This is a genomic window from Streptomyces sp. NPDC005931, assembly GCF_042871235.1.
GTDB lineage: Bacteria > Actinomycetota > Actinomycetes > Streptomycetales > Streptomycetaceae > Streptomyces.
The window spans coordinates 92,736-148,379 of record NZ_JBIAIG010000010.1 but is presented as its reverse complement, the minus strand read 5'-3'; the positions used below and the strand labels follow the sequence as shown (position 1 = coordinate 148,379).

General features: G+C 73.6%; 52 protein-coding genes (2 of these 52 running past the window's edge). 22 read left to right on the top strand and 30 right to left on the bottom strand.

Annotation, left to right across the window (positions count from 1 at the left end; translation table 11 throughout):
* On the top strand, positions 1–866 hold the 3' portion of the coding sequence (locus ACFYOV_RS23045; protein ID WP_389090216.1) for an acyl-CoA dehydrogenase family protein. 361 nt of this gene lie to the left of the window's left edge; 866 of the gene's 1,227 nt are visible here — the last part of the coding sequence; its start codon lies off the left edge, out of view; the stop codon is at positions 864–866.
* 107 nt (positions 867–973) lie between these two features.
* Positions 974–1,636: a transcriptional regulator gene (locus tag ACFYOV_RS23040; RefSeq protein WP_389090215.1), complete on the top strand. Its 663-nt coding sequence runs from the start codon at positions 974–976 to the stop codon at positions 1,634–1,636.
* A gap of 108 nt (positions 1,637–1,744) precedes the next feature.
* On the opposite strand, the gene ACFYOV_RS23035 is transcribed toward ACFYOV_RS23040, so the two are convergent.
* The 5 genes from ACFYOV_RS23035 to ACFYOV_RS23015 all read right to left on the bottom strand — a co-directional run bounded on the left by ACFYOV_RS23035 (position 1,745) and on the right by ACFYOV_RS23015 (position 6,436).
* On the bottom strand, positions 1,745–1,981 hold the full coding sequence (locus ACFYOV_RS23035) for a DUF6213 family protein (protein WP_389090214.1): 237 nt from the start codon (positions 1,979–1,981) through the stop codon (positions 1,745–1,747).
* Positions 1,982–2,006: 25 nt separating this feature from the next.
* The gene (locus ACFYOV_RS23030; protein WP_389090212.1) at positions 2,007–3,392 is read right to left on the bottom strand and encodes an NADP-dependent succinic semialdehyde dehydrogenase; all 1,386 of its coding nucleotides are present in this window, start codon (positions 3,390–3,392) and stop codon (positions 2,007–2,009) included.
* Positions 3,393–3,468: 76 nt separating this feature from the next.
* Positions 3,469–3,933 (bottom strand): NUDIX domain-containing protein, encoded by a 465-nt coding sequence (locus tag ACFYOV_RS23025; RefSeq protein WP_389090211.1) that lies wholly within the window; start codon positions 3,931–3,933, stop codon positions 3,469–3,471.
* A complete protein-coding gene (locus tag ACFYOV_RS23020; RefSeq protein WP_389090209.1) occupies positions 3,930–5,468 on the bottom strand; it encodes an ATP-dependent DNA ligase in 1,539 nt (512 codons plus the stop codon). The genes ACFYOV_RS23025 and ACFYOV_RS23020 overlap by 4 nt, the downstream gene beginning before the upstream one ends.
* A 29-nt stretch (positions 5,469–5,497) precedes the next feature.
* Entirely contained in the window at positions 5,498–6,436 is a 939-nt protein-coding gene (locus tag ACFYOV_RS23015) for an NAD(P)/FAD-dependent oxidoreductase (protein ID WP_389090208.1), read from the bottom strand.
* Between the two features lie 78 nt (positions 6,437–6,514).
* On the opposite strand from ACFYOV_RS23015, the gene ACFYOV_RS23010 reads away from it, so the two are divergent.
* From ACFYOV_RS23010 to ACFYOV_RS22985, 6 genes are all read left to right on the top strand, one after another.
* Complete coding sequence (locus tag ACFYOV_RS23010; protein WP_389090206.1) at positions 6,515–7,087, top strand: helix-turn-helix domain-containing protein; 573 nt, start codon at positions 6,515–6,517, stop codon at positions 7,085–7,087.
* A 90-nt stretch (positions 7,088–7,177) separates the two neighbouring features.
* Entirely contained in the window at positions 7,178–8,155 is a 978-nt protein-coding gene (locus ACFYOV_RS23005; RefSeq protein WP_389090205.1) for an NADPH:quinone oxidoreductase family protein, read from the top strand.
* A complete protein-coding gene (locus tag ACFYOV_RS23000) occupies positions 8,152–9,333 on the top strand; it encodes an acyl-CoA dehydrogenase family protein (RefSeq protein WP_389090203.1) in 1,182 nt (393 codons plus the stop codon). The genes ACFYOV_RS23005 and ACFYOV_RS23000 overlap by 4 nt, the downstream gene beginning before the upstream one ends.
* Positions 9,330–10,406, top strand: a complete 1,077-nt coding sequence (locus ACFYOV_RS22995; RefSeq protein WP_389090202.1) for an acyl-CoA dehydrogenase family protein — start codon at positions 9,330–9,332, stop codon at positions 10,404–10,406. The genes ACFYOV_RS23000 and ACFYOV_RS22995 overlap by 4 nt, the downstream gene beginning before the upstream one ends.
* Positions 10,407–10,594: 188 nt before the next feature.
* Complete coding sequence (locus ACFYOV_RS22990) at positions 10,595–11,458, top strand: phosphatidylinositol-specific phospholipase C/glycerophosphodiester phosphodiesterase family protein (protein ID WP_389090200.1); 864 nt, start codon at positions 10,595–10,597, stop codon at positions 11,456–11,458.
* Positions 11,459–11,572: 114 nt separating this feature from the next.
* Positions 11,573–11,767, top strand: a complete 195-nt coding sequence (locus ACFYOV_RS22985) for a hypothetical protein (protein WP_389090199.1) — start codon at positions 11,573–11,575, stop codon at positions 11,765–11,767.
* 36 nt (positions 11,768–11,803) lie between these two features.
* On the opposite strand, the gene ACFYOV_RS22980 is transcribed toward ACFYOV_RS22985, so the two are convergent.
* The 4 genes from ACFYOV_RS22980 to xylB form a co-directional block, all read right to left on the bottom strand.
* Positions 11,804–13,042, bottom strand: a complete 1,239-nt coding sequence (locus ACFYOV_RS22980) for a phosphodiester glycosidase family protein (RefSeq protein WP_389090403.1) — start codon at positions 13,040–13,042, stop codon at positions 11,804–11,806.
* Between the two features lie 157 nt (positions 13,043–13,199).
* Positions 13,200–13,595 (bottom strand): luciferase family protein, encoded by a 396-nt coding sequence (locus tag ACFYOV_RS22975; protein ID WP_389090197.1) that lies wholly within the window; start codon positions 13,593–13,595, stop codon positions 13,200–13,202.
* Positions 13,596–13,807: 212 nt separating this feature from the next.
* Complete coding sequence (locus ACFYOV_RS22970) at positions 13,808–15,016, bottom strand: ROK family protein (protein WP_389090196.1); 1,209 nt, start codon at positions 15,014–15,016, stop codon at positions 13,808–13,810.
* Between the two features lie 65 nt (positions 15,017–15,081).
* Positions 15,082–16,527 carry a xylulokinase gene (gene xylB, locus ACFYOV_RS22965; protein ID WP_389090194.1) on the bottom strand — a complete coding sequence of 482 codons (1,446 nt, stop codon included), beginning with the start codon at positions 16,525–16,527 and terminating at the stop codon, positions 15,082–15,084.
* A 113-nt stretch (positions 16,528–16,640) separates the two neighbouring features.
* Here xylB and xylA point away from each other — a divergent pair, with 113 nt between their 5' ends.
* Positions 16,641–17,807 carry a xylose isomerase gene (xylA, locus tag ACFYOV_RS22960; RefSeq protein WP_389090193.1) on the top strand — a complete coding sequence of 389 codons (1,167 nt, stop codon included), beginning with the start codon at positions 16,641–16,643 and terminating at the stop codon, positions 17,805–17,807.
* A gap of 383 nt (positions 17,808–18,190) precedes the next feature.
* Positions 18,191–18,631: a hypothetical protein gene (locus tag ACFYOV_RS22955; protein ID WP_389090192.1), complete on the top strand. Its 441-nt coding sequence runs from the start codon at positions 18,191–18,193 to the stop codon at positions 18,629–18,631.
* A gap of 105 nt (positions 18,632–18,736) precedes the next feature.
* Here ACFYOV_RS22955 and ACFYOV_RS22950 read toward each other — a convergent pair whose 3' ends face one another.
* The gene (locus tag ACFYOV_RS22950) at positions 18,737–20,023 is read right to left on the bottom strand and encodes an SWF or SNF family helicase (RefSeq protein ID WP_389090190.1); all 1,287 of its coding nucleotides are present in this window, start codon (positions 20,021–20,023) and stop codon (positions 18,737–18,739) included.
* The gene (locus ACFYOV_RS22945) at positions 20,020–22,977 is read right to left on the bottom strand and encodes an SNF2-related protein (RefSeq protein WP_389090401.1); all 2,958 of its coding nucleotides are present in this window, start codon (positions 22,975–22,977) and stop codon (positions 20,020–20,022) included. The genes ACFYOV_RS22950 and ACFYOV_RS22945 overlap by 4 nt, the downstream gene beginning before the upstream one ends.
* A gap of 232 nt (positions 22,978–23,209) precedes the next feature.
* Between ACFYOV_RS22945 and ACFYOV_RS22940 the strand changes: the two genes are divergently transcribed.
* Positions 23,210–23,392: a hypothetical protein gene (locus ACFYOV_RS22940; protein ID WP_389090189.1), complete on the top strand. Its 183-nt coding sequence runs from the start codon at positions 23,210–23,212 to the stop codon at positions 23,390–23,392.
* Between the two features lie 4 nt (positions 23,393–23,396).
* On the opposite strand, the gene ACFYOV_RS22935 is transcribed toward ACFYOV_RS22940, so the two are convergent.
* The 3 genes from ACFYOV_RS22935 to ACFYOV_RS22925 form a co-directional block, all read right to left on the bottom strand.
* Positions 23,397–24,785 carry a tannase/feruloyl esterase family alpha/beta hydrolase gene (locus ACFYOV_RS22935; protein WP_389090187.1) on the bottom strand — a complete coding sequence of 463 codons (1,389 nt, stop codon included), beginning with the start codon at positions 24,783–24,785 and terminating at the stop codon, positions 23,397–23,399.
* Between the two features lie 262 nt (positions 24,786–25,047).
* Positions 25,048–25,956: a hypothetical protein gene (locus tag ACFYOV_RS22930; protein ID WP_389090186.1), complete on the bottom strand. Its 909-nt coding sequence runs from the start codon at positions 25,954–25,956 to the stop codon at positions 25,048–25,050.
* A 137-nt stretch (positions 25,957–26,093) separates the two neighbouring features.
* Complete coding sequence (locus ACFYOV_RS22925; RefSeq protein WP_389090184.1) at positions 26,094–26,390, bottom strand: hypothetical protein; 297 nt, start codon at positions 26,388–26,390, stop codon at positions 26,094–26,096.
* Positions 26,391–26,488: 98 nt separating this feature from the next.
* Between ACFYOV_RS22925 and ACFYOV_RS22920 the strand changes: the two genes are divergently transcribed.
* The gene (locus ACFYOV_RS22920; RefSeq protein WP_389090183.1) at positions 26,489–27,385 is read left to right on the top strand and encodes an oxygenase MpaB family protein; all 897 of its coding nucleotides are present in this window, start codon (positions 26,489–26,491) and stop codon (positions 27,383–27,385) included.
* Positions 27,386–27,402: 17 nt separating this feature from the next.
* On the opposite strand, the gene ACFYOV_RS22915 is transcribed toward ACFYOV_RS22920, so the two are convergent.
* Positions 27,403–28,002: a class I SAM-dependent methyltransferase gene (locus tag ACFYOV_RS22915; RefSeq protein WP_389090181.1), complete on the bottom strand. Its 600-nt coding sequence runs from the start codon at positions 28,000–28,002 to the stop codon at positions 27,403–27,405.
* Between the two features lie 1,017 nt (positions 28,003–29,019).
* Complete coding sequence (locus tag ACFYOV_RS22910) at positions 29,020–29,448, bottom strand: PPOX class F420-dependent oxidoreductase (RefSeq protein ID WP_389090180.1); 429 nt, start codon at positions 29,446–29,448, stop codon at positions 29,020–29,022.
* Between the two features lie 121 nt (positions 29,449–29,569).
* Here ACFYOV_RS22910 and ACFYOV_RS22905 point away from each other — a divergent pair, with 121 nt between their 5' ends.
* Positions 29,570–29,983 (top strand): roadblock/LC7 domain-containing protein, encoded by a 414-nt coding sequence (locus tag ACFYOV_RS22905; RefSeq protein WP_389090178.1) that lies wholly within the window; start codon positions 29,570–29,572, stop codon positions 29,981–29,983.
* Between the two features lie 126 nt (positions 29,984–30,109).
* Positions 30,110–31,075 carry a DUF6397 family protein gene (locus ACFYOV_RS22900; protein ID WP_389090177.1) on the top strand — a complete coding sequence of 322 codons (966 nt, stop codon included), beginning with the start codon at positions 30,110–30,112 and terminating at the stop codon, positions 31,073–31,075.
* 7 nt (positions 31,076–31,082) lie between these two features.
* Here the strand turns inward: ACFYOV_RS22900 and ACFYOV_RS22895 are convergent, their stop codons facing one another.
* Together ACFYOV_RS22895 and ACFYOV_RS22890 are read right to left on the bottom strand one after the other, a co-directional pair.
* The gene (locus ACFYOV_RS22895; protein ID WP_389090175.1) at positions 31,083–31,949 is read right to left on the bottom strand and encodes an acyl-CoA thioesterase; all 867 of its coding nucleotides are present in this window, start codon (positions 31,947–31,949) and stop codon (positions 31,083–31,085) included.
* A gap of 18 nt (positions 31,950–31,967) precedes the next feature.
* On the bottom strand, positions 31,968–34,481 hold the full coding sequence (locus ACFYOV_RS22890; RefSeq protein ID WP_389090174.1) for a DEAD/DEAH box helicase: 2,514 nt from the start codon (positions 34,479–34,481) through the stop codon (positions 31,968–31,970).
* 146 nt (positions 34,482–34,627) lie between these two features.
* Between ACFYOV_RS22890 and ACFYOV_RS22885 the strand changes: the two genes are divergently transcribed.
* A complete protein-coding gene (locus tag ACFYOV_RS22885; RefSeq protein ID WP_389090172.1) occupies positions 34,628–35,422 on the top strand; it encodes a metal-dependent hydrolase in 795 nt (264 codons plus the stop codon).
* 41 nt (positions 35,423–35,463) lie between these two features.
* Here the strand turns inward: ACFYOV_RS22885 and ACFYOV_RS22880 are convergent, their stop codons facing one another.
* The 4 genes from ACFYOV_RS22880 to ACFYOV_RS22865 all read right to left on the bottom strand — a co-directional run bounded on the left by ACFYOV_RS22880 (position 35,464) and on the right by ACFYOV_RS22865 (position 40,158).
* Entirely contained in the window at positions 35,464–35,730 is a 267-nt protein-coding gene (locus ACFYOV_RS22880) for a type B 50S ribosomal protein L31 (RefSeq protein WP_389090171.1), read from the bottom strand.
* Positions 35,731–35,816: 86 nt separating this feature from the next.
* A complete protein-coding gene (locus ACFYOV_RS22875; protein ID WP_389090170.1) occupies positions 35,817–36,287 on the bottom strand; it encodes a DUF5709 domain-containing protein in 471 nt (156 codons plus the stop codon).
* A 287-nt stretch (positions 36,288–36,574) separates the two neighbouring features.
* Positions 36,575–38,356: an ABC transporter ATP-binding protein gene (locus ACFYOV_RS22870; RefSeq protein ID WP_389090168.1), complete on the bottom strand. Its 1,782-nt coding sequence runs from the start codon at positions 38,354–38,356 to the stop codon at positions 36,575–36,577.
* A complete protein-coding gene (locus ACFYOV_RS22865; protein ID WP_389090167.1) occupies positions 38,353–40,158 on the bottom strand; it encodes an ABC transporter ATP-binding protein in 1,806 nt (601 codons plus the stop codon). Before ACFYOV_RS22865 ends, ACFYOV_RS22870 begins: the two co-directional genes overlap by 4 nt.
* A gap of 220 nt (positions 40,159–40,378) precedes the next feature.
* On the opposite strand from ACFYOV_RS22865, the gene ACFYOV_RS22860 reads away from it, so the two are divergent.
* Positions 40,379–41,056 (top strand): hypothetical protein, encoded by a 678-nt coding sequence (locus ACFYOV_RS22860; protein ID WP_389090166.1) that lies wholly within the window; start codon positions 40,379–40,381, stop codon positions 41,054–41,056.
* Between the two features lie 93 nt (positions 41,057–41,149).
* Here the strand turns inward: ACFYOV_RS22860 and ACFYOV_RS22855 are convergent, their stop codons facing one another.
* On the bottom strand, positions 41,150–41,599 hold the full coding sequence (locus ACFYOV_RS22855) for a MarR family winged helix-turn-helix transcriptional regulator (protein ID WP_389090165.1): 450 nt from the start codon (positions 41,597–41,599) through the stop codon (positions 41,150–41,152).
* A 126-nt stretch (positions 41,600–41,725) separates the two neighbouring features.
* Here ACFYOV_RS22855 and ACFYOV_RS22850 point away from each other — a divergent pair, with 126 nt between their 5' ends.
* On the top strand, positions 41,726–43,528 hold the full coding sequence (locus tag ACFYOV_RS22850; protein ID WP_389090164.1) for an ABC transporter ATP-binding protein: 1,803 nt from the start codon (positions 41,726–41,728) through the stop codon (positions 43,526–43,528).
* A 43-nt stretch (positions 43,529–43,571) separates the two neighbouring features.
* Positions 43,572–44,423, top strand: coding sequence for an endolytic transglycosylase MltG (mltG, locus tag ACFYOV_RS22845; RefSeq protein WP_389090163.1), 852 nt, complete (start codon positions 43,572–43,574; stop codon positions 44,421–44,423).
* A 33-nt stretch (positions 44,424–44,456) separates the two neighbouring features.
* On the opposite strand, the gene ACFYOV_RS22840 is transcribed toward mltG, so the two are convergent.
* Positions 44,457–45,533, bottom strand: a complete 1,077-nt coding sequence (locus tag ACFYOV_RS22840) for an NAD(P)-binding domain-containing protein (protein WP_389090161.1) — start codon at positions 45,531–45,533, stop codon at positions 44,457–44,459.
* An 82-nt stretch (positions 45,534–45,615) separates the two neighbouring features.
* On the opposite strand from ACFYOV_RS22840, the gene ACFYOV_RS22835 reads away from it, so the two are divergent.
* Entirely contained in the window at positions 45,616–46,044 is a 429-nt protein-coding gene (locus ACFYOV_RS22835; RefSeq protein ID WP_389090160.1) for a secondary thiamine-phosphate synthase enzyme YjbQ, read from the top strand.
* 236 nt (positions 46,045–46,280) lie between these two features.
* Here the strand turns inward: ACFYOV_RS22835 and ACFYOV_RS22830 are convergent, their stop codons facing one another.
* The 3 genes from ACFYOV_RS22830 to ACFYOV_RS22820 form a co-directional block, all read right to left on the bottom strand.
* Entirely contained in the window at positions 46,281–49,112 is a 2,832-nt protein-coding gene (locus tag ACFYOV_RS22830) for a cation-translocating P-type ATPase (RefSeq protein ID WP_389090158.1), read from the bottom strand.
* A 3-nt stretch (positions 49,113–49,115) separates the two neighbouring features.
* Positions 49,116–49,952, bottom strand: coding sequence for a universal stress protein (locus ACFYOV_RS22825; RefSeq protein ID WP_389090157.1), 837 nt, complete (start codon positions 49,950–49,952; stop codon positions 49,116–49,118).
* A gap of 215 nt (positions 49,953–50,167) precedes the next feature.
* A complete protein-coding gene (locus ACFYOV_RS22820; protein ID WP_389090155.1) occupies positions 50,168–51,055 on the bottom strand; it encodes a universal stress protein in 888 nt (295 codons plus the stop codon).
* 328 nt (positions 51,056–51,383) lie between these two features.
* Between ACFYOV_RS22820 and ACFYOV_RS22815 the strand changes: the two genes are divergently transcribed.
* Positions 51,384–51,854, top strand: coding sequence for a cation:proton antiporter regulatory subunit (locus tag ACFYOV_RS22815; protein WP_389090154.1), 471 nt, complete (start codon positions 51,384–51,386; stop codon positions 51,852–51,854).
* 3 nt (positions 51,855–51,857) lie between these two features.
* Positions 51,858–53,144, top strand: coding sequence for a cation:proton antiporter (locus ACFYOV_RS22810; protein WP_389090152.1), 1,287 nt, complete (start codon positions 51,858–51,860; stop codon positions 53,142–53,144).
* Between the two features lie 117 nt (positions 53,145–53,261).
* On the opposite strand, the gene ACFYOV_RS22805 is transcribed toward ACFYOV_RS22810, so the two are convergent.
* Together ACFYOV_RS22805 and ACFYOV_RS22800 are read right to left on the bottom strand one after the other, a co-directional pair.
* Positions 53,262–53,756: a hypothetical protein gene (locus ACFYOV_RS22805; RefSeq protein ID WP_389090151.1), complete on the bottom strand. Its 495-nt coding sequence runs from the start codon at positions 53,754–53,756 to the stop codon at positions 53,262–53,264.
* Between the two features lie 210 nt (positions 53,757–53,966).
* Entirely contained in the window at positions 53,967–54,359 is a 393-nt protein-coding gene (locus ACFYOV_RS22800) for a DUF5997 family protein (RefSeq protein ID WP_389090149.1), read from the bottom strand.
* 58 nt (positions 54,360–54,417) lie between these two features.
* Here ACFYOV_RS22800 and ACFYOV_RS22795 point away from each other — a divergent pair, with 58 nt between their 5' ends.
* Positions 54,418–55,209 carry a LysR family transcriptional regulator substrate-binding protein gene (locus ACFYOV_RS22795; protein WP_389090148.1) on the top strand — a complete coding sequence of 264 codons (792 nt, stop codon included), beginning with the start codon at positions 54,418–54,420 and terminating at the stop codon, positions 55,207–55,209.
* A gap of 54 nt (positions 55,210–55,263) precedes the next feature.
* Here the strand turns inward: ACFYOV_RS22795 and ACFYOV_RS22790 are convergent, their stop codons facing one another.
* Positions 55,264–55,644, bottom strand: partial view of a DUF4142 domain-containing protein gene (locus ACFYOV_RS22790; protein WP_389090146.1) — the 3' portion only. 369 nt of this gene lie beyond the right edge of the window; only the last 381 of its 750 coding nucleotides appear in the window; its start codon lies beyond the right edge, outside the window — the gene reads right to left on this strand; its stop codon occupies positions 55,264–55,266.

The following is a 55,644-nucleotide window of genomic DNA, read 5'->3' as shown; positions in this document are numbered from 1 at the left end:
ACGTCAAGGTCGCCGCCTTCTGCTCGTCCGAGCCCGACGCCGGTTCCGACGTGGCCTCCATGCGCACCCGCGCGGTGTACGACGAGGCCAAGGACGAGTGGGTCATCAACGGCACGAAGACCTGGGCCACCAACGGCGGCATCGCCAACGTCCACGTCGTCGTCGCGGTCGTCGACCCCGGCCTCGGCTCCAAGGGCCACGCCTCCTTCATCGTCCCGCCGAACACGCCGGGGCTGTCCCAGGGGCAGAAGTTCAAGAAGCACGGCATCCGCGCCTCGCACACCGCCGAGGTCGTCCTCGACAACGTGCGCGTCCCCGGCTCCTGCCTGCTCGGCGGCAAGCAGAAGCTCGACGAGCGCCTCGCCCGCGCCCATGAGAAGGCGAAGGCGGGCGGTGAGCGCGTGAAGAACGCCGCCATGGCGACCTTCGAGGCGTCCCGACCGGCCGTCGGCGCCATGGCGGTCGGCACCGCCCGCGCCGCGTACGAGGTGGCCCTGGAATACGCCCGGACGCGTGAGCAGTTCGGCCGGCCGATCATCGACAACCAGGGCGTCGCCTTCCAGCTCGCGGACATGCGCACCCAGATCGACGCCGCCCGCCTGCTGGTGTGGCGCGCCTCCTGGATGGCGGTCAACGGCAAGCCCTTCACCGCCGCCGAGGGCTCGATGTCCAAGCTCTTCGCCAGTGAGACCGCGAAGAAGGTCACCGCCCAGGCGGTCCAGATCCTCGGCGGCAACGGCTACACGCGCGAGTACCCCGTCGAGCGGATGCACCGCGACGCCGCGATCTACACGATTTTCGAGGGCACCAGCGAGATCCAGCGCCTGGTGATCGCCCGCACCCTGTCGGGCATGCCCATCCGCTGACGCGGCACGGGCCGGGAGACGACCCGGCGGTGCGGGCGGCACCGCCGGGTTACCCGTGCCCCCTTCCCGGGGAACGTTCGGGTGTGACCGACGCGAGGGAGGACGCGATGACGCGCACGGCCCGGGAACTGCTGCAAGCGGCCACCGGGGAACTGGCCCCCGACCCGGGGGCCAACCCCCTCGTTCCCCTGATCGCCCGGGGTGAGGCGCCCCGCGGCACCCTGGCCGCACTCGCCCTGGAGCAGCGCTGGGTGATCCCCGCCGACCGCCATGCCTTCCTGCTCCTGGCGGACAGGTCCACCGCCGAGCCCCGGGCCGCCGCCTTCTTCACCGCCCTGGCCGAGGGCGAGGCACTGGCGGCCCAGCGCCTGGACGCCTTCGCCGAGCAGTGCGGCGTGGACGCGAAACGGGCGGACGCGTACGACCCCCTCCCGGGCTGCCAGGCGTACCCCGCCTACGTCGCCTGGCTGGCCCTGAACGCGGAACCCGCCGACGCGGTCCTGGCGCTGACCGCCAACTTCTCGGCATGGGGCGGCTACTGCGCGACCATCGCCCGAGCCCTGCGCACCCGCTACGCCTTCCCCGACGAGGCGTGCGCCTTCTTCGACTTCTTCGCCGCACCCGCCCCGGACCTGGACCGCACGGCCACCGAGGCGATCCGGGCAGCGCTGGACACGGGCCGCCTGAACGAGACGCGCGCACACCGGTACGGCCGCCTCCTCCAGAGCTACGAGGCGATGTTCTGGACGACGTTGGCGCAGTCGGCCTGAAGGCCGCGCGCGGCCGTGCCGGCGCGGGGCCGTGTGCGACAGACGGATCCGCCGCGAGCGCGCGAGCGCCCGCACACACCGCCCTCCCGGCGGCGGGCGCGGCACCCCCTACGGCGTGCCCCCGCTGCTGTGCGCGATGCACGCCACGTCGATCCGGTCCGCGAGCTTCGCGAGCTCGATGGTGAGCGCGGCGACCGTGTCCTCGTCGAGCCCGTCCTCCCCGGCCTCCACGAGATGCAGCCACCGCCCGCCCACGGTGCGGAGCAGTTTGCTCACGTCGGCCGCAGACACCTGCAGGTTCCCGCGGTCGTCGACGATCAGAGGCAGAGTCACTTCGCGGTTCACAGACGGGATCGTAGCCGTGGAAGCCTCACGCACCGTGCCAAACCGTGGTGATGTTGCAGAACTCGCGGATTCCGTGCCCGGAGAGCTCACGCCCGTACCCGGAGCGCTTCACCCCGCCGAACGGGAACGCCGGATGGGACGCCGTCATGCCGTTCACGTACACCCCGCCCGCCTCCAGGTCGCGCACGAACCGGTCGACCTCGGCCCCGTCGCGCGTCCACACGTTGGAACTCAGACCGAAGGCGGAGTCGTTGGCGATCAGCACGGCCTCGTCCAGGTCGGCCGCCCGGTACAGGGTGGCCACCGGGCCGAACGCCTCCTCACGGTGGATGCGCATCTCACGGGTGATCCCGGTGAGGACGGTCGGCCGGTAGTACCAGCCGGGCCCGTCCGGCCGCTCACCGCCGCACAGCACGGTGGCGCCCGCCCGCACGGCGTCGTCGACCAGCTCCTCGAGGTCGGTCCGGCCCTGCTCGCTGGAGAGCGGGCCGACCTCCGTGTCCTCGTCCATCGGGTCGCCGACCCTGAGCGCCCTCATCCTCTCGGTGAAGCGCTCGGCGAAGGCGTCGTAGACGTCGGTGTGCACGATGAACCGCTTGGCGGCGATGCAGGACTGCCCGGTGTTCTGCACCCGCGCGGTCACCGCCACCTCGGCGGCCCGGTCCAGGTCCGCGGACGGCATGACCACGAACGGATCGCTGCCGCCCAGCTCCAGCACCGTCTTCTTGACCATCTCGCCGGCCGTGGAGGCGACCGCCCGTCCCGCGGGCTCGCTGCCGGTGAGGGTGGCCGCCTTCACCCGCTCGTCCCGCAGGATGTCGTCGACCGCGGCGGAGCCGACGAGCAGGGTCTGGAAGCAGCCCTCGGTGAAGCCCGCCCGGTGGAACAGGTCCTCGAGGTACAGGGCGGTCTGCGGCACGTTCGAGGCGTGCTTGAGCAGGCCCACGTTGCCCGCCATCAGCGCGGGTGCCGCGAACCGGATCACCTGCCACAGCGGGAAGTTCCACGGCATCACCGCCAGCACCGGGCCGAGCGGCCGGTAACGCACCAGGACCCGCGAGGCGCCGGAGTCCTTCACATCGGCCTCGGCGGGCTCCTCGTCGGCCAGCAGGTCCGCGGCGTGGTCGGCGTACCAGCGCATGGCCTTGGCGCACTTCGCGGCCTCCGCGCGGGCCTGCTTGACCGGCTTGCCCATCTCGGTGGTGATGACGCGGCCGATCTCCCCCTGGTCCTCCTCCAGGAGGTCCGCGGCCCTCTTCATCAGCCGGGCGCGCTCCGCGAAGGCCGTCGCCCGGTACGTGCGGAAGGTGGCCTCCGCGAGCTGGAGCCGACGCTCGATCTCCTCTTCGCCCATGGCCTCGTAGGTCTTGAGGGTCTCACCGTTCGCCGGGTTCACCGTTGCGATGGGCATGGCTGGCCTCCTGGGGACGGGCTGTGCTCCTCGACCTTCCCGCGCGGTGGTGGGGCGCGCAACGCGGGAGGTCTCCTCAGGGCGAGTGCTCCGCCAGCCGGTCGAGAAACGCCGCCTGCGCGCGGACGATCACCTCGCGCGCCTGGTCCAGGGTGAACCACTCCACCCGGTCCACCTCGGGGAACCGAGCCGTCCGTCCCGACCTCGGCGGCCATTCCATCTCGAACGTGCCGGGGACGACGGCCGCCGGATCGAGGTCCGCCTCGACCGCCCAGGCGGTGACGGTCTTGCCGCCGGATTGCCGGACCTCCCCGAGCGGTACGGCCTCCCCGTCCGGCGGTGCCAGCCCCAGCTCCTCACGGAATTCCCGCCGGGCCGCCTCCCAGGCCGGCTCGTCCGTGTCGTACTCGCCCTTGGGCACGGTCCACGCCCCGGCGTCCTTGCGGGCGAAGTACGGCCCACCCATATGACCGAGCAACACCTCCAGGCCGTGATCGGTGTGCCGGAACAGCAGCAGACCGGCGCTCCGGGTCCCCTTCACGGCCGTACCTCCGGGTGTGCCGCGAGCAGGGTCTCCACGGTGTCGGCCTCCTCCGGGCGCTTGTCCTCGCGGTAACGGACCACGCGCGCGAAGCGGAGGGTGACGCCGGCCGGGTAGCGGGTGGAGCGCTGGAGGCCGTCGTAGGCGATCTCCACGACGAGTTCGGGGCGCACGGTGACGACGTACCCGCTCTCGTCGACGGCGAGCTCCCGCAGCCGATCGGTCTGCCAGGCCAGCATCGCGTCCGTCATCCCCTTGAAGGTCTTGCCGAGCATGGCGAAACCGCCGTCGGCGGTGCGGGCGCCGAGGTGGAGGTTGGACAGCTTGCCGGTGCGCCGGCCGTGCCCCCACTCGGCGGCCAGCACCACCAGATCGAGCGTGTGCACCGGCTTGACCTTCAGCCAGGACGCGCCGCGCCGGCCCGCGCTGTAGGGCGCGTCGAGGCCCTTGACCACCACTCCCTCGTGGCCGCGTTCCAGCGTCCCGGCGAGGAACTCCTCCGCCGTGCCCACGTCCTCCGGCCCGGACACCACCGTGCGCCGCACCCGCATCGGCTCCGGGACGAGCCGGGCCAGCTCCGCGTGCCGCTCGGTGAACGGCAGGTCCAGCAGGTCGCGCCCGTCCACGGACAACGCGTCGAAGAACACGGGGGAGACCGGCATCTCCCGTGCGGCCGTGGCCACGTCGACGCGCGAGCCGACCCGCCCCGCGGTCTCCTGGAACGAGCGGGGGCGCCCCGCCTCGTCGAAGGAGATCACCTCGCCGTCCAGGATGAACCGCTCGCCCGGCAACTCCCGGACCGCAGACGTCACTTCGGGCAGCCGGTCGGTGATGTCGTCGAGGGTGCGGGTGTGCACGCGGACCGTGCCGCCGTCGCGGTGCACCTGGACCCGGATGCCGTCCAGCTTCTCCTCGACCGCGCAGGCGCCCAGCTTCTCCACCGCCTCGGCGACCGAGGAGGCGCTGTGCGCCAGCATCGGCAGCACCGGGCGCCCGACGGTCAGACGGAACCGCTCCAGCGCGGGCGGACCGTCCGCCAGCAGCGCCCGGGCCACCGTCTGCAGGGAGCCGGCGAGCATCACCGCGCGCCGCACGTGCTCCGCGGGCGCCTCCGTCGCCCGAGCCAGGCCCTCCACCGCGACGGCGTCCAGAGCCCCCTGCCGCACCTCCCCGGTGAGCAGCCCGAACAGGAACCGCTGCTCGTCCTCGGTGGCCGCGCCCAGCAGCTCGCCGACCAGCCGGGCCCGCTCGGTCTGCGATCCGGGGCCGGACACCTCGCCGAGCCGCGTGAGCAGGGTGTCGACCTCGCGCACCGTCAGCGTCGGCTCGGCGGCCGGGGGGACCGGGCGGCTCAGCACCTTCCAGCCGACGCCGAGCCTGCCCTGCGGCAGCCGGCCCGCCAGGTAGGGGATGACGATCGGCACGTCGTCCGCCTCCGCGTCCCGGAACAGCTCGGCGAGGAGAGCAATCTTCCGGGACCGCGCCGAGGTGGCGGCGACCTCCTGGGACACACGGGCCAGCCGGGACAGCAGCATGCAGTCATGGTGCACCCGCGGTGGCGGCTCTACACCTCCCGTGCGGCCGCGTCCAGCTCCGACATCAGCAGGTCCCCGACGATCGCCGCCGCCGCGCGGTAACCGCCGCCGGCCGCGTGCACGACCTGCTCGGCGAAGCCGACCGCGTTGCCGGCCGCCCACACCCCGGGCACCGTGGTCAGGCCCGTCGGGTCGACCACCGGGTAGGCGCCGAACGGGGTCTCGTTCATCTCGGCGCCCAGGCGCTCCAGCAGCCCGGTCTGCGGCACGGGGCGCGGCGCGACGTACACCACCGAGCGGGCGTGGGTGGAGCCGTCGGTGAGCCGGACACCGGTCAGCCGGTCGTCCTCGACCAGCAGTTCCGCGACCTCTCCCGGCACCACGTCGATCCCGGCGGCCGCCAGCCGGCGCAGGTCCTGGCCGGACAGCTCCTCCTCGGCGACCGTGTGCAGGAAGAAGGTGACGTCCTTGGACCACTGGGACACCATCAGCGCCTGGTGCACGCTCGACGCGCCGGTGGCGAGCACGCCGAAGGGCTGGTCGCGCACCTCCCAACCGTGGCAGAACGGGCAGTGCAGCACGTCCCGCCCGAAGCGCTCGGCGAGACGGGGGACCGCGGGCAGGTCGTCCTTCAGCCCCGTGGCGACGACGATCCGCCGGGCGGCCACGCTCCGGCCGCCGGCCAGGACCACGGTGAACGCGTCGCCCTTCCCGATCTCCACCACCCGGTCCCGCGCCAGCTCGACCCCGTACCGCGCGATCTCCTCCCGGCCGATCGCCAGGAACTCCGCGGGCGGCATCCCGTCCCGGGAGAGAAAGCCCTGCATGTGGGACGAGGGTGCGTTGCGCGGCTTGCCCGCGTCGACGACCAGTGTCCGGCGCCGCGCCCGGCCGAGTACCAGCGCGGCGGACAGTCCGGCCGCGCCGCCTCCGACGACGACGACGTCATGACTCACGTTCTCGGTCATGGTGACCACCTCCACGCCCGACGGTCGCTCAGCAACTGCGGGATTGACAAACGTCTTTGCCGAAACTGCAATGACGCCATGACGACGGACGACGTTCTCGCGGATGTGGGCCCCCGGCTGCGCCGGATCAGGAAGGAGCGGGAGGTGACCCTCGCCGCGCTCTCCGAGGCGACCGGCATCTCGGTCAGCACCCTCTCGCGGCTGGAGTCCGGGCTGCGCAGACCCAGCCTGGAACTGCTGCTGCCGATCGCCCGGGCGCATCACGTGGCGCTGGACGAACTGGTCGGCACGCCCCCGGTGGGGGACCCGAGGGTGGCGGCCAAGCCGCTCGTGCGGCACGGGCGCACCTACTGGCCGCTCACCCGGCAGCCCGGTGGCCTCCAGGCGTACAAGGTGCTGGTGCCGCGGCGCGAGGAGGACCCCGAGCCGCGCACCCACGAGGGCTACGAGTGGTTGTACGTGCTCTCCGGGCGGCTGCGGGTGGTGCTGGGCGAGCACGACGTGGTGCTCACGGCCGGCGAGGCGGCGGAGTTCGACACGCGCGTGCCGCACTGGTTCGGCTCGACGGGGGAGGGGCCCGTGGAGTTCCTCAGCCTCTTCGGTCCGCAGGGGGAGCGCATGCACGTGCGGGCACGGCCGAAGCGACCGTGAGGCATCCGACTGTTCCCAGATCGGCAAGCGACCGCTTAGTATGCGAACCGACCCCGGTCAGAGCAAGCAGTCCCCCCGTGGAGGCCCCGCATGCAGGCATGGCAAGTGCACGAGCTCGGTGAACCGGGTGAGGTGATGCGCCTGGCGGAGGTGGCGCCACCGACCCCGGGGGAGGGCCAGGTGCTGCTGAAGGTCCGCGCCGCGAACATCAACTTCCCGGACGCCCTGATGTGCCGCGGCCACTACCAGGTCAGGCCGCCGCTGCCGTTCACCCCGGGCGTCGAGATCTGCGGCGAGACGGAGGACGGGCGCCGGGTGCTCGCCAACCCGGCCCTGCCTCACGGCGGCTTCGCCGAGTACGCCGTCGCGGACGCCGCCGCGCTGCTGCCCGCCCCCGAGGCGCTGGACGACGCCCAGGCCGCGGCCCTGCACATCGGCTACCAGACGGGCTGGTTCGGGCTGCACCGCCGGGCCCGGCTCGAGGCCGGGGAGACCCTGCTCGTCCACGCTGCCGCCGGAGGGGTCGGCAGCGCGGCCGTGCAGCTGGGGAAGGCCGCCGGCGCCACCGTCATCGGTGTCGCCGGCGGTCCCGCCAAGGCGGCCGTGGCCCGTGAACTGGGCTGCGACGTGGTGATCGACCGGCGCGAGCAGGACGTCGTCGCGGCGGTCAAGGAGGCCACCGGCGGCCGGGGCGCGGACGTGATCTACGACCCGGTCGGCGGCGAGGCCTACACCCAGTCCGCCAAGACGGTCGCCTTCGAAGGGCGGATCGTGGTCGTCGGCTTCGCCGGAGGCACGATCCCGAGCCCGGCGCTGAACCACGCCCTGGTGAAGAACTACTCCATCCTGGGCCTGCACTGGGGCCTGTACAACACCAAGAACCCCAAGCTGGTGCAGCACTGCCACGAGCAACTCACCGAGCTGGCCGCCCGGGGCGCGATCAAGCCCCTGGTGAGCGAGCGCGTGCCGCTCGACGGTGCCGCTGCGGCCGTGCAGAGGGTCGCGGACGGTGCCACCACCGGCCGGATCGCCGTGCTGCCGTCGCTGGAGAAGGGAGTCACCGCATGACCGACGCAGCCGAACTGAGGCGCCGCACGGCCGAGTTCCTGGCCGCGCACCCGCCCGCCGACACCGACCGCCTGGAATTCCTGCGCGCCCGCTTCGACGCGGGACTCGCCTGGGTGCACTACCCCGAGGGGCTCGGCGGCCTCGGCGCACCCCGCTCCCTGCAGGCCGTCGTGGACGCCGAGCTGGAGGCCGCCGGGGCGCCCGACAACGACCCGCGGCGCATCGGCATCGGCCTCGGCATGGCCGCGCCCACCATCCTCCAGTACGGCACCGAGGAGCAGAAGCGGCGCTTCCTGCGGCCGCTGTGGACCGGCGAGGAGGTCTGGTGCCAGCTGTTCAGCGAGCCGGGCGCCGGATCCGACCTCGCCGCGCTGGGCACCCGCGCCGTGCGCGAGGGCGACACCTGGGTGGTCAACGGGCAGAAGGTGTGGACCTCGAGCGCTCACGTCGCCCGCTGGGCCATCCTCATCGCCCGCACCGACCCGGAGGTGCCCAAGCACCGGGGCATCACCTACTTCCTGTGCGACATGACCGATCCCGGCGTCGAGGTCCGGCCCCTGCGCCAGATCACCGGCGAGGCCGAGTTCAACGAGGTCTTCCTCACCGACGTCCGCATCCCCGACTCCCGCCGCCTGGGCGAGGTCGGCGACGGCTGGCGGGTCGCGCAGACCACGCTCAACAACGAACGCGTCGCCATCGGCGGCATGCGGCTGCCCCGCGAGGGCGGCATGATCGGACCGGTCTCGAAGACCTGGCGCGAACGCCCCGAACTGCGCACCCACGACCTGCACCAGCGGCTGCTCAGGCTCTGGGTGGACGCCGAGGTCGCCCGGCTCACCGGCGAACGCCTCCGCCAGCAGCTCGTCGCCGGCCAGCCCGGACCCGAGGGTGCCGGCATGAAGCTCGGCTTCGCCCGCCTCAACCAGGAGATCAGCGGCCTGGAGGTGGAACTCCTGGGCGAAGAGGGCTTGTCGTACGACGACTGGACCATGCGCCGCCCCGAGCTGGTCGACTTCACCGGCCGCGAGGCCGGCTACCGGTACCTGCGCTCCAAGGGCAACAGCATCGAGGGCGGGACCAGTGAAATCCTGCTGAACATCGTCGCCGAGCGCGTCCTGGGCCTGCCCGCCGAGCCGCGCACCGACAAGGACGTCGCCTGGAAGGACCTCGCCCGATGACGGATCTGCTGTACTCGGAGGAGGAAGAGGCGCTGCGCGCCGCCGTCCGGGACCTGCTCACCGACCACTGCGACGCGCCCGGCGTGATCGCCCGCGCCGAGTCGGACGCCCCGCACGACCTCTCGCTGTGGAAGGCGCTGGCCGACGGCATGGGCCTGGCGGGCCTGCTGGTCCCCGAGGACCGGGGCGGTCAGGGCGCCACCCACCGCGAAGCCGCCGTCGTCCTGGAGGAACTGGGGCGCGCGGTCGCTCCCGTGCCCTATCTGACCAGCGCGGTCGTGGCCACCGAGGCACTGCTGGCCTGCGAGGACGGTGACGAACTGCTCGCGGAGCTGGCCTCCGGCCGCAGGATCGGCGCCCTCGCCGTCGGGCTGCACACCGCCCCCGGAGCCCCGTTCACCACCGTACGGGTCGACAGCGGCGCACTGCACGGCGAGTTGACGGCCGTCGCGGACGCCGCCGTCGCCGATGTGCTGCTCGTTCCGGGCGACGACGGTGGGCTGTACGCGGTGGACGCCGCCGCGGTCACCGTCGTCCCACAGACGTCCCTGGACCTCACCAGGCCCCTCGCCAAGGTCGTCCTCGCCGGCGCAGCCGGGCGCCGGCTGGGCGAGGCCGGGACCGCCGTACGGCGTGCCCTGCGAGCCGGTGCCGGGCTGCTCGCCTCCGAGCAACTCGGTGTGGCGGACTGGTCGCTGACGGAGACCGTCCGCTATCTGAAGGACCGCAAGCAGTTCAACCGCCCCGTCGGCGGCTTCCAGGCGCTCAAGCACCGGCTCGCCCAGCTGTGGCTGGAGGTCGTCAACCTCCGCGCGGCGGCCCGCAACGCCGCCGACGCGCTCGCCAGCGGTGAGGACGCCGAAGTGGCGGTCACCGTGGCGCAGGCCTACGCGGCTCCCGTCGCGGTGCACGCCGCCGAGGAGGCGCTGCAACTGCACGCCGGCATCGGCATGACCTGGGAACACCCGGTGCACCTGTACCTCAAGCGTGCCAAGGCCGACTCGATCGCCTACGGCACGGCGGGCGCGCACCGCGAGGCGCTGGCCGAACTGGTGGATCTCCGGGCGCCCTGACGACGACCGGGTGAACAGCCCGGACAGAGGCCCGTCCCTCCCGGGGGCGGGCCTCTGTCCGCTTACCTGTTCCGGTGAGGTGAACACCGAACGGCTGGTCGGCCAACTCCCCACATGGCTCTGCTCCTTGGGCACATCGGACCCTCATACTCGCTGAGGCCCGTACGGAATGCCCAGGGAGGCAGAGCATGGCCCTCACCGCCCGTCGCAGAGCCCTCACCGCCTTCGGTGCCGCCCTCGCCGGCTCGCTCGCCCTGCCCGGCGGCCGGGCGCTGGCCGGTGAACAAGGGCACCTCCCACGCCCCTTGTGGCGCGCCCACGCGCACAACGACTACGAACACCCGCGCCCCCTCCTCGATGCCCTCGACCACCGCTTCGGCAGCGTGGAGGCCGACATCTTCCTGGTCGACGGCCAACTCCTCGTGGCCCACGGCCCCGAGGACCTCGACCCGTCCCGCACCCTCGAGTCCCTCTACCTCGAACCGCTCGCCGCCCGCGTCCGTGCCCACCGCGGCTCCGTGCACCGCGGCCACCGGCGGCCGCTCCAACTGCTGATCGACATCAAGACCGAGGGCGCCGCCACCTACCTCGAGCTCGACCGTCGGCTCCGGCGCCACCGGCACCTGTTCACCACCTGCGCACACGGCCGGGTGCTGCCCGGTCCGGTCACCGCCGTCGTGTCGGGCGACCGTGCGGCCCGGGTGCCCATGGAGGCCCAGCGGGTGCGCCGCGCCTTCTACGACGGCCGGCTCGCCGATCTCGGAGGCCCCGCGCCCTCCTCCCTCATCCCGCTGATCAGCGACAACTGGACGCGCCACTTCACCTGGCGGGGCATCGGGCCGTTCCCCGACGCCGAGCGGCGCAAGCTGCGGGACATCGTGGGCACGGCGCACGCGCGCGGGCAGCGGGTGCGCTTCTGGGCCACGCCCGACGTGCCCGGACCCGCGCGGGACGCGCTGTGGGGCGAACTGCTCGCCGCGGACGTCGACCACCTCAACACCGACGACCTCGCCGGGCTGGAATCCTTCCTGGACGCCCATCGGCCGGCGTAGACACCACACGGACACCACACGTTCGGAGGACACCTCAGCAGCCCGGACGAACGCTCCGCTACGCCACACTTGCGGCCGAACGCCGCGAAGCGGACGTGGCGGAGGAGGTTGACGATGGCCGTTTCCATCTCTGTGGTGCTGCTGCTCGCGATCCTGGCGGTGATCTTCCTGCGCAACGGCGGACTGAAGGTCTCGCACGCCCTGGTCTGTCTGCTGCTCGGCTTCTATCTGGCCAGCACCAGCATCGCCCCCACCATCCACAGCGGGCTCACGGCGACCGCGGACATCGTCGAGAGCCTGCGGCCCTGAGACGGGCCGGACGGTGTCACGTCGGCGACGGGGGTGTCACACCGAGGAGTAGACGCCGATGCCGTTCGGCACGGGGCGTTCGGCGCCGCCCGAGGGGTGGTTGCGCACCAGGACGCCGGACGCTCCGGGAACCCGGGTGACCAGCGTCGACGATCCGCCCCCGTCCAGGCCGAACCCGTCGACCGCGCCCAGCCGGCGCAGGGTGCCGGCCACTTCGGCGACCGTCAGCCCGGTGCGGTACCGCGGGGCGCCGTCCAGCGCGAGCAGCAGCAGCCGCCGTCCGCCGTCGGCGGTGCCCACCGCGGTGCGCACCGCCGAGGTCGTGTCGTCCAGCCCCGGCAGCGGCCGTCCACCGGCCAGCACCGGGTGGCCGCCCAGGGCCAGGCGGTAGGGGATCCGGCTCGCGGCGGGCACGAGCCGGTGCCGGATCCGGACCGGTTCACCGACGGCCAGCCGCCGCAGCTCGCGCGCGCCCTCCTCACGACCCACCAGCACGGTGCTGCCGGGCGCGACGGATCCGCCGCCCGGTGTGGCGGCGGTGGCCACCACCTCGCCCTGACGCACCGTCACCTCATGGGTGTCGGTGCTGCACGGTGCCGCCCGGTCGGTGTCGGTCCCGCAGGTGGCACGCACCCGTGAGGCACTGCCCCACGCCTCGGTGAACGCGCCGACGGAACCCACGGGCAGGGCGTACTGGTTGAGCCCGCGCAGCGGCAACCGACCCATCGGCGTGCGGATCCAGCCGTGAAGGGCCAGCCGGTCCAGCCGGGCCCGCCGGTCGACGCCCACGCCGAACACGTCCTCGGTGGTCGTGCCGGGCGGCAGCGGGGGGCCGAACCGCTGACCGTCCGGCACGGCCCCCTTCAGCGCCCTGCCGTCCACGACCGCGGGGCCCACGCTCGCCCCGGTCGCCTCGACACCCGGGTGCTGGACCTCGCCGATGTTGAAGAAGTCGCCGTTCACCCCGGCCACGGCCCCGCGTGCGTCCGCCATCCGGGACAGGGGGGACCGGGCGGCCACCGCCCCCGGGTGCAGCAGGCCCACCCGCACGCGCGGATCGCGCAGGTCGACGGTGAGCACATGCGCGTGCGCCGTGCCGTGCGAGGCGGGGACGTCGAACTCCTCGTACGTGACCCCCGGCGCGACGGGAACGGCCGGCTGCGCGGCGGCGGCCGGTGCCGTTCCCGTCAGGACCGCGCCGGCGAACACACCGAGCGCGGTCAGAGCCGTCAGTACCGGTCCGCCCCAGGGGACCCCCGTGCGCCGACGCAGCAACAACCTCGACCCCCTGAAGCGTCGTCAACCGTCCCGGGACAGGGGCAGTGCACCAGACGACGGGGCGCAGGGGTGAGGGGAACACCGGCCGGACCGCAATCGGCGGGAAAGACACCCACTTGGGCGTTGGGACACCGGGGCGCGGGCGTCGCCCGCCTCAGCGGTCGGTCATCGCGTCGCTCCGCAGGACGGCGACGCGGTGGAAGTTGCACCCGGCGGAGGACGGCATCGCCGCGGGGAGCCAGGTCTGGTGGGCCTTGAGGGCGACGCTCACCAGGCTCAGCAGCAGGTCGACGTCCGTGTCGCAGTCCAGGTGCACCGTGACCCAGCACGAGCCCGGGACCAGCTGTATCGCGGTGGAACCGCCCAGGTCGTAGTGGAAACGCTGTATGGCCCGGCGGGTGAGGTGCAGATCCACGTCCCGCCCGGAGTGGAAGTGGACGATCTCGTCACGGGTGGAACGGAGCGCCTGCCCGGTACCACACCCGGCCGCACAGGCCGTCAGGTCGGGCCACGTCCGCAGTCGCTCCATGGCTCTATGCGCCGGTGTCATGCCCCCATGGTCACCCGATCACCATGTATGCACCAGGAGTTGGGCGATTCGTAATCGGGACGTGAGACGTCGGATCCCACCCGAGTCCATGTCGTGACCATCGATGACCATCTCGTGACCCCTTCCGGCCGTCGAGGTACGTCATCGGGGCAGTTGCCGGTTCCCGGCACCGTGGAGGGAGGAGCGCTCGCCCCGGAGTCGTGCGGGGCGGCTCACGCCCGTGCGGCGACCGCCGCCGGATCGTCCAGGACACCGCGCACCACCGAGTGCGCCGCTCCCAGGAGAGGTCCCGCGGAGCCCAGGGCGGACACCGACACGGGGCAGGCCTGGCCCGCCGTGCGCCGGGCCAGTTCGGAGCGGAGCGACGGCAGCAGCCAGGGCGCGAGGGCGGCCAGCGCGCCGCCGAGCACCACGCTCCGCGGGTCCAGCAGGTTCACCGCTCCGGTCAGGGCGATGCCCAGCGCCGTTCCGGCGTCGTGCAGGGCGCGACGTACCACCGCGTCGCCCCGTTCGGCGCGGCCCGCGAGCAGACCCACGCGGTCCTCGCCCGGCTCCAGACCCGCCGCGCGCAGCACCGCCTCCTCGCCGGCGTACTGCTCGAGACAGCCGCGCCCACCGCACGCGCACTCCGGCCCGTCGGGCCACACCGGCACATGGCCCAGCTCGCCCGCGAATCCGCGCGCCCCGTGCATCAGGCCCCCGTCCACGACCACCGCGGCACCGATGCCGATCTCGGCCGACACGTGCAGGAAGTCCCGCGGGGCGCCCTCTGCGAGCCAGAGTTCGGCGAGGGCACCGAAGTTGGCCTCGTTGCCCACGGTCAGCGGCAATCCGTCCGGGAGCAGGGCCCCGAGATCGGTGTCCTGCCAGCCGAGGTTCGGGGCGCGTACCACGGTGCGCGCGTCTCGGGCCACCAGTCCCGGGACCGCCACGGCGAGCCCGGCCGGCCACAGCCCCTCGCCCTCGGCCTCGGCGACGACCGCGCGTATCAGCGCGGTCAGGTCCTCGACCACCGGAGCGGCGGGGCGGGCCCGGTTCGGCACGTGCCGCACCGCCCGGGACCGCACCCGCCCGCGCAGGTCGACCGCGCAGACCGCGAGACGGTCGACGCCCACCTCCGCCCCGATGCCGGCGGGGCCACGCCCGCTGACGGCCAGCGCCGAGCCCGGACGGCCCACCCGCCCCGGCCGCTCGGGGCCCAGTTCCTCCAGCAGGCCGGACCGGACGAGCTCGTCGACCAGGGTGGACACGGCGGCGCGGGTCAGGCCGATGCGCGACGCGACGGCGGCCCGGGACAGCGGCCCGTCGGCGCTGACGGTGTGCATCACCCGGGCGAGATTGCGGCGGCGCATCCCCTGCTGGGTGTCCGGCAGCGCACGCCCCGGACCGCCCGGGCGCGTCTCGTGCAGCGGTGTGCTCATGCCTCCGTCAGTCCTCGGTCGGTCCCGGTCGGTGCGGTTGGACGTGCTTCCGGTCGGGGACGCCGTCAGCGGGTGTCCGCGCCCCGCTGCAGCAGCGGGGTCGCGTCGGAGAGTACCCCGGCGATCCTGGCCAGCGTCTCCTCGTCCCGCTCCACCGCCTCCAGCACCGGACCCGCGGCGGTGTTCCAGCGCCGGGCCACGGCGGCCGGGTCCTCCCCGGTGAGCAGCCCGGCCGCCTGAGCGGCGGCGCCGAGCGCGACCAGTTCCCTGGCCTCGGGCACCTGCACCGGGCGCCCCGACAGCCGCCGCACGGTCTGCTGCCAGGCCGTGCCCCGGGCGCCGCCGCCGATGAGCAGCAGGGGCGTCGAGGGGTCCGCGTCGGCGTCGAGGACGAGGTCCAGCGCGCCGAGCAGGGAGTGCACGGCACCGTCGTAGGCGGCCTGGAGCAGCTGGCCTCCGGTGGTGTCGTGGCGCAGGCCGTGCAGCAGGCCGGAGGCGCTCGGCAGGTTCGGGGTGCGCTCGCCGTCCAGGAAGGGCAGGAGCGTGACGCCGGTGCCGGGCTCGACGGCCTCACGGTCCAGACGGAGGAGGGCGGCCACGCGGTCCACGGCCAGCGTGCAGTTGAGCGTGCAGGCCAGCGGCAGCCAGTCGCCGCGGGCGTCGGCGAACCCGGCCACCGTCCCGGTCGGGTCCGCGGGGCGGTGCCGCGACACCGCGTACACCGTCCCGGACGTGCCGAGGCTCATCACCGGTGTGCCGGGACGCACCCCGAGGCCCAGGGCCGCGGCGGCGTTGTCACCGGTGCCGCACGCCACCAGGGTGCCCTTGGAGAAGGGCAGGTCATGGCTGTCGCGCACGGTGCCGGCCACCTCTCCGGACCGCACCACCCGCGGCAGCAGCGCCGGGTCGAGCCCCGCGTGCGCCAGGATCTCCTCGTCGTACGCCTGCGTCGCGGAGGACCACCAGCCGGTGCCGGAGGCGTCACCGCGGTCGGTCGTGCCCTGGCCGGTGAGGCGCTCGGTGAGGTAGTCGTGGGGGAGCCGGACGGCCCTGGTCGCGCGGACCGACGCCGGCTCGTGCTCCGCCAGCCAGGCCCACTTGGTGACCGTGAAGGATGCGGTGGGCACGCTTCCCGTGCGCTCGGCCCAGAACTTGGCGCCCCCCAGCTCCCCGACCAGCCGGCGGGCCTGAGGCGCGGAGCGCACGTCGTTCCACAGCAGCGCCGGGCGCACCGGCTCGCCCTGCGCGTCCAGGGCGACCAGGCCGTGCTGCTGGCCGCCGATCGACACGGCGGCGGCCTCGTGCGCCGGTTCGCCGCACTGGCGCAGCGCCTCGCACAGGGCGTCCCACCACTGGCGCGGATCGCTCTCCCGGCCCGCCCCGGAGGTCACCGCGTGCGGCGCCTGCCCGCCGGCCACGACCCGGCCGGTCGCCACGTCGACGACCAGCGCCTTGGTGGACTGGGTGGATGTGTCCACGCCGACGACGAGCGGACCCTCGGCTGCTGACATCGGTCTCTCCCTCTTCCGCGGCTCAGCGGGGTGAGCTCTTCCCTGAAAGGCTCCCGCATACTAATTTGTAAACTGCCATGACGAAATGGTCTCAGCGAGCGAGGAGCCGCGGCATGAACTACCAGCCCACCCCCGAGGACAGGTTCACCTTCGGACTGTGGACCGTCGGCTGGCAGGGACGGGACCCCTTCGGGGACGCCACGCGGCGTGCCCTCGACCCGGTCGAGTCGGTGCGGCGCCTGGCCGAGCTGGGCGCCTACGGCGTCACGTTCCACGACGACGACCTCATCCCCTTCGGCTCGGGCGACAGCGAGCGCGAGGAGCACGTCAAGCGGTTCCGCCAGGCGCTGGACGACACCGGCATGAAGGTGCCGATGGCCACCACGAACCTGTTCACGCACCCGGTCTTCAAGGACGGCGCGTTCACCGCCAACGACCGCGACGTACGCCGTTACGCCCTGCGCAAGACCGTCCGCAACATCGACCTCGCGGTCGAGCTCGGCGCCGAGATCTACGTGGCCTGGGGCGGCCGGGAGGGCGCCGAGTCCGGCGCCGCCAAGGACGTGCGTGTCGCCCTCGACCGCATGAAGGAGGCCTTCGACCTGCTCGGCGAGTACGTCACCTCCCAGGGCTACGACATCCGCTTCGCCATCGAGCCCAAGCCCAACGAGCCGCGGGGCGACATCCTGCTCCCCACCGTCGGCCACGCCCTGGCGTTCATCGAACGCCTGGAGCGCCCGGAGTTGTACGGCGTCAATCCGGAGGTCGGACACGAGCAGATGGCCGGGCTGAACTTCCCGCACGGCATCGCCCAGGCCCTGTGGGCGGGCAAGCTGTTCCACATCGACCTCAACGGCCAGTCGGGCATCAAGTACGACCAGGACCTCCGCTTCGGCGCGGGCGACCTGCGCTCGGCGTTCTGGCTGGTGGACCTGCTGGAGTCGGCGGGCTACGGCGGCCCCAGGCACTTCGACTTCAAGCCGCCGCGGACCGAGGACCTCGACGGCGTGTGGGCCTCCGCGGCCGCTTGCATGCGCAACTACCTGATCCTCAAGGAGCGGGCCACCGCCTTCCGCGCGGACCCGGAGGTGCAGGAGGCGCTGCGTGCGTCCCGCCTGGACGAGTTGGCCCGGCCCACCGCGGCCGACGGCCTTGACGCCCTGCTCGCCGACCGCTCGGCCTTCGAGGACTTCGCCCCCGAGGCGGCCGCCGCGCGGGGCATGGCCTTCGAGCGCCTGGACCAGCTGGCGATGGACCACCTGCTGGGGGCCCGGGGCTGAGCGTCCCCCGAGGGGCGGCTTCGGATCCGTGCCGGTGCAGGGGGCGGAGCCGGGCCGTGGGAGACGGTGGTTCCGGGTCGGTTCGGCGTGACACGGCGGTTTCCCCGGCGACCGTCGTGCCCTGGCCCCGGGCAGACGGCGGCAGCCCCGGGCAGTCGCGCATGCGGCGACAGCCCCGGTGCGCGGGCGCGGCGTACCGCCTCGGCGGTGGGACCGCCCCACGCGCGCGTGCCGGGAGGCCCCTTCCACTCCCGGCCGCGCGGGCGGACAGCGCGTGCGCCCCGCGCGCGGTGCGCCGGTCGTGTGGTCGCGTGCCCAGAGCCCGCGTCGACGTCCGCGCGCGAGGCTCGCATCGGGTGCGGTACGAGACGACCATGGGCGGTATGGCCATGCCACCCGTACCACCTCAGCCGCCGCCCGGCCCGCCGGGCGGCACACCGCCTCCCGGCGGGGGCTTCGGACCGCCCCCGTACGGCGGTGCGCCGCCCCCCGGCCCGCAGGAACCGCCCGACGGCCGGGGCGGCGACGGACGCGGGCCCGGCGGGCGCAGGGTGCTCCTTGTCGTGCTCGCCGTGATCGCGGCCGTCACGGCCATCTCCCTGCTGGTCCTGATGGCCACGGGCGACGACGACTCCCCGGGCGGGGAGCCGACCGGGACGAGCACGGCCACGGGCGGCTCACCGGACCCGCCCATGGGCATCCCTTCCGAGCTGCCCAGCGGGCTGCCCTCCGGCCTGCCCTCCGATCTCCCGACCGAGCTGCCGAGCTGGGTTCCCAGCAACCTGCCCAGCGGCCTCGAATCCCTCCTGCCGTCCCTGGAGTGAGACGGGGCGTGGAGCGGCCGACGCCTACGCGGCCGCCGCCCCGCAGCCTGACTCCGTGCGCCCGGGCTGCGCCCCGGAGATCCGTCGCGGCCCCTGCGAGCCGGTCTACTCCCCGGGCACGCCCCGTGCCGTCGCGCGAGCCGTCGCCAGTGCCGTCGCCGGGTCCCGGGCCGCGCCACCCGCCGGCAACCAATCGCCCTGCTTCCTGCGGTAGGGCCACCAGCGGCCGTCCTGTCCCAGGCGCAGCTGGGCCGGTGCGCCGACCACCGTCCACCGGTTGCCCCGGGCCCGCAGCTCCGGCCGCTCCCCTTCGTCCCAGGCCGCCTCCAGGGCCGCACGCGCGCGTGCGAGCGTCACGGCGTCCGGCGTCCACTCCTCGTCGAGCACGGCCAGCGCCGCCCTGCCGCCGTGCCGCCAGGCCCGTACCGCCGCCTCCAGCCCCTCCCGGCCGCGCCCCGAACCCTCGGCGATGCGGTCCGCCACCGCGTCCCCGGGTGCGCCGGCGGCCAGCCGCACCGCGTCCTCGGCGACCGTCCACCCCTGGTCCGGGGCCTGCTGGTCATGCCCTTCCCGCAGGGCGTCCGCGAGCAGGCGGTGGGCGTGTGCGGCGGTCTGCGCGGCCAGGAACTCCAGTGCGGCCGGATCGATCCCGGCGGCCGGCGCGGCCTCGGTGTCCAGGACCGGCGGCACCCCGGGGGCGCCGGGGAGAGCGGGCGGGACCGGCAACGACGGCAGGATGTCCCCGGCCGCGTACGCCTCGGCCGCGTCCACGCCTCCCGCGACCCGGCCGGGGCGCCCGGCCGTTGCGCCGCGGCCGCGGTGCTGCAGTGCGTCCAGCAGGGCGCGCTCACCGCGTCCCCGCATCAGCAGCAGGACGAAGGGTTCCTGGTCCAGCAGCCGGGCCACCTGATAGCACAGGGCCGCCGTGTGCCCGCAGTGGTCCCAGGCGTCGCAGCCGCACTCCGGCTCCAGATCCCCGGGCCCCGGCAGCAGATCGACGCCGGCCAGTTCCGCGTCCTCCACCAGGTGCGGCGGCATCTCCCGGTCCAGCAGCGCCGCGACATGCCCGGCCCGTTCGACGGTCATGTCCAGGAAGCGGTCCCACTGCTCACCGGACAGCTCCTGGAGCAGCACGTCCGCGCGGTGCGCCGTCCCGTCCCGGTCCCGTACGACCGCCGTGACGCGTCCCGGACGTACGGACACCGCGCCGACCGCTCCCGCGCGGGCCAGCCTGCGGCCCGCCGCGAGCTGCGCGGAGTCCAGCGCCGTGGCCTCCAGCGCGGTCAGCCAGGCCCGGCCCCACCAGGTCTGCGCGAAACCCCGCCCCCGTGCGGGCGGCAGCGCGCCGAACGTGCGCCCGCCGCCCGCCTCGTCACCGTCGTGGCGCGTCATCCCAGCCCCCCTCGCAGTTCCACCAGGTCCGCCAGCTCGGCGTCCGTCAGCTCCGTCAGCGCCGCCTCACCGGAGCCCAGCACCGCGTCGGCCAGCTCCTTCTTGCGGCTCAGCAGCTCGGCGATGCGGTCCTCGACGGTGCCCTCGGCGATGATCCTGTGCACCTGCACCGGCCTGGTCTGGCCGATGCGGTACGCCCGGTCCGTGGCCTGCGCCTCGACGGCCGGGTTCCACCAGCGGTCGTAGTGGACGACGTGCTCGGCCCGGGTGAGGTTCAGCCCCGTGCCCGCCGCCTTGAGCGACAGCAGGAAGACCGGGACCCGCCCGTCCTGGAAGCGCCGCACCATCTCCTCGCGTTCGGCGACCGGTGTCCCGCCGTGCAGGAACTGCGAGGGGACGCCCCGCGCGCCGAGGTGCCCCTCCAGGAGCCGGGCCATCCGCACGTACTGCGTGAAGACCAGGACGCGGGCGTCCTCGGCGAGGATCGTGTCGAGCAGTTCGTCCAGGAGCTCCAGCTTCCCGGACCTCCCCGCGATCACGGGCCGGTCCTCCTTGAGGAACTGCGCCGGGTGGTTGCAGATCTGCTTCAGGCCGGTCAGCAGCTTCACGATCAGCCCCCGGCGCGCCATGCTGCCGGCGGCGGAGATCTCCTCGAGCGCCTCGCGCACCACGGCCTCGTACAGGCCCGCCTGCTCCGGGGTGAGCGACACGGCGTGGTCGGTCTCCGTCTTCGGCGGCAGCTCGGGCGCGATCCCGGGGTCGGACTTGCGGCGGCGCAGCAGGAACGGCCGCACCAGCCGGGCCAGTCGCTCCGCCGCGGCCGGGTCCCGGCCGCCCTCGACGGCGTCCGCGTAGCGCCTGCGGAAGGTGCCGAGCCGGCCCAGCAGTCCCGGTGTCGTCCAGTCGAGGATCGCCCACAGCTCCGAGAGGTTGTTCTCCACAGGCGTGCCGGTGAGCGCCACGCGTGCGCGTGCGCCGATGGAGCGCAGCTGCCGCGCCGTCGACGAGTACGGGTTCTTCACGTGCTGGGCCTCGTCCGCGACGACCATCCCCCACGGCACCCCGGCGAGCCGGGCGGCGTCCAGGCGCATCGTGCCGTACGTCGTGAGCACGAACTCGCCGTCGGCCACGCCGTCCAGGGAGCGCCGGGCGCCGTGGAAGCGGCGCACCGGAGTGCCGGGGGCGAAGCGCTCGATCTCCCGCTGCCAGTTGCCCATGAGGGAGGTCGGGCAGACCACCAGGGCGGGACCGGCGGACGTGGCGTCGTCCTGCCGGTGCAGGTGCAGGGCGATCAGCGTGACGGTCTTGCCGAGGCCCATGTCGTCGGCGAGACAGCAGCCGAGGCCGAGCGAGGTCATGCGGGCCAGCCAGTTCAGTCCACGCCGCTGGTAGTCCCGCAGCGTGGCGGCGAGGGCGGCCGGCTGATCCACCGGATCCTGGTCCTCGGGCCGTGCGAGCCGGTCCCGCAGCCCCTCCAGCCAACCGGTGGGCCGTATCTCCACGCGGCGGCCGTCGACCTCGACGCAGCCCGTGAGGGCCGCGCCGAGCGCGTCGACCGGCGTGATGCGGTGATCCTTGCGCGCACGGGCGCGCAGGACCTGCGCGGGGTCGATGAGGACCCACTGGTCGTGCAGCCGCACGACCGGACGCTTGGCCTCGGCGAGCCGGTCCAGCTCCTCGCGCGTGACACGCCGGTCGCCCAGCGCGAACCGCCAGTCGAAGGCGAGCAGGGTGTCGGCGGACAGGAACGACGGTCCGTGCGCAGCCTGCGGGAAGCTCTCGGCGGTGCCGGCCCCCGGCCCCTCGCGGACGGGACCGACCTCCGCGTGGACGGTCAGCTCCCGGGTCAGCTCCTTCGGCCAGTGAACGTCGACGCCCACCCCGGCCAGTGCCCGGGTCCCCTCCCCGAGCAGTTCGACGACCTCTTCGTCGGCGAGCTCCACGGCCTCGGGCACCGCCGCCGAGAGCAACGGCGCGAGCGGCGGCCAGGCGCGGGCCGCCCGGCGCAGTGCGAGCAGCGCGTCCATCCGTGCGCGGGGGGCGAAGTCGCCGCCCGCGGTACGGGCCCACACCTCGTCGGCGTCCGCGACGAGGGCCGGATCGCTCACGCTGTGCACCTGGAGCACGGCCCGGAACGTCACGTCCGCCTCGTCGGCCGTGTCCGGCGCGTCGGCGTAGGTGGGCGTGTCCGCCGGCCCGCGCGCCTCGATCCGCAGGGACAGGCGGACGCCCGCGTCGTGGCCCGCGGCGACGTCGTCGGCCCAGGCCCGCAGCTCCGGCAGGTACTGGGGCCGCGGTACGGCGTAGGCGGGGCCGCCGGTCACCAGGGGTGCTGCGGGGGAGCGGGGGAGGGTGTCGGCGACCGCGTCGAGGAAGGCGCGCAGCAGCCGCTCGGGGTCGGGCAGTCGCAGCGGCTCGGCACCGTTTGCGGCCACGGAACCGTCCACGGGCTGGGCACCGCCCACGAGCACGGTGCCGTCCACCGGTACGGCATGCGCCTCGGGCGGCATGGCGGCGGCCAGCCGACGCACCGCCTCGACGTCGCCCGCGCCGAGCGGACCCATCCGCCAGGCGTCGTGGTCGGCCGGGGACAGACCGGGCAGCAGCAGGCCGCGGGCGGCCAGGTGCAGGGCGTGCAGCGTGGCGGCGCCCCAGAACACGGTGGCCCGGTGCGCCCCACCACCGGCCCGCGCGCGGGTGAGGACCGGCAGCGCGGCATCCACCGCAAGCAGGACGCCGGGCACGCCCACCGGCTCGACCCCGTCGCCGCGGGGCACGGCGACGGTCAGTTCGCCGACCGGCGCACCGTCCGGAGCCGGGGGTGCCGTGCCGTCGACCCGCCAGAAGGCGACGCGGCCGCTGCGGGCCGGGTCGCCGGGCAGGAACACGGCAGCACAGTGGGAGAGTCCGGAATACGGGGAGGAGGATGCAGGGGGCGTCGTCTGCGCAGCGATGACAGAGTCCTCAAACTTGACTAGTGAAGCCGGAGCCGCCGAGGGTACACCACGGCACGGGTCGACCGGGTGGCGCCGGGCAGTGATACGGGTCACTGTTAAGCCCCCGAGGCGCTCACCGTGGCCGGGCGAACCCTAGGGGTGCGGCTCAGGGGCGCGGTCCGGAACCGCCGACGGCGTGGACCCGTTCTCACGACAGAGAGCGGCAGTGGCCGCGAAGGAGGCGACATCCATGTCGAAAAACGCCAAGATCGCCGCGGGAGGTGTGGCGGCCGGGCTCGTCCTGCTGATCTGGCTGCCCTGGTGGGCAGCGCTCCTGATGGTCCTGGGAGTCCCGGCCGCCGCGTACCTCGCGCTCGACCCCTCGCAGCGGCGCAGGCTGCGCCGCGTCTCACGCAAGGAGCTGGGCCGCTGAGGCGTTAACGGGCGGCGGTGCCGCCACCGTCCAGGGCGCAGGAGTCGACCACGCCACCGTCCGCGCTTCCCCCGACGGTCCGGTCCCCGGACGGCGTGGCGCCGCGCTCCACCCAGGCGACCAGCGCGTCGAACGCCGAGCGGTAGCAGGGCAGGATCGGCCGCAGCCTGTCCGGATGCGTGTCGTACAGCCCGTCCACGTGCGTGCCGCCCCGCACCGTGTAATAGCGGTGCAGCTCGCCCCGCCCGCCCGCGTCGACCATCCGTGCGTACACGTCCGAGTCGGCCGCCTTGGGCAGCAGCGCGTCCAGGTCTCCGTGCAGGGTGATCAGCGGCCGGCCGATGCGGCCGGTCAGCGCCACCCGGGCGACGGCGCGGTGCACGGATGCGGGACGCGAGGCGTAGTCGTAGGCGGCGTCGGAGGCGCACGGCGCGAGGATCTGCTCCGTCGTCGACCCGGCGGACGGGCCGGGACAGCGGCGGTCGTAGGCCGGGTCGAACTCCGCGCGGTAGATCTTCTGCGTCAGCCCCCAGTAGACCTTCTCGTGGTAAGGCCACAGGAACTCGGACCCGCGCGCGAAGCCCGCCGTGTACAGGTCCTCGTCCCGCGCCCCGCCCGACATCCACGCGACCGCGGTCGGCAGCGAGGTGAGCAGACTCGGCCCGTCGGCCGTCCACAGCGCGCCCTCCCAGTCCACTCCGCCGTCGTACAGCTCCGGGTGGTTCTCCAGCTGCCAGCGGGTCAGATAGCCCCCGTTGGAGATACCGGTGATGTACGTGTGCCGCGGTGTCCGCCCGTAATATTGGGCGACCGCGCGCCGGGCCGCCCGGGTGAGCTGGGTGGTCCGGGTGTTCCACTCGGCGACCGCGTCACCGGGCCGGACCCCGTCCCGGTAGAAGTCGGCGCCGTTGTTGCCCTTGTCCGTCGCCGCGTAGGCGAAGCCCCGCGCGAGCACCTGGTCGGAGATCGCCCTGTCCGTCGCGTACTGCTTGCGCGTACCGGGCGCCCCGGTGACGACCAGTCCGCCGTTCCACCGGTCGGGCAGCCGGATCACGAACTGCGCGTCATGCCGCCAGCCGTGGGTGGTGTTGAAGCGCGAGGAGTCCGGGAAGTAGCCGTCGATCTGTACCCCCGGAACACCGGACGGCGACCGGGTGGCAGCCGCGGTCAGCCCCGCCTGGTCGGCCATGTCGGTGTACGGGGTCCCGGCGAGCCCCGTGGTGGTCAGATCGGCGAGGCAGGCACTGCGCTGGTGGGCCGCGCCCGGCACACGGACCCGCTCCTGGCGGGCGCAGTGCTCGTCTCCCGCCGCCGTGGCGGCGGGATGTGGAGCGGTGAGGGCCGCCGCGGTGAGGGCGACGGCGAGCAACGGAACGCCACGGGACGGGCGCATGACGGCCTCCGGAAAGGGCGGGAAGCGGAAAAGGCGACGGGCGCGTGCTGCGCGTGAGCACGGAGGCCCCATGGTGGGCGCCGGCCCCTGCCGTCATCGATGGGTTGGCGCCATATGGCGCGGCGCCCGCACATGGTGGATCAAGACACCCGCGAAGCCGTACGCGTGCCTCCAGCAACCTTCGCCCCGGCGGCGCGCGTCGCCGCGTCGCCCCTGATCCACCAGCCGCTTCCGCCAACCGGCCTCCCCGGGCCGGGCGGATTCAGAGGGGCCGCACGGCCATCTTGTCGAGGGCCTCGAGCAGACCCGGGAGTTCCGGACCCCGGCCGACCGGGAGGACCTCGCCGGGTTCGTCGTCGAGCAGGACGAACGCGATGTCGTCGGTCCTGGCCACCAGCGACCAGCCGGGACCGTCGGCACGCAGGGTGCGGGCGCCGCCCGGTGCGAAGGACGAGCGGACCCGGCCGAGCGGCGGCGGGGTGTCGATGTAGGCGCGGGCCTCCGCCAGGACCCGCCGTACACCGCTGTGGCCGGGCCCGCGTCCCCGCCCGTCGCCGTCTTCGGCGCCGCCGTCCTGCGCGGCGCCACCGCTTGCGGCGCCGCCGTTGGCCGCCTCACCGTCGGTCGCCGCGCCGTTGACCGCCTCACCCGAGTCGCCCGGTGTCGCGAACTCGGAGTCGTCGATCTGTTCGCGCCAGGTCGCCCACTGCAGAGCGATCTCGTCGGCTCCCAGACGGCGCTGGGCAGGCCCCCAGACGCCCGAGTCCGGAGGGGTCAGCGGGACCCGGTCGGCGACGTCGGGACCGGGGTCGTGCGGCGCGGGCACGCCAGGCGCCGCGACGGCCACCGCGAGCGGCCAGCCGGGCAACGCGGTGACGACCGTGCGCTCGTCCGGCGACAGGTCGTGCTCCATGCCGCAGTCCCAGGACGCGATCGCCACGGCGACCAGGGAGACGTCGTCGACGACGACGGTCCACCGGGCACCCTCGCCGTCCTGGCCGAGCACCAGACCGTACCCGTCGGCGAGCGGCGGGAGACCGAGCGCCGCGCACGCCTCCGGGTAGTCGTCGCCCAGCACGCTCGGGAACTTCGCCGGCGTCAGCAGCACCGCCGTGAGCACGTAGAGCGCGTCGTCCGCGGCGGCGACGGCTTCCTCGTCGGTCCCAGCCATCCCAGCCTCCCCATCGGTTCGTCCGTCGGCGCGCACCCTATGCCGTCCCCGAGCCCGTTGTCACGACCCCACAGCCGCGGCCGGAGCTGCGGTTCTCCGGCCGCACGGGGCGCATGGGAGCGGTGGTGCCCGGCGCGTCAGGCCGCCGGCAGTCCGAGGAGCTCGCGCGCCACCGTCCGCGGCGACTCGTCGCGCTCCCGCGCGAGCGCGACGACCGCCCGGCACGCCAGCTCGTTCACACCGAACGAGAGCGCCTCGGGCGACACCCAGCCCGCCGCCTCCTCGATCCGGTCCTCGTCGTCCTCCACGCAGGCCGAGACATACGCCGCGGCGGCCTCGAAGAGGTTGTGCGGGCGTGCCTGCCGTTCGGGGCGCTCCGGCCCGCGAAGGCTGCCGAGGAGTCTCCCGAAGATCTCGCGAACCCTGCCCCACATACGGTTCACCTTCCCCCTGCCCGACGGTCCTCGCCGACCGTTCGTCTCCTGCTGTTCAACGTAGAGTTGGAGCCTCGGCGGCAGAAGGGGGCAGCGGGTTGAGGCGCTTCGAACGGCTGGAACAGATCCGGCGGATGGACCCGTACCGCCAGGCCACGGAGATCCACCGGCTCAGCGTGGCCCACGAGTTCCCCTGGGACTACACCAGGGCCCTGGAACTGGCTCTCTACCGCACCTACGCCGTGCCCTCCATCGGCCGCCTGCTCGCCGAGACCGCGGAGCTCACGGACCGGTCGCAGAAACGCTACGACGACACCTCACTGCTCCTGGACGCCATTGTCGAGCACGGATTCGGCAGTGGCGAGGGCCGCACCGCGATCCGCCGCATCAATCGGATGCACCGCAGCTACGACATCGCCGACGACGACATGCGGTACGTGCTGTGCACCTTCGTCGTGATGCCCAAGCGGTGGATCGACGCGAACGGCTGGCGCAGGCTGTCGCGCCACGAGACGGTCGCCGCCACGGTCCACTACCGGACGCTCGGACGGCACATGGGGATCAAGGACATTCCCGGGACCTACGAGGAGTTCGAGAGCTGCCTCGACGCCCACGAGCAGGCCCACTTCGGCTGGGACGAGAACGCGCGACGGGTCTCGGACGCCACGCTCGACCTCATGACCTCCTGGTACCCGAGCCCGCTCGCCCCGCTGCTGCGCACGGCCACGCTCGCCCTCCTCGACGAGCCGCTGCTGCGCGCCTTCCGCTACACCCCGCCGGGCGCCGCGACCCGCGCGGTGGTGCGCCGCGCGGTGCGGCTGCGCGGCCGCGCGGTCCGCCTGCTGCCGCCCCGCCGCGCCCCGCACTTCGCCCGGCAGAACCGGGAGATCAAGGGCTACCCGAACGGCTATCGGCTGGAGGACCTGGGCACGCGTCCGGTCCCGGGCCTGCGGGGCTGCCCGGTGCGCCACGGCGGCACCTCGCCCGCCGACTGAGGGCAGGCCACCGGGGCTCAGCCCTCACGCACGGCCAGGGCCAGGAACCGGGAGTCCTCATCGACGTACGAGGTCATGCGCCACCCCGAGGCGGCCAGCAGGGGACGGAGACGGGGCTCCGCGCGCAGGTCGTCCGGGGTGGTCGAGCGGCCCTGGCGCGCGGCGAGAGCCGCCCGGCCGATCGGGTGGAACAGGGCGAGCACGCCACCGGGACGCACCACGCGCGCCAACTCCCGGAGGCCGTCGGCCGGGTGCGGCAGATGAGCGATCAAGCCGGCCGCGAACACGGCGTCCAGCGACCCCGAGCGCAGCGGCAGCGCGGAGACGTCCGTGAGCAGCAGCGTCGCGTCACGGTCGCGTCCGGCCCGTACGGCCTCCCGGAGCATCTCCGGGGTGAGGTCGGCGCCGAGGACCACTCCGGAGGCCCCGACGGCCGCGCGCAGCGGTGGCAGGGCCCGCCCGGTGCCGCAACCCGCGTCGAGCACGCGGTCGCCCGTGCGCAGCCCGAGCCCGGCGACCGCAGCCGCATAGGCGGGACCGTCGTCGGGGAACCTGCGGTCCCAGTCGGCGGCGCGCGCGCCGAAGAACTCCTGGACGTGTGTGTGGTCGTCGCTCATGCTCCGCATGATCCCGCACCGGGAGGGGCGACGTCCCCGCGCGCAGGTCCGGGCGCGAGCGGTCGTTCCGGAGCGACGGTGCGTCGGTTCCGACAGCTTGCGGAAGGGGCGCCTTCCTTCGTGCACCGTGCGCCCCGGCGTCCTGGTGGGGGACACCTGGACCACGCCACCCGCGGTGCGTGCGCCCCGGCGCTGTCGTGGACGATGACCCGCACGGATCCGCCGTCGGGCTGCGCGGCACGGTCCGTGCCCTCGCCGCCGCCTGCCCCTCGGCACCGGCATCCGGACCGTCCACGTCGCGATCACCTGGCCTCCCCGGTCACGGGCGCCGCGGTCGGCGCCATGCACGGCCCAGGCCCCCCACAGCACACGTCCCGGTCCCACCCCGCACCGGCCCACCGTGCGTGGCCGGCAAGCGCACGCCGGGTCACCGGCCGACGAGGGGCGGTGTCCCGGGAGGCGGCACCGCATGCGGCCCCCCGCGCAGGACACCGCTCACCGCGCGGCACCGTGCGGGCCGGGGATCATCCGCCTGTCGAGGTGCGTGCCGGTCGTCTCCCCGCCGGCCCCGCGGGCGTTCGCCATCATGGCCGCCGCCGAGGGCGTCTCCCCGCTGCACCCGGACCGCGCACGTGGGCCCCACTGTCCTCCAGGCCATGGGCCCTCCTACCGCCGTCCGCAGCATGCGCAGGCGTTCGGCGGCGGTGACGAAGGCCCGTGAGCGGGCGGTCACCGCCTGAAGGGGGTCACGACGGCGGGCCGGGCCGTGGACGTACGGCGTGTACTCCGGCACATCGGCACGATTTTCGGCGTCGGCGGCGCCCTCACGGCCGTCAAAACATCACCGCCGGTTTCCATGCGCGCGTGGTGCTCGAGTTCCCCCGCGCGGGAGGGTCGGCCGGGAGGACGCGGTGCCGGCGCGTGCCCGGCTGGACCGGGGCCTGACCGGGGAGCGACCGCGTCCGTTGTCCGCGGCCGCCCAGGTACCTGCGCGCTGCGCCGGATCCCGCCCCGGTCTCAGTCCGCGACGCCCTTTTCCGCCAGCACGTTCTCGATGCGCACGCGGACGAGGAGTTCGCCGGGTACGCCGTTGCGGGCTCCGAACTCCTCGGCGCGGTCCTCTCCCATGTACCGCGCGCCGATCCGGGCCGCCCAGTGCCGCAGTTCCCCGGGTCCTTCCGACAGCCGGGCCCGGCCGCGCAGCACCACGTAGGAGAACGGCGGCCGGTCGTCGTCCACGCAGAGGGAGACCCGCTCGTCACGGGCCATGTTGCGGCCCTTCACGGTCCGCTTGCCGGTGGTGAGGACCACCTCGTCCCCGTCGATCAGGAACCAGACCGGCGCCACGTGCGGGCTCCCGTCGGCACGGACGGTGCAGAGCTTGGCGGTCCTGGTCCCCTGCGAGACGAACGCCCGCCACTCGTCGTCGGTCATCTTGCGTCCCATGGCGCCCATTCTCCTTGCCCGGCGTGCGGTCCTGGGGAAGGCTGACGTGGGGGCCTCCCGCCGGGAGCGGGGGCAGTACACGGGGACCACACACGGGGAAGAACACGGGGAGACTCACGACATGGCGCACAACCGGGGACTGGACTGGCTGCTGGACGACCTCACCCAGAGGGTCGAACACGTACGGCACGCACTGGTGCTGTCCAACGACGGGCTGGTCACGGGGGCGAGCACGGGGCTGCGCCGCGAGGACGCGGAGCATCTGGCGGCCGTGTCGTCCGGGCTGCACAGCCTCGCCAAGGGGTCGGGTCGGCACTTCGGCGCGGGCGCGGTGCGTCAGACGATGGTCGAGTTCGACGACGCGGTGCTCTTCGTCACGGCGGCCGGCAACGGCAGTTGTCTGTGCGTGCTGAGCGGCGCCGAGGCCGACATCGGCCAGATCGGGTACGAGATGACGCTGCTGGTGAACAGGGTCGGCGAACATCTGGACGTGGACGCCCGTCAGCCGGGCCACGACCCCTCGACGGGGCCGTGACCGGCGAGTTCTTCACGCTCCGGCGGAGTTTTCCACAGGGATGTCGCGGAGAGTGACCGAACGGCTACGGTCTTTCCCGAGCGGGTGCACACGGCACCCGCAGCACACTCCACGGGGGAGACGAGCATGTCCGCACGCACCGTCAGGCAGGACCTCACCGCCACCGCCACCGCCACCGCCACCGCCAACGCCAACGTCGCGCGCGCCGCGGGAGCGGAAGGCCCCTGGGCCTCCACCGGCCGCGCGGCACGTGAACTGGGACTGAAGCGCACCGCTTTCGATCTCGCCGTGCATCTCGGCCACATCCGCACCGTCCCCGACGAGGGAGGAGGAGGCCGGCGTGTCGGCCGGGCCGAGATCGAGCGGCTGCGCGCCCGGCCCGGGTTTCCCGAGGCACTGCGGGAGAGCGTGCGCACCGTGGGCACAGCCCAGGGCGCGGCCCTGATGGAGGTGACGAAGACCCGCTTCACGCGTCTGGCACGACTCGGACTACTGGTTCCGGTGAACTTCCACCTCAATCGCTGCCGTGCCGTGGTCTGGTTGTATCCGGCCGAGGAACTGCGGCGGTTCGCGGCCGACACCGCACGCGCCCCGCTGCTCACCGGCCGCACGCCCGGCACCCTCAGGTCCCAGCTCGTCACCGGTCTCGACCTGCGGCCCCGCAACTGGCGCAGCCGCCACCTGGGCTTCCTGCTCCGCCAGGCCGGCGACCCCTGGGTGCGGGCCGCGGCGGTGGCCTCCCTGCTCGACCCGCTGGAGATCTCGTGCGTCGTCAAGGACCCCTACGAGCGCTCCCACCTGAACGGACACCGCCCGCCGCGGCCGTTCCACGGCACCCCCGGATCGCCGGCCGCGCGCCTCGCGGAAGAGCTGATGACGGCTCAGGACGAGGACGAGATCGCCTGGTTGCGGTCGGACCTTGCGCGGTTGGTGGAGGAGGCGCGGGAGCAGCGGCAGGCGCCCCGCCCCGCGCAGGACGGCCACCGACCGGTCCTGCAGGCACCCCACGAACCCGATGGGCCGCACAAGGCTCGCGGACGGTACGGCCGGTCCCGCGGACTGCTGGCCCACTGGTTCCGCAGAGGCTGGTGACGGGCGCCTACAGTGCCCTGAACAAGCCCTCCTGGACGACGGACACCAGCATCCGGCCCTCCAGGTCGTAGATCCTCCCCCGGGCCAGGCCGCGGCCACCGGTGGCGATCGGCGACTCCTGGTCGTACAGGAACCACTCGTCCGCGCGGAATGGTCGGTGGAACCACATGGCATGGTCCAGCGACGCCATGTCGAAGCCCCGAGGCCCCCACAGCGGCTCCACCGGGATCCGCACGGCGTCCAGGAGGGTCATGTCGCTGGCGTACGTCAGGGCGCAGGTGTGCACCAGCGGGTCGTCGCCCAGCGGACCCACCGCGCGCATCCACACGGCGCTGCGCGGCTCGGCCCCCTTCACCTCGTGGGGATCCCAGCGCAGCCGGTCCACGTACCGGATGTCGAACGGCTGGCGCCGGGCCATCCGCTGCAACTGCTCCGGCAGAGCGCCCAGGTGCTGCCGGATCTCGTCCGTGACCGTCGGCAGCGACTCGGGGTGCGGAATCTCACGGGCCGGCGGCAACTGGTGCTCGAAACTTCCCTGTTCCGGCTGGTGGAAGGAGGCGGTGAGATTGAAGATCGTGCGGCCCTGCTGTACCGCGGTGACCCGGCGGGTGGTGAACGACCGACCGTCCCGCACCCGTTCGACCTGGTACACGATCGGCACCCCGGGGCGGCCCGGGCGCAGGAAGTACGCGTGCAGGGAGTGCACGGGCCGATCGCCCTCCGTGGTGCGGCCCGCGGCCACCAGCGCCTGGCCGGCCACCTGGCCGCCGAAGACCCGTTGCAGCGACTCCTGCGGGCTGCGGCCACGGAAGATGTTGACCTCGATCTGCTCCAGGTCGAGCAGGTCGACGAGCCTTTCGGCCGGGTTCGTCATGGGTGGGGTTCTCCTGTTTCACAGCTGGCCGACATCGGTGACACGGACGACCGCGCGGCCCTCCGCGTCGGAGGCGGTGAGGTCGACCTCCGCACTGATGCCCCAGTCGTGGTCGCCGTTCGGGTCGTCGAAGATCTGCCGGACCCGCCACAGGCCGTTCTCCGGCTCCTCCTCGATCAGCAGCAGCTTGGGGCCGCGGGCGTCGGGGCCGGTGCCCAGCTCCTCGTACTCGTCCCAGTACTTGTCCATCGCCTCGCCCCAGGTATCGGCGTCCCAGCCGGACTCGGCGTCCAGCTCGCCCAGCTCCTCGAGCTGGTCCAGGGCGGCGAGTTCCACGCGGCGGAACATGGCGTTGCGGACCAGGACGCGGAAGGCGCGGGCGTTGGCGGTGACCGGCTTGACCTGGTCGGCCTTCTCCTGGGCCTCCTCGGCGGTCATCTCCTCCGGGTTGGCCAGCTGTTCCCACTCGTCCAGCAGGCTGGAGTCCACCTGGCGCACCGTCTCGCCCAGCCAGGCGATCAGGTCCTCCAGATCCTCGGACTTGAGGTCGTCGGGCACGGTGTGGTCCAGCGCCTTGTAGGCGCCGGCGAGGTAGCGCAGGACGATGCCCTCGGTGCGGGCCAGCTCGTAGAACGACACCAGCTCGGTGAAGGACAGTGCCCGTTCGTACATGTCCCGCACCACGGACTTCGGCGACAGCGGATGGTCGCCGACCCAGGGGTGGCTCTTGCGGTAGGTGTTGTAGGCGTGGAAGAGCAGTTCCTCCAGCGGCTTGGGATGGCCGATGTCCTGGAGGCGCTCCATGCGCTCCTCGTACTCGACGCCGTCCGCCTTCATCGCGGCGACCGCCTCGCCGCGCGCCTTGTTCTGCTGGGCGGCGAGGATCTGGCGCGGATCGTCCAGCGTGGACTCCACGACCGACACCATGTCCAGCGCGTAGGAGGGCGATTCGGGGTCCAGCAGTTCGAACGCGGCCAGCGCGAAGGTGGACAGCGGCTGGTTCAGTGCGAAGTCCTGCTGGAGATCGACGGTGAGGCGGACGGTGCGGCCCTGGGCGTCCGGTGTGTCCAGCTTCTCGACGATGCCGCCGTCCAGCAGCGAGCGGTAGATGGCGATGGCCCGGCGGATGTGCCGAAGCTGCTGCTTGCGCGGCTCGTGGTTGTCCTCCAGCAGTCGCCGCATCGCCTCGAAGGCGTTGCCGGGGCGTGCGATCACCGACAGCAGCATCGTGTGCGTCACGCGGAAACGGGAGGTCAGCGGCTCCGGCTCGGACTCGATGAGCTTCTCGAAGGTCTTCTCCGTCCAGCCGACGAAGCCCTCGGGCGCCTTCTTGCGCACGACCTTGCGGCGCTTCTTCGGATCGTCGCCCGCCTTGGCCAGCGCCTTCTCGTTCTCGATGACGTGCTCGGGTGCCTGCGCGACGACGAAGCCCTCGGTGTCAAAACCGGCACGTCCCGCACGGCCGGCGATCTGGTGGAACTCCCGGGCCCGCAGAGTGCGCACACGGTTGCCGTCGTACTTGGTCAGGGCCGTGAACAGCACCGTGCGGATCGGGACGTTGACGCCCACCCCGAGCGTGTCGGTGCCGCAGATGACCTTCAGCAGGCCGGCCTGCGCCAGTTTCTCCACCAGCCGCCGGTACTTGGGCAGCATGCCGGCGTGATGGACGCCGATGCCGTGCCGGACGTAGCGGGAGAGGTTGCGGCCGAACTTGGTGGTGAAGCGGAAGTTGCCGATCAGCTCGGCGATCCTGTCCTTCTCCTCCCTGGTGCACATGTTGATGCTCATCAGCGCCTGCGCCCGCTCCACCGCCTGGGCCTGCGTGAAGTGCACGATGTAGACGGGGGCTTGGCGGGCCCCGAGCAGATCGGTGAGCGTCTCGGTGAGCGGCGTGTACCGGTACTCGTAGGACAGCGGCACGGGGCGGGTGGCCGAGCGGACCACGGCGGTGGGACGCCCGGTGCGGCGGGTCAGGTCCTTCTCGAAGAAGGACACGTCGCCGAGCGTCGCGGACATCAGGACGAACTGCGCCTGCGGCAGTTCCAGCAGGGGGATCTGCCAGGCCCAGCCGCGGTCCGGCTCCGCGTAGAAGTGGAACTCGTCCATGACGACCTGGCCGACGTCGGCGTCCTTGCCGTCACGCAGCGCGATCGACGCCAACACCTCGGCGGTGCAGCAGATCACCGGGGCGTCGGCGTTGACCGACGCGTCGCCGGTCAGCATGCCCACGTTCTCGGTGCCGAAGATCTTGCACAGTTCGAAGAACTTCTCCGACACCAGCGCCTTGATGGGCGCGGTGTAGAAGGTGACCTCGTCGCGTGCCAGGGCGGCGAAGTGGGCGGCGGCAGCGATCATGCTCTTGCCGGAGCCGGTGGGCGTCGACACGATCACGTTCGCCCCGGAGACCACCTCGATCAGCGCCTCCTCCTGGTGGGGATAGAGGGTGAGGCCGCGTTCCTGCGTCCACGACTCGAAGGCTTCGTACAGGGCGTCGGGGTCGGCGGTCGGCGGCAGCTGATCGATGAGGGTCACGCCCCCATCTTGCCTGCCCTCACGCCCGATGCGGGAATCGGATGCGAGTACGAAGATCGCGAACGCTACGCTGTGTCGCCGGCGAAGGGGTCCAGGCACCCGGTCGACCCGACGGCGGTGCACGAGGAATGGGGCGGGCAAGGGCGATGATGGGACCAGCACACTCACTGTCGGGTGCCGCGGCCTGGCTCGGCGTCGGCGCGGCGACCGCCGCCGCGGGACACCCGATGCCCTGGCCGGTCCTCGTGGCCGGCGCCCTGATCTGCGCGGGCGCCGCGCTCGCCCCGGACCTCGACCACAAGGCGGCGACCATATCGCGTGCCTTCGGACCGCTGTCCCGAGGGCTCTGCGAGATCGTCGACAAGCTCTCCTACGCGGTCTACAAGGCCACCAAGAAGCAGGGCGACCCGCGCCGCTCGGGCGGGCACCGAACCCTGACCCACACCTGGCTGTGGGCCGTGCTGATCGGCCTGGGCACCGCGACACTGGCGATCACCGGCGGCCGCTGGGCGGTGCTGGCGATCCTCTTCGTGCACATGGTGCTGGCCATCGAGGGACTGCTGTGGCGGGCGACCCGCGGCTCCAGCAGCGACGTCCTGGTGTGGCTGCTGGCCGCGGCCAGCGCGTGGATCCTCGCCGACATCCTGGACCAGCCGGGCAACGGCTCCGGCTGGCTGTTCACGGCCCCGGGCCAGGAGTACCTGTGGCTGGGGCTGCCGGTCGTGCTCGGCGCGCTGGTGCACGACATCGGGGACGCGCTCACCGTCTCGGGCTGCCCGATCCTGTGGCCCATACCGGTGGGCCGCAAGCGCTGGTACCCGATCGGCCCGCCGAGGGCGATGCGCTTCCGGGCGGGCAGCTGGGTGGAACTCAAGGTGCTGATGCCGGCCTTCATGCTGCTCGGCGGCGTGGGCTGCGCGGCGGCGCTCAACGTGATCTGAGGGGTGCCCGGGCGCCCGCCCGCCCCGTCCGTCCCCGCTGCTCAGCCGTTGCTCCCGGCCCCGTCCCCGCCGCCGTACCGGCGCTCGAAGCGGGCGACGCGCCCCTCCGTGTCCACCGTGCGGGCCTTGCCGGTGTAGAAGGGATGGCTCTCCGAGGAGATCTCCACGTCCACGACCGGGTAGGTCTCGCCGTCGTCCCACTCGATGGTCTCGTCACTGCTCGCGGTGGACCGGGTCAGGAAGGCGTAACCGGCGGCACGGTCGCGGAAGACCACGGGGTGGTAGTCGGGGTGCTTGTCCTGGTGCATGGACGCTCCTCGGGGGCTCGGGCAGAGCGCCGACGGGCTCGACGGCGGGCTCGGCGGCGGGGACGCGGGCGGGACCGGCGGCGGGGTCAGCCGGGCAGGGTGTCCTCGTCGACGATGTGCACGGCGGCCTCCTCGGCGGAGGACGCGGCGCCGTCGATGCCGATGTCCGTGGCGACCACGGCGCTCTCCTCGTCCTCGTGCGTTCCTTCGTCGGGGGCCACGAGGCGCCCGGCGCGCGCGGCGCCGACCTCGTTGTCCAGGAGCTCGCCGTCGGTGCCCTCGCAGTCGCCCAGACCGTCGCCGTCGGCGGCGGCGAGATCCGGCAGCTCCTCGGCGAGCCGCTGGTCCAGCGTCTCGCCGCGCAGGCGCTCGGCCGCCGTCACGCCCACGTGCTCCACGGCCCAGGGCCGCTCGGGTGGGGACCAGCCCCGGTCGAGGGGGTCGTCCACGCCGTCGTTCTCCAGGGTGTCCTCGGCGTCCAGCAGGCCGGCGTCGTCCTGAATCTCGGACGCGTCGGGCTGGTAGACGTCGTCTCCCCATCCGTCGGCGCTGTTCACGGGTACCTCCAGGGGGTGGGGGCGGGCCCGTTCCCGCCGCGGCCCGCGCAGGGCCGCCACTGCAGGGGGCACTGGCGCCGCCCGTCGCCGGTCCGCTGGGATGCCGGGCGATCCCCGAGCCGGTGCCTGACTACAGCCTTCCACCCCTGTTCGGGCCCGCGCAACGGCACGGCCCCCTGTCACCGGCCGGACGTCCCCCGGCACGCCGTGTCCGAGCGTCCCCGGCGTGGCGGGTCGGACCGTCCCCGGCGCGGTGGGTCCGACCGGCCCCTCCGCGGTCGCCCCGCTCACCCGTGCCAGGACCGCCACAGCGCCGCGTACGCCCCGTCCGCCGCAACCAGTTCGTCGTGGCTGCCGAGTTCGCTGATCCGGCCGTCCTCGACGACGGCGATGACGTCCGCGTCGTGCGCGGTGTGGAGCCGGTGGGCGATGGCGACGACGGTACGGCCGTCGAGGACCCGGGCCAGGGAGCGTTCCAGGTGGCGGGCCGCGCGCGGGTCGAGCAGCGAGGTCGCCTCGTCCAGCACCAGCGTGTGCGGGTCCGCCAGGACCAGTCGGGCCAGCGCCATCTGCTGGGCCTGGGCGGGGGTGATCGCCAGCCCGCCCGAACCGACCTCGGTGTCCAGTCCGTCGTCCAGCGCCCCGGCCCAGCCGTCCGCGTCGACCGCCCCGAGTGCCGCCCAGAGCTCGGCGTCCCCGGCGTCTGTCCGGGCGAGCCGCAGGTTGTCGCGCAGGGAGCCCACGAAGACGTGGTGCTCCTGGTTGACCAGGGCCACGTGGGAGCGGACCCGCTCCGCTGTCATCCGGGACAGCTCGGCGCCGCCCAGGGCGACCCGGCCGTCCCGGGGCGCGTAGATCCCGGCGAGCAGCCGGCCCAGGGTGGACTTGCCCGCGCCCGACGGGCCGACCAGTGCCAGCTTGGTCCCGGGGGCGACCTCGAGGGACACCTTGCGCAGCACGTCCACGCCCTCGCGGTAGCCGAAGCGCACGCGGTCAGCGTGTACATGGCGCCCGTCGGGGGTCAGCTCGGCGTCCCCGGCGTCCGGCTCGATGTCCCGGACTCCGACCAGCCGCGCCAGCGACACCTGGGCCACCTGGAGTTCGTCGTACCACCGCAGGATCAGTCCCACCGGATCGACCAGCATCTGCGCGATCAGCGCGCCCGTCGTCAGCTGGCCCACACCGATCCAGCCCTGGAGCACGAACACGCCGCCGACCATCAGCACCGAGCCGAGCACGGTGACGTGGGTGACGTTGACGACCGGGAAGAGCACCGACCGCAGCCACAGGGTGTACCGCTCCCAGGCCGTCCACTCCCTGATCCGCCGGTCCGACAGCTCGACACGGCGGTCGCCCAGGCGGTGCGCCTCGACCGTCCGGCCGGCGTCCACCGTCTCGGCCAGCGCACCGGCCACGGCGGCGTACCCCGCGGCCTCGGACCGGTAGGCGGCGGGCGCGCGCCGGAAGTACCAGCGGCAGCCGACCACCAGCAGCGGTACGGCCACCAGTACGGCCGGCGCCAGCTCCGGCGCCGTGACGACCAGCCCGCTCAGCAGCAGGACCACCCACACCACGCCGATGGTCAGCTGGGGCACGGCCTCGCGCATGGCGTTGCCGAGCCGGTCGATGTCGGTGGTGATCCGCGAGAGCAGATCGCCCGTCCCGGCCCGCTCCAGCACTCCCGGCGGCAGTCCGACCGACCGCACCAGGAAGTCCTCGCGGAGATCGGCCAGCATCCGCTCGCCGAGCATCGCCCCGCGCAGCCGCACCTGCTGCACGAACACCGCCTGGACGACGAGGGCGAGCACGAACAGCGTCGCCGTGGGCCCCAGATGGAGCTCACGGGCCCGGTCCGAGACCCGTTCGACGAGTCCGCCCAGCAGGTAGGGGCCCACCATCGAGGCGAACACGGCCATGGTGTTCACCGCGATCAGCAGCAGGAAGGCCCGGCGGTGCCTGCGCAGCAGCTCGGCCACGTAGGCGCGGACGGTCGCCGGGGCACCCACCGGCAGGGTGCCGGCCGTGGTGGGGGCCGCCGGGTCGTGGGCCGGTGGCGCCACGCCGATCATGCTGTCTCCTCGATCTCTTCCAGTCGCTGCAGTACGTCGTCCTCGGCCAGGACGCCGGTGAGCGGGGGCTCGTCCTCGGTCTCGCGCGTCACCACGGCCCGGTACCGGGGTTCGCTGCGCACCAGTTCGCGGTGGGGACCGACGGCCGCGACCGTCCCGTCGTGCAGGAACACGACCCGGTCGGCGCGATCCAGCAGCAGCGGGGAGGAGGTGAACACCACGGTGGTGCGCCCGTCGCGCAGTGCGCGCACGCCCCGGGCGATGCGGGCCTCGGTGTGCGAGTCGACGGCCGAGGTCGGCTCGTCAAGAACCAGCACCTGCGGATCCGTCACCAGCGAGCGGGCCAGCGCGAGGCGCTGGCGCTGGCCACCGGACAAGGACCGGCCGCGCTCGGTGATCCGGGCGTCCAACGGGTCCCCGGCGGCCGCTGAACCCTGGATCAGTGCCGCAAGTACGTCCCCGCACTGCGCGGCGTCCAGCGCCGCACCGGGGTCGACCGCGCCGGAGGCCGGCACGTCGAGGAGTTCGCGCAGCGTGCCGGACAGCAGCACCGGGTCCTTGTCCTGGACGAGGACCGCGGCGCGCGCCGACTCCAGCGGCAGTTCGTCGAGCGGCACACCGCCGAGCAGCACCGAGGCGCCCTCCTGCGTGGGGTGGCCGCCCAGCCGTTCGGCCAGCCGTCCGGCCGCGTCCGGGTCGCCGCACACCACGGCGGTCAGGCGTCCGGCGGGGGCCAGCAGCCCGGTCGCCGGGTCGTACAGGTCACCGGTCGGGGTCCGGGAGTCCCGCGTCCCCGCGGTGTCCGTGGCCCGTTCCAGGGACAGCACGCGCGCGGCCCGCCTGGCCGAGGGCCGGGAGAAGGAGTACGCCATGGCGATCTCCTCGAAGTGCCGCAGCGGGTAGGTGAGCACCATGACCGAGCTGTAGACGGTGACCAGTTCGCCGACGCCGATCCGGCCCTCGCGGGCCAGGTGGACCCCGTACCAGACCACGGTGATCAGCAGCAGCCCCGGCAGCAGTACCTGGACGGCGGCGATGAGGGCCCACATGCGGGCGCTGCGCACGGCGGCGTGCCGCACCTCCTGGGAGGCGTGGCGGTAGCGCTCGAGGAAGAGTTCCTCGCCGCCGATGCCGCGCAGCACCCGCAGCCCGGCGACGGTGTCGGAGGCCAGTTCGGTGGCCCGTCCGGCCTTTTCGCGCTGGACGTCGGCCCGCCGGGTGGCGCGGGGCAGCAACGGCAGTACGGCGAGCGCCAGTACGGGCAGCCCCAGGGCTACCACCACACCGAGCGCCGGCTCGTGGACGACCAGGCCGACACAGACGATCACGATGGTGACGGCCGCCGCGGTGAACCGCGACAGTGCCTCCACGAACCAGCCGATCTTCTCGACGTCACCGGTGGAGACGGCCACGACCTCACCGGCCGCGACCCGCCGGGTCAGCGCGGAGCCGAGCATCGCGGCCTTGCGGGCCAGGAGTTGCTGGACCCGGGCGGCGGCGGTGATCCAGTTGGTGACGGCGGCACGGTGCAGGAAGGTGTCACCGACCGCGTTGCCGACGCAGGCCAGCGCCATCAGACCGCCCGCCAGCGCCAGCCGCCCGCCGGACCGGTCGACGGCGGCCTGCACGGCGGCACCGACGCAGAACGGCAGGGAGGCGACGGACGCGAAGTGCAGCAGTCCCCAGGCCAGCGACCTGAGCTGGCCGGACAACTGGTTGCGGAAGAGCCACCACAGGAATCGGGGCCCCGAGCGTGCGTCCGGCACACCCGGGTCGGGATACGGAAGGTCTTGGATCTGCATGACGTCCCAGGGGCTCGTGTCAGGGTCGAATGGGGACCGGAGGGGTGGTGCGAAGGGCGGCAGCGACCGCGGGAAGGCACAACAAACCGTGACAGGTTCGCGTCGTACCGTGGTGGGACGCAAACGGTTTTCCGCGACGGCCGCGCGGTGGTGCCACCATGGAGCGATGCAGAGCGGCGCACGACGTACGGTGGTCGCGGTGGCGGCCCTAATTGCCCTCATGACAGCACTGACGGCGTGCGCGGGTGGCGAAGCCGGTGGTACAGGGACGGGAGCGGGGAGCCGCGCGGAGCAGACCCGCCCGGCCGCCGTCGACCCGACACGCGTCCCCGGTGTGGGCGACCGTCTCCACAGCCGGATCCCGGCCGGCTCGCGCCAGGTCGTGGCGGTGTACGGCGAGGGCCGGAACTCCCCCGATGCCACGGTCGTTCTGTACACCCGGACGGGTTCCGCCTGGCACCGCGAGCGGAGTTGGCCCGCGCACAACGGCACGAAGGGCTGGACCACCGACCATCACGAGGGCGACCGGCGCAGCCCCGTCGGCGTGTTCACCCTCAGCGACGCGGGCGGGGTGCTGCCGGACCCGGGCGCGAAACTGCCGTACACCCGGTCGCCCGCCTTCGCGGCCCCACGCTGGTGGGCGAAGCCGTACTGGCACGACTTCGACTACGTCATCGCCATCGACTACAACCGCGTCAAGGGAACCCCGCCGAACGACCCCACCCGCCCGGAAGGACGGAGGAAGGGCGGGAGCATCTGGCTGCACATGGACCACGGCAGCGGTACGTCGGCCTGTGTGAGCCTGCCCCGGACGGCGATGGAGTACCTGCTGCGCACGCTCGACCCGAGCCGGCATCCCGTCGTGGTGATGGGGGACCGGGCGAGCCTGAAGTCCTGAGCACTCCTGCCCGCAGGTCCGACGACAGGTCAGCATCCCGCGAGGACAGGTCGACGCCTTCCTCCGACGGGTCAGCAGCCTCGTGTGGTCGGGTCAGCAGCCCCGCGCGGGGCTCCCGTCGATCAGGGTGTCGAGCAACTCGCCCAACGCCTCGCGCTGTTCGTCCGCCAGCGGGGCCAGGATCTCCTCCGCCGCCGACCTGCGGGCGGCGTGCAGCTCGCGCAGGGCGGCGTGCCCGTCCGCGGTGAGCTCGATGCGGATCACCCGCCGGTTGGCCGGATCCGGCACCCTGCGCACCTTGCCGCTCGCCTCCAGCCCGTCGACCAGGGTCGTCACGGCCCGGGGCACCACCTCCAGCCGCTCGGCCAGATCGGCCATGCGGGGCGGCGAGCCGTAGTGCGCGAGGGTGCGCAGCAGCCGGGACTGGGCCGGGGTGATGCCCAGCCGGCGCCGCTCCAGATGGTGTTTCTGGATGCGGTGCACCCGGCGGGTGAGCCGAAGCAGCTGCTCGGCCAGCAGGCCGTCGGGGTCGGGGGTGGTCATACGGGAACATTATCAGGATGGCGTTCATTGTGAGTATAGGTAACAATGAACGGGGTTCCGGCCTGCCCGTGCCGTGACACGGCGCTCGCCCGGCCCTCGCGAGGGCCCCACCTTCCGAAGGAGACCATGCATCCCGATCACGAACCCGCCTGGACCCCGCCCGACGGGGCCGAGCGGCAGCCCCGCCAGGTCCGCCGCATCCTGCGGCTGTTCCGCCCCTACCGGGGCCGTCTCGCGCTCGTCGGCCTCCTCGTCGGCGCCGCGTCCCTGGTTTCGGTCGCCACGCCGTTCCTGCTGAAGGCGATCCTCGATGTCGCGATCCCCGAGGGCCGTACCGGGCTGCTCAGCCTGCTCGCCCTCGGCATGATCCTCAGCGCGGTCCTCACCAGCGTCTTCGGCGTGCTCCAGACCCTGATCTCCACCACCGTGGGCCAGCGGGTCATGCACGACCTGCGCACCGCCGTCTACGGCCGGCTGCAGCGCATGTCGCTCGCCTTCTTCACCCGCACCCGCACCGGCGAGGTCCAGTCCCGCATCGCCAACGACATCGGCGGCATGCAGGCCACCGTGACCTCGACGGCCACCTCCCTGGTCTCCAACCTCACCAGCGTGGTCGCCACGGTCGTCGCGATGCTCGCCCTCGACTGGCGGCTGACCGTCGTCTCGCTGGTGCTGCTGCCGGTGTTCGTGTGGATCAGCCGCCGGGTCGGCAACGAGCGCAAGAAGATCACGACCCAGCGCCAGAAGCAGATGGCCGCGATGGCCGCCACGGTCACCGAGTCGCTGTCGGTGAGCGGCATCCTGCTCGGGCGCACCATGGGCCGCGCCGATTCCCTGACCCGCGCCTTCTCGGACGAGTCCGAGCGTCTGGTCGACCTCGAGGTGCGCTCGAACATGGCCGGCCGCTGGCGGATGGCCGTCATCACCATCGTCATGGCGGCCATGCCCGCCGTCATCTACTGGACCGCGGGCATCGCCCTCCGGGCCGGCGGCCCTGAGATCTCCCTCGGCACCATCGTCGCCTTCGTCTCGCTGCAGCAGGGACTGTTCCGGCCCGCCGTGAGCCTGTTGTCGACCGGTGTCCAGATCCAGACCTCGCTCGCGCTCTTCCAGCGCATCTTCGAGTACCTCGACCTGCCCGTCGACATCACCGAGCCCGCACGGCCGGTCCACCTGGAGAGCGTCAAGGGCGAGGTCCGCTTCGAGAACGTCACCTTCCGCTACGACGACAGGGGCGGCCCCGTCCTCGACGGCATCGACCTGACCGTCCCCGCGGGTGGCAGCCTCGCCGTCGTAGGCCCGACCGGCGCGGGCAAGTCCACCCTCGGCCACCTGGTGCCCCGGCTGTACGACGTGACCGACGGCCGGGTCACGCTCGACGGGGTCGACGTCCGCGACCTCGACTTCGACACCCTGGCCCGCGCGGTCGGCGTCGTCTCCCAGGAGACGTACCTTTTCCACGCCACGGTCGCCGAGAACCTGCGCTTCGCCAAGCCGGACGCCACCGACGAGGAACTGCACGCGGCGGCGAAGGCGGCGCAGATCCACGACCACATCGCCGCCCTGCCCGACGGGTACGACACGGTCGTCGGCGAGCGCGGTCACCGCTTCTCCGGCGGCGAGAAGCAACGCCTGGCGATCGCCCGTACCATCCTGCGCGATCCGCCGGTCCTGGTCCTCGACGAGGCGACCAGCGCGCTCGACACGCGCACCGAGGCGGCCGTCCAGCAGGCCATCGACGCCCTGTCGGCCGACCGCACCACGCTGACGATCGCCCACCGGCTGTCCACCGTGCGCGGCGCGGACCAGATCGTGGTGCTCGACTCCGGGCGCGCGGTCGAACGTGGTACGCACGAGGAACTGCTGGAGCAGGGCGGGCCGTACGCGGCACTGGTGCGCCGGGACGCCCAACTGGAGCCGACAAGATGAAGATATGCCGGGTTTGCGGCGGTATGCGGGTTACCGTGCCCGCATGCAGATGAACACTCCGTCACGGAGCACGATTCGACTGACGCGCCGGGGCCGTCTCGCTCTCATCGCGACCGGGGCCGTCGTGGCGGGCACCGCCGTGGCGGTGCCGCTGCTGACCCTGGGGGACGAGGAGGAATCCCGCCCCACCACGCTGGTCGTCCCGGAGGGTTGGCGCGCGAGCCAGGTCTACGCCGCCGTCGACAAGGCCCTCGAACTGCCCGCGGGCACCACGAGGAAGTCCCTCGCCAAGGCCGCCCTGAAGCTGCCCGCCGACGCCGACGGCAACCCCGAGGGCTACCTCTACCCGGCGACCTACCCGCTGGAGGAGAAGGCGACGCCGGAACGGCTGCTGGCGCGGATGGTCGACACCGCGAACGCGAAGTTCAACGGAGCGCCGATCGCCGCCGGCGCCCAGCGCAACGCCATGAACGTCTACCAGGCGGTCACCATCGCCAGCATCGTCCAGGCGGAGGCGGCCACCAAGGCGGACATGGGCAAGGTGGCCCGGGTGATCTTCAACCGGCTGGAGCGCGGCATGCCGCTCCAGATGGACTCCACCGTCAACTACGCGCTGAACCGCTCCACGCTGCGCACCACGGCGAGCGACACGAAGATCGACAGCCCCTACAACTCCTACGCGCGCATGGGCCTGCCGCCCACCCCCATCGACAACCCGGGCGAGGACGCGGTGCGCGCGGCGATCAACCCGACCCCGGGCGACTGGCTGTACTTCGTCACGGTCGGGCCGGGCGACACCCGCTTCACCGCCGACTACAGGGTGCACCAGCGCAACGTCGCGGAGTTCAATGCCCGGCAGAAGAGCGGCGAACCACCGAAGAAGCAGGGGCAGTAGCCGGTGACGGGTCGTCGGGGACCCGGCGGGAGCTCAGGCGGCGAGGGGTTCCCCGGACAGCAGGCGCCCGATGTCCCGCACCGCGGCGCGGCCCGCCCGGTTGGCGCCGACGGTGCTGGCCGACGGGCCGTAGCCGACCAGGTGGACCCGGGGATCGGCGACCGCCCGGGTGCCCTCGAGGCGGATGCCGCCGCCGGGCTCCCGCAACCGCAGCGGGGCGAGATGGCCGACGGCCGGGCGGAAGCCGGTCGCCCACAGGATGACGTCGGCCGTCACGTGACGTCCGTCCGTCCACCGCACCCCGTCGGGCGTGATCCGTTCGAACATCGGCCGACGGTCCAGGACCCCGTCGGCGATGCCCTGCCGGATCGCGTCGTTCAGCGGCAGCCCCGTGACCGAGACAACACTGCGCGGTGGCAGCCCCTTCCGTACCCGCTCCTCGACGAGCGCCACGGCGGCCCGCCCCGCATCCTCGTCGAAGGGGCCCTCGCGGAAGACCGGCGGACGCCGGGTCACCCACGTGGTCGCCGCCGCGTACCGGGCGATCTCCAGCAGGTGCTGGGTGCCCGAGGCGCCGCCGCCCACGACGACCACCCGCCGGCCGGCGAACCACTCGGGCCCGGGGTACTGCGCGGTGTGCATCTGTCGGCCCAGGAACGTCTCCTGTCCCGGATAGCGTGGCCAGAAGGGACGGTCCCAAGTGCCGGTGGCGTTGATCAGCGCCCGCGCGGACCAGACCCCGTCGGAGGTCTCCACCCGCAGCCGCCCGCCGTACCCCTCCCGCACCGCCCGCACGTCCACCGGACGCCGCACCCGCAGATCGAAGGTCCGCTCGTACCGGGCGAAGTACTCGGTGATCACCTCGGCGGACGGTCGCGCCGGGTCGGTGCCGGTCAGTTGCATGCCCGGCAGCGAGTGCATCCCGTGCACCTTGCCGTAGGTCAGCGACGGCCACCGCAGCCGCCACGCGCCGCCCGGCCCGGGGGAGTGGTCCAGCACGACGAAGTCGCGACCGGGCTCGAACCCGGTGCGGCGCAGGTGATGGGCGCTGGACAGACCCGCCTGCCCGGCACCGACGACGACCACCTCGACCTCACGCACGTTGTCCACATTTCAATCAACACGGCCCGGGTCGTGGATCTTCCCGTCGGACCTCCCTCCGCCGGCCGGCGCATGGGCCAGGATGGGAGCCATGTCAGATGCCTTCACCACCCGTGTCCTGAACCTCACCACCGGCTCCACGGAGAGGGTCGTCGACATCACCGGCGACTGCGAGTCCTTCCTGCGGGAGGCGGCGGCCGACCGCGACGGCCTGCTCAACGTCTTCGTGCCGCACGCCACGGCCGGTGTCGCCGTCATCGAGACCGGCGCCGGCAGCGACGACGACCTCCTGGCCGCCCTGCACACCCTGCTGCCCGCCGACGACCGCTGGCAGCACCGCCACGGCAGCCCCGGCCACGGCCGCGACCACGTCCTGCCGGCCTTCGTCCCGCCCCACGCCACGCTGCCGGTGGTGGGCGGACGGCTGGAACTCGGGACGTGGCAGTCGGTCTGCCTGGTCGACACCAACAGGGACAACCGCGAGCGCACGGTGCGGTTGAGCTTCCTCGGATCCGCCTGACCGGTCCGGATCACGGGGCGTCGCGGCCGCCGACCCCGGGCACGCCGTCACGGTAGGGGGCCCGGCAGCGACGTCGACGCGGCCTTCGGGGCAACGGTCGCCCTTCTCCCCGGGGTCCCCGCTCCGCCGCGGGTGCCCGGTGGAGAGGGCGCCCGCGGGGAACGGGCCCGTCCCCGTGCGTCACCGTCCCTCCCACCCGGCGGGGCGGCCACCGGGCGCACCGGCGCGGCGCCCGTTCATCCGCGGGCCCGACGACCGCGTACCGCCGCCCGCCACAGATGCTCCGCCGGGAGGAGCAGGGACGCGACGGCCGCGCACACCGCCCACTGGCCGAGGTCCAGCGACACCGTGTCGAAGACGCCGTGGGCCGGTGGCACCTGCACGGCGACGACCTGGAGCAGGAGCACCGCGGCCAGGCAGATCCACAGGATGCGGTTGTGCAGCTGGTGCCGGCCGAGCACCGGGCCCTCCTCGCTGCGCGCGTTGAGGGCGTTGACCAGCTGGAAGAGCACGAACGTGGTGAAGGCCATCGTCGAGGCCGTGCCGGCGTCGGTGAGCTCGCGGGCCACGGCGAACACCGCCACCGTCCCGACGGCCATCAGGGCACCGGCCCGGGTGATGGCGGCCAGCCGGCGCAGCGCCAGGATGCGTTCCCCCGGCGGCCGCGGCGGGCGGGACATCACGTCGTCGCGGGGCGGATCGATGCCCAGGGCCATGGCCGGCGGGCCGTCCATGATGATGTTGACCCACAGCAGCTGGATCGCGGTCATCGGGCTGGGCAGCCCGGCGAGCACGGTCGCCAGCAGCGTCAGGATCGCCCCGATGTTGGTGGACAGCTGGAACCGCACGAAGGTCACGATGTTGTCGTAGATGGAACGGCCCTCGCGCACCGCGCGCACGATGGTGGAGAAGTCGTCGTCGGTGAGCACCATGTCGGCGGCTTCCTTGGCCACGTCCGTGCCGGTGACGCCCATGGCGACACCGATGTGGGCGGCGCGCAGCGCGGCGGCGTCGTTCACCCCGTCCCCGGTCATCGCCACGATGTGGCCGCGCTGCGACAGGGCGCGCACGATGGTGACCTTGTGCTCGGGGGCGACCCGCGCGAACACGCCGATGCCCTCGATGCGGGCCGCGAGGTCCTCGGCGCTCATACGGCCCAGTTCCGCACCGGTCACGATGTCGCCGGTGATGCCGAGCTCTCCGGCGATGGCGGCGGCGGTGTCCGCGTGGTCACCGGTGATCATCTTCACGGTGATGCCGGCGGCGTGGGCCAGGGCGACCGCGTCGCGGGCCTGGGGGCGCGGAGGATCGGCGATGCCCGCGACCGCGGTCAGGGTGAGGTCCGCCGGCTCCTCGGGGACCGGTCGCCCGGCCGGCGTGACGGCGGTGGCGGCACCCAGCACGCGCAGGCCCCGGCCGCCCAGCCGGGTGGTCACGGCGGTGATCTCCCGGCGCCGCTCGGGTGTCAGCGCGACCGGCCCGTCGTCGGTCAGCAGGTGGGTGCAGCGCGCCAGCAGGACGTCGACCGCTCCCTTGACGTGCACGCGCGTCTGTCCGCCGGGCTCGGGGTGGAAGGTCGCCATGTACTTGGCGGCCGGGTCGAACGGGATCTCGCCGGTGCGCGGAGCCCCGGCCCGCAGCGCCTCGACGTCCACGCCCGCCTTGGCGGCCAGCACGAGCAGCGCGGTCTCCGTGGGATCACCGATCGCGCCCTCGCCGGAGGTCAGCCGCGCGTCGTTGCACAGCGCGAACGGCAGCACGGCGCCGTCGGATACGGGCGGCACGGCACCGCCCGCGGCCTCCCGTCCGCCCGCCGCGGTGGGTGCCGCGGTGCCCAGCCCGGAGTCCGCCGGCCGTACGCTCCCCGCCGTGCCGTACCCCTCGCCCGTCACCTCGTACAGCCGGCCCGCCGACCACAGGACACGGGCCGTCATCTCGTTCAACGTCAGCGTGCCCGTCTTGTCGCTGCACACCACCGTGGCCGAACCGAGCGCCTCCACGGAGGCGAGCCGCTTGACGATGGCGCCGCGCCGGGCCATCCGGTAGACGCCCAGGGCCAGTGTGAGGGCGAGGACGGCGGGCAGTCCCTCCGGGATCGCCGCCACCGCGAGGGCCACCGCGCGCAGCGCCAGGTCCGCCAGATCCTCCCCGCGGACCAGGGCGACGAGCGCGTACGCCACCACGGCCACACCGCTGACCACGGCCAGCCGCCGGCCCAGGCTGTCCATCTGCACCTGGAGGGGACTGGGTGGCTCGCCGCCGCTGCGCAGCGCCTCGGCGATCGCCCCCACCTCGGTCCGCATACCGGTGGCGGTGACGACCATCTCCGCGCGGCCCCGGGTGAGAGCGGTGTTCATGAACAGCATGCCGGTGCGCTCGGCGACGGGCACCGCCTCCCCGTCGCCGGACACGACGGGCGCGGTCGTCTTCGCCACCGGGCGGGACTCGCCGGTCAGCGCGGCCTCGGCCGCCTCCACCGACTCGGCCACCACCAGGCGCCCGTCGGCCGGAACACGATCGCCCGCCTCGAGCAGGACGATGTCACCGGGCACCAGGGACCCGGCGGGCACCAACCGCACCTCTCCGTCGCGGCGCACACGGGCCGTGGGCACCAGCATCCGGCGCAGCGCCTCCAGGCTGCGTTCCGCGCGCCGTTCCTGGAGGTAGCCGATGGTGGCGTTGACGACCAGGACGACCGTGATGACGACGGCGTCGCGGACGTCACCGAGCAGTCCCGCGACCACCGCGGCCAGCAGCAGGATGCCGATCAGCCAGCTGCGGAACTGGTCCAGCAGCCGCAGCCACTGCGACCGGCGGGCCGGTTCGGCCAGCTCGTTGGGTCCCCAGGAAGCGGTCCGCTCCCGTACGGCCTGCTCCGTCAGCCCGGTGGCCGGGGCCACGCCGAGCAGATCCGCCACCTCGGCGGCCTCCCGCCCGTACGGCTCCGGTGCCGGTACGGGTTCCGGCCCCGCCCCGGCCCCATGGGCCCGACCGGGCCCGTGGGCCGGTCCGGACGGACGCTCCCCCGGCACGGGGGGCTCCTGGGGCGTGCGGACCTGCTGGGTCATCTCTCACTCCTCGGCGCGTACGACGGTGACGGGACAATCGGCGTGGTACAGCAGCGCCTGGCTGACCGAGCCGAGCAGCATGCCGGCGAAGCCTCCGTGGCCGCGGGCTCCGGCCACCACCAGCTGGGCGTCCCGGCCGGCCTCGAGCAGCGTGTGACGCACCCTCCCCCGCTCCAGGCGCAGCTCCACGGCGACGCCGGGACGGGCCGTCCGCCACGGCGCCACCGCGTCCTCCAGCAGACGTCGGTGGGTCGAGCGGAGCCGGTCCAGGTCCACGACCACGTTCAGCGGATCGGCCGGCCCTTCGTACGGGGTCGGCTCGCTCCATGTGCTCCATACGTGCAGGGCGAGCAGGTCCGCGCCGCGCAACTCGGCCTCGGCGAAGGCGAACCGCGCCGCCGCGTTCCCCGCCGGGGAGCCGTCCACGGCGAGGAGCACCGGACCCCGGGGGTCGGGGCGGCCCCGGACCACCATGACCGGGCAGTGACCGTGCGCGGCGAGCTGCACCACCGTCGAGCCCGGCAGCAGATCACCCAACGCGCTGCGTCCGGGTCGCCCGACCACCGCCAGCGACGCGTGGCGTGACTCGCTCCGGAGCACGGTCAGCGTGTCGCCGGAGGCCACGGTCCGGGTGACCTCCAGGCCCGGCGCACCGGCGCGGGCCCGCTGTTCGGCCTCCGCCAGGACGCCGTGGATCATGGGGTCCAGATCCGCCGGGCGGCTGAAGGCGTGCACGATGCGCAGCGCTGCTCCGCGCAGACGGGCCTCGCGGGCCGCGACGTCCACCGCGGCCAGGCTGGACGGCGAACCGTCCACTCCGACGATCACCGTGTCGTTCACTGCACCCTCCCGTCCCCGGACCGCACGGCCGGCGTGGTGGCTCCGGTGTCCCGGGCCGTCAGGCAGCGCACCCGGGTACCCGTACGCAACGTCGCGTACCCGTCACGCGGGGGCCGGGGCCCAGGCCGCCACAAGCGCACGAGGCTGCGTACGAACTCGCCGCCCGGGGTCTTCGTACGCAGGCCGCGCACGGCTCGCCGCCGCCGGGCGCTCCGCTACGCGTGCCGTTCACCACCACGGACGACGGCCACCGGGCAGTGCGCGTGGTGCAGCATCGCCTGGCTCACCGAGCCCAGCAGCAGACCGGAGAAGCCCCCGCGGCCCCGCGCCCCGACCACCAGCAGCCGGGCCGTGCGGCTCGCCTCGATCAGCGCCTCACGCGTCCCGCCGTGCACGACCCGGTGGCGCACCTTCACGTCCGGGTACCGCTCCTGCTGTCCGGCGAGCGTCTCCGCCAGCAGCCGCTCCTCGCCCGCGGCCAGCGCCCCCGGCTCGTTCGCGTACGGTGCCGCCGCGTCCGGGGGCGCGGGCAGCGGCGCGTTCCAGGTGGTCCACGCGTGCAGCGCCACGAGGTCGGTGCCGCGCAGCGCGGCCTCGGCGAAGGCGAAGCCGACCGCCTCGGCGCCCGCCGCGGAACCGTCGACCCCGAGCACCACCGGCCCGTCCTCGGCGCCCGGCTCCCGTACGACCAGCACGGGGCAGCGGCCGTGGGCCGCCAGATGCACCGCCGTGGACCCGACCAGGAGGCCGACGAAACCACCCATGCCGCGTGACCCGACCACCACCAGCTCCGCGGAACGCGACTGGGCCTCCAGCACGGTCAGCGGCTCCCCGGTGACCACGGTGTGCGAGACCGCCACGTCCGGCGCCACGCTCCGGGCCCGCTCGACGGCCTCGGCCACCAGCCGTTCGGCCAGTGAGCGCAGCCCGCCCTCGGCCGGTCCCAGCGACGACGCGCCCAGCGGCACGTGCATCGCCGGCCAGATGAACGCGTGGACCACACGCAATGCGGTCCCGCGCCACCGGGCCTCGAGGGCCGCGGCCTCCACCGCAGCCAGACTCGACGCCGAACCATCCACTCCCACGACCACCGGACCACTCATCACGCCTCCCGTTTCGGTACCGCCAGCGTCGCTGCCACCGAACCGCCCCGCCACCGGCCCAATGGGGCACACCCCGGGGACCACTGGCCCCGCCGGGTGCGGAACGGTTCGGACGTCCTGATCCCCGGCCCGGGAAGACACGGGCGTCTCGGGCATCCTGGCTCCGCCCCGGGCGGGTGTCCATCCGTACCGGCACCCATGTTCCGGCAGGTCGGCGGGATGGCACCATGGCTGCCGTGGGTGTGGATCACGCGTGCGCCGCAGGGCCGCCCACCCGCACCGACGACCGGAACCACCGGAAAGGGGACGGGCTGTGCCTGCTCCACGGATGAGCACCACGCCGCTGCCCGGCATCGGCGTGAAATACGACCTCACCACGCGTGAGCACGAGCATCTGTCCGTCATCGCGCACCGGGACGGCGCCCGCACGATCAACGTCTACCGCCCCGACGACCCCGAGGCCTGCGCGCAGTCGCTGCGCCTGACCGTCGCCGAGTCGGCCGCGCTGATCGACGCGCTGATGCCCGCCCACCACAACCCCAACCTGTTGCACACCACCGACCTGGGCCTGGTCGCCGAACGCATCGAGCTGTCCACCACGTCCCACTGGAACGGCAGGCTGCTCGGCGACACCCGGATGCGTACCGAGACGGGCGCCTCGATCGTGGCCGTGCTGCGGCGGGCGGAGGCGATCCCGTCCCCGGCGCCCGACTTCCGGCTGGCCGGCGGGGACACCCTGATCCTGATCGGCACCCGCGAGGGCATCGAGGCCGCGGCCGCGATCCTCGGGCGGGAGTGATCCGTGCACTCCTCCGCCGTCTTCCTGATCGAGTTCGGTGCCATCATCCTCGTACTCGGTCTGCTGGGACGCCTGGCCGGACGCTTCCGGTTCTCCCCGATCCCGTTGTACCTGCTCGCCGGACTGGCCTTCGGCAAGGGCGGGCTGCTTCCGCTCGGTTCGAGCGAGGAGTTCGTCGCGATCGGCGCCGAGATCGGTGTGATCCTGCTGCTGCTCATGCTCGGCCTCGAGTACACGGCCAGTGACCTGGTGTCCAACCTCAAGACCCAGTACCCGGCCGGCCTCGTCGACATGGCCCTGAACGCGCTGCCCGGTGCGGTCCTCGCCCTGCTGCTCGGCTGGGGACCGGTCGCCGCGGTGGTGCTGGCCGGTGTCACCTGGATCTCCTCCTCCGGTGTCATCGCCAAGGTCCTCGGAGACCTGGGACGCCTCGGCAACCGCGAGACACCGGTGATCCTCAGCATCCTGGTGCTCGAGGACCTGGCCATGGCGGTCTACCTGCCGATCATCACCGCCCTGCTGGCCGGGGTCAGCCTCGCCGCGGGCAGCATCACGCTGTCCGTCGCGCTCGGCGTGGCCGGGCTGGTGCTGTTCGCGGCCGTCCGCTACGGACGCGTGATCTCGCGGTTCGTCTCCAGCGACGATCCGGAGAAGCTGCTGCTGGTGGTCCTCGGCCTGACCCTGCTGATCGCGGGTCTCGCCCAGCAGCTGCAGGTCTCGGCGGCCGTGGGCGCGTTCCTCGTCGGCATCGCCCTGTCCGGTGAGGCCGCTGAAGGCGCGCACACCCTGCTCGCTCCGCTGCGGGACCTGTTCGCCGCCGTGTTCTTCGTCTTCTTCGGCCTGAACACCGACCCGCACTCGATCCCGCCGGTCCTCCTGCCCGCGCTGGCGCTGGCCGTCGTCACCGCGCTGACGAAGATCGCCACCGGTTACTGGGCCGCCCGGCGGGCGGGCATCTCGCCCAGGGGCCGCTGGCGCGCGGGCGGCACGCTGGTCGCCCGCGGCGAGTTCTCCATCGTCATCGCCGGGCTCGCGGTCACCGCGGGAATCGAACCGGACCTCGGCCCGCTGGCCACCGCGTACGTCCTGGTGCTGGTCGTGCTGGGCCCCCTCACCGCCCGCTACACCGAGCCCCTCGCCCGCCGCTTCGCCGCCCTCCGCTCCGCACCGGCCGACGCACAGCCACCGCACCCGTCTCAGCCGTCGACGACGCCGGCCCACGCCCCCGCGCCGGCCGTGTCGGCGCCGGAACGGGAACCGCTGGAGGACAAGGGCGCCGAGCGGCCCTGAGCCCGACGGCTCACGGGCGGCGGCCGCCCGGCGCTCGGCCGCCGTACATCCCGGCAGCGGCAGGGCCGCGGTCACGGGGGGCGGCGGCCCTGGGGGCGCCCGCCACGGGCGCCCGGCTCACCGGCAGCCCGCCCCCGGCCCCGCCTGGTCCACGTTGACCGGTGCCAGCACGGCCAGCGTGCCGGACGCCTCGCGCAGGGCCAGTTCCAGCGGGCCGGGGGCGTGCAGCGCCCCGGTCCCGTCCGGCGGTACGAGCCACTCCAGACGGCCGGCGGGCCGATACGGCGGCGGCACCGCGACCCAGGAACCCCGGCCGACGTGGCGCACACCGAAGCCGACCCACTCGCTGACCGGATCGGGCGGCAGGAAGAACCCCACCCTCCGGGCGGTGACGTCCACCAGGGTGGGGCCGGGCGCCTTCAGCGGATCACGCCACAGGACGTCCAGGGCGAGCAGCCCGAGACGGTCGGGCACGCTGAGCACGTCCCAGTACCGTCCCGCCGCCAGCAGCGCGGTTCCCCTGCCGTGGTCCCACTCGCGCTTGCACTCCTGGGGGTCCGTGGCCGCCGCGGCCAGCCACTCGACGGCTCGCTTCCACATGACGCTCTGCATGCCCCCTCATGCTGGGGGACATTTCCCCCCGCCGGAAGGGGTGGCGCGGCCTGGCGTTTCGCCCGCCGGAGGCTCACGCCGTCCGTGCGCCGTTCCTCGGGCCGCGCGGAACGCGGACGCCCCGGCCGGAGGACCCGGCCGGGGCGTCCGCCATCGAGAAAGAGGCGTGCGGGCGGGCCCCTGGCAGCGGTGGGAGGCCCGACCGGCGTGTCAGGCGTCGTGCCGGACGTGTTCCTCGCTCCGCTGCCTCAGGCGCGCGGCCTCCTTGCGGACCTCGGCCTGCGTGGCGCGCTCGCGCTCCAGCCACTGCGGGCGCTCCTGCTTCAGCGCCTCGATCTGCTCGGTGGTGAGGGGCTCGGTGATCCCGCCGCGGGCGAGACCGGCGATGGAGACACCCAGCCTCGACGCGACCACCGGCCGGGGGTGCGGGCCGTCGCGCCGCAGGTCCCGCAGCCACTGCGGCGGATCCGCCTGGAGCGCGTTCAGCTCGGCGCGTGAGACGACACCCTCCCGGAACTCGGCGGGGGTGGCCTCGAGGTACACACCCAGCTTCTTCGCCGCGGTCGCGGGCTTCATCGTCTGGGTGCTCTGGTGCGACGTCATGGTGTCAAGGGTATCGAGCGCGTGAGCGACCACCGACCACGGCCGGTAACCTGGCCAGGTGACAGCCTCGGAAACACCCCCCTCGTTCCGGCTCGTGTACGTCCCCGGGGTGATGCCCGACAAGTGGGCGCGCATCTGGAACGAGCGGCTGCCCGACGTTCCGCTGACCCTCACCCAGGTGCCCGCCCGGAACGCGGGGGAGCTGCTGCGCGACGGAGACGCCGACGCGGGGCTGGTCCGGCTCCCCGTCGACCGGTCGGTCTTCAGTGCGATCCCCCTCTACACCGAGCAGACGGTCGTCGTGGTCCCCAGGGATCACCTCGTCACGGCGGCGGACGAGGTGTCCTGCGAGGACCTCGCCGACGACATCGTGCTGCACCCCCTCGACGACGTCCTCGACTGGGAGCGGCTGCCCGGACGGCCCGCCCTGGAACGCCCGGCCACCACCGCCGACGCCGTCGAGCTGGTCGCGGCCGGCATCGGCGTCCTCGTCGTACCGCTGTCACTGGCCCGGCTGCACCACCGCAAGGACCTCACCCACCGGCCGCTCACGGACGCCCCCGGGTCGAGCGTGGCACTGGCCTGGCCCGAGGACGCGACGACGGAGCTGGTGGAGGACTTCATCGGGATCGTCCGCGGCCGCACCGTCAACAGCACACGGGGCCGCAGGCAGCCCGCGCCCCAGGAGAACGCGACGGGCAGCGCGCGGGGCGACCGGGACGGCGCCCGGCGGCAGCAGCCGGCCGGACGCCCGGCGCAGGGCAGGTCCGCGTCCGCAGGCCGCCGGGGTGGCTCCGGCGGGGCCGCCGCCAGAAACCCGAAGCGGGGCAAGCCCCGCCGCCGCTCGTAGCCGCGGGGCAGTCCCGGGCGCGAACCCCGCCCTCCACCGGGCGCGGACGGGCCGCTACCTGACCGTCGGGGAGGGCGAGGGAGCCGGGGAGGCCGTGTTCAGGTCCTCCAGCTCCTTGGGGATCTTCAGCACCAGCACCGGCGCGCCCGCCTGCGGTGCCGGCGGGGTCACCTGTTCCGCGGGCATCTTCGGCGGGCTCGTCTGCTGGAAGTTGACCTGCTCGTGATTGACCAGTCCGGTCTTCTCCAGCACCGTGATGTGGTCCAGCACGGTGTCGTTGGCCTGGTCGGCCAGCTGCCGGATGAGGGTGTTGCGGGTGTTGGCCCGCACCTTGGCGATGGCCGGGAAGATCTGGCCGTGGGTCACCCGCATGATGTTCACCGCGGTGGAGTCGAACTCCTTGCCGGTGCTGGACTCCACGGTCGCCACGAACTG

Coding starts and splice junctions, on each gene's coding strand:
- ACFYOV_RS22815 (WP_389090154.1), top strand. CDS start 51,384: ATGAGCACCACGCCGCTGCCCGGCATCGGCGTGAAATACGACCTCACC.
- ACFYOV_RS23005 (WP_389090205.1), top strand. CDS start 7,178: ATGCAGGCATGGCAAGTGCACGAGCTCGGTGAACCGGGTGAGGTGATG.
- ACFYOV_RS22895 (WP_389090175.1), bottom strand. CDS start 31,949: ATGACGAACCCGGCCGAAAGGCTCGTCGACCTGCTCGACCTGGAGCAG.
- ACFYOV_RS22955 (WP_389090192.1), top strand. CDS start 18,191: ATGGCCATGCCACCCGTACCACCTCAGCCGCCGCCCGGCCCGCCGGGC.
- xylA (WP_389090193.1), top strand. CDS start 16,641: ATGAACTACCAGCCCACCCCCGAGGACAGGTTCACCTTCGGACTGTGG.
- ACFYOV_RS22950 (WP_389090190.1), bottom strand. CDS start 20,023: ATGACGCGCCACGACGGTGACGAGGCGGGCGGCGGGCGCACGTTCGGC.
- ACFYOV_RS22800 (WP_389090149.1), bottom strand. CDS start 54,359: ATGACGTCGCACCAGAGCACCCAGACGATGAAGCCCGCGACCGCGGCG.
- ACFYOV_RS22900 (WP_389090177.1), top strand. CDS start 30,110: ATGTCCGCACGCACCGTCAGGCAGGACCTCACCGCCACCGCCACCGCC.
- xylB (WP_389090194.1), bottom strand. CDS start 16,527: ATGTCAGCAGCCGAGGGTCCGCTCGTCGTCGGCGTGGACACATCCACC.
- ACFYOV_RS23020 (WP_389090209.1), bottom strand. CDS start 5,468: ATGCTGCTGTCCCGGCTGGCCCGTGTGTCCCAGGAGGTCGCCGCCACC.
- ACFYOV_RS22865 (WP_389090167.1), bottom strand. CDS start 40,158: ATGCAGATCCAAGACCTTCCGTATCCCGACCCGGGTGTGCCGGACGCA.
- ACFYOV_RS22820 (WP_389090155.1), bottom strand. CDS start 51,055: ATGAGTGGTCCGGTGGTCGTGGGAGTGGATGGTTCGGCGTCGAGTCTG.
- ACFYOV_RS22990 (WP_389090200.1), top strand. CDS start 10,595: ATGGCCCTCACCGCCCGTCGCAGAGCCCTCACCGCCTTCGGTGCCGCC.
- mltG (WP_389090163.1), top strand. CDS start 43,572: ATGCAGATGAACACTCCGTCACGGAGCACGATTCGACTGACGCGCCGG.
- ACFYOV_RS23040 (WP_389090215.1), top strand. CDS start 974: ATGACGCGCACGGCCCGGGAACTGCTGCAAGCGGCCACCGGGGAACTG.
- ACFYOV_RS23030 (WP_389090212.1), bottom strand. CDS start 3,392: ATGCCCATCGCAACGGTGAACCCGGCGAACGGTGAGACCCTCAAGACC.
- ACFYOV_RS22855 (WP_389090165.1), bottom strand. CDS start 41,599: ATGACCACCCCCGACCCCGACGGCCTGCTGGCCGAGCAGCTGCTTCGG.
- ACFYOV_RS22915 (WP_389090181.1), bottom strand. CDS start 28,002: ATGAGCGACGACCACACACACGTCCAGGAGTTCTTCGGCGCGCGCGCC.
- ACFYOV_RS23000 (WP_389090203.1), top strand. CDS start 8,152: ATGACCGACGCAGCCGAACTGAGGCGCCGCACGGCCGAGTTCCTGGCC.
- ACFYOV_RS22870 (WP_389090168.1), bottom strand. CDS start 38,356: ATGATCGGCGTGGCGCCACCGGCCCACGACCCGGCGGCCCCCACCACG.
- ACFYOV_RS22850 (WP_389090164.1), top strand. CDS start 41,726: ATGCATCCCGATCACGAACCCGCCTGGACCCCGCCCGACGGGGCCGAG.
- ACFYOV_RS22940 (WP_389090189.1), top strand. CDS start 23,210: ATGTCGAAAAACGCCAAGATCGCCGCGGGAGGTGTGGCGGCCGGGCTC.
- ACFYOV_RS22995 (WP_389090202.1), top strand. CDS start 9,330: ATGACGGATCTGCTGTACTCGGAGGAGGAAGAGGCGCTGCGCGCCGCC.
- ACFYOV_RS23010 (WP_389090206.1), top strand. CDS start 6,515: ATGACGACGGACGACGTTCTCGCGGATGTGGGCCCCCGGCTGCGCCGG.
- ACFYOV_RS22905 (WP_389090178.1), top strand. CDS start 29,570: ATGGCGCACAACCGGGGACTGGACTGGCTGCTGGACGACCTCACCCAG.
- ACFYOV_RS22925 (WP_389090184.1), bottom strand. CDS start 26,390: ATGTGGGGCAGGGTTCGCGAGATCTTCGGGAGACTCCTCGGCAGCCTT.
- ACFYOV_RS22835 (WP_389090160.1), top strand. CDS start 45,616: ATGTCAGATGCCTTCACCACCCGTGTCCTGAACCTCACCACCGGCTCC.
- ACFYOV_RS22935 (WP_389090187.1), bottom strand. CDS start 24,785: ATGCGCCCGTCCCGTGGCGTTCCGTTGCTCGCCGTCGCCCTCACCGCG.
- ACFYOV_RS22910 (WP_389090180.1), bottom strand. CDS start 29,448: ATGGGACGCAAGATGACCGACGACGAGTGGCGGGCGTTCGTCTCGCAG.
- ACFYOV_RS22975 (WP_389090197.1), bottom strand. CDS start 13,595: ATGACACCGGCGCATAGAGCCATGGAGCGACTGCGGACGTGGCCCGAC.
- ACFYOV_RS22860 (WP_389090166.1), top strand. CDS start 40,379: ATGACAGCACTGACGGCGTGCGCGGGTGGCGAAGCCGGTGGTACAGGG.
- ACFYOV_RS22805 (WP_389090151.1), bottom strand. CDS start 53,756: ATGCAGAGCGTCATGTGGAAGCGAGCCGTCGAGTGGCTGGCCGCGGCG.
- ACFYOV_RS23015 (WP_389090208.1), bottom strand. CDS start 6,436: ATGACCGAGAACGTGAGTCATGACGTCGTCGTCGTCGGAGGCGGCGCG.
- ACFYOV_RS22930 (WP_389090186.1), bottom strand. CDS start 25,956: ATGGCTGGGACCGACGAGGAAGCCGTCGCCGCCGCGGACGACGCGCTC.
- ACFYOV_RS22830 (WP_389090158.1), bottom strand. CDS start 49,112: ATGACCCAGCAGGTCCGCACGCCCCAGGAGCCCCCCGTGCCGGGGGAG.
- ACFYOV_RS22985 (WP_389090199.1), top strand. CDS start 11,573: ATGGCCGTTTCCATCTCTGTGGTGCTGCTGCTCGCGATCCTGGCGGTG.
- ACFYOV_RS22885 (WP_389090172.1), top strand. CDS start 34,628: ATGATGGGACCAGCACACTCACTGTCGGGTGCCGCGGCCTGGCTCGGC.
- ACFYOV_RS22880 (WP_389090171.1), bottom strand. CDS start 35,730: ATGCACCAGGACAAGCACCCCGACTACCACCCCGTGGTCTTCCGCGAC.
- ACFYOV_RS22970 (WP_389090196.1), bottom strand. CDS start 15,016: ATGAGCACACCGCTGCACGAGACGCGCCCGGGCGGTCCGGGGCGTGCG.